The organism is Streptomyces sp. NPDC054047 (assembly GCF_055585065.1).
Genome location: NZ_JBVJKV010000007.1, coordinates 1 through 54554 on the forward strand (window position 1 = coordinate 1; position 54554 = coordinate 54554).

Consider the following 54554-nt stretch of genomic DNA (forward strand, 5'->3'; position numbering starts at 1 on the left):
GCGGCGGTGACCAGACCCGGACCCTGCTTGCGCAGGTACATCACGACGGGCTCGTCGTGCTCACTGCTCACGACGAGCTGCTTGATGTTGAGGATGAGGTCGGTGACGTCTTCCTTGACGCCCGGCACGGTGGTGAACTCGTGCAGGACACCGTCGATCCGGATCGACGTGACGGCCGCGCCCGGGATCGAGGAGAGAAGGGTCCGGCGCAGCGAGTTGCCGAGGGTGTAGCCGAAGCCCGGCTCCAGCGGCTCGATCACGAACCGGGAGCGGAATTCGTCGACGACCTCTTCGGTCAACGAGGGACGCTGAGCGATGAGCATGAAGTATTGCCTCCAGAGTTCGGCGCCCACTATTTGACGCCGTAGATACAGCAAAGGGTAACGGGCGAAACAGTCTCACCTGGTCACCCGGGTCCGGAACTCGCTGCCGGCGGAGCATCTCCCGAGGTGGCGGTCGCCCCGGCACGTGCACTTTGTGATCTCGACCGGCCCTTCCCCGACGGCCTGTTCGCTCTTCCGCTCTCGGCGCGTCGCGCTCGCCGGGCACCCCGCCACCAGTGCCGTAACCTCCCCGAACCCGCGGTAACGGCAAGCAGCCTTGCTGGGCGCTCGGGAGCCCCGTGGGAAGAGGCGATGAACGTGGGTCCGCTGCTGGGCCGGCAGCTGGCCGCCGTCCACGCATCGAAGTACGAGACGATCCGGACCGTCCTCCCGGTCGCGGGCGGAGGCCAGGTTCACACCCACGAGGTCGACGAACCGTCGCCGACGGAGGCGCGTCGCCGGTCTCCTGCCCGCGGCGCTCGCCGGAGCCGTCGCGGGCCGCCTGCCCCAGACCATCCTCACCGCCGCTGTCGCCGGTTTCGCCGCGCTCAGGATGCTGCGTCCCGCCCCGGCGGCCGAGGCCTTGGGGGCGGCGCGGTGCGACCGGTGAAAGGCAGCGGCCAGCCACCGGGGCCGGTCCGGGCGCACTGATCGGCCCGCTGGGGGTGGGGGAGGGGCTGCCGTCGCGGGCCTCGGCTGGTCGGCCATCGGCCCGTTCGTGGGCGCCGCACTCCTGGGCGCGTCGCGTGGGACGGCGAGCGCCTGGCCCTCAAGACGTCGGGCCCCGTGCTGCAGCGCTCCTTCGCGATCGTGCTGCTGGCTGTGGCGGCGTTCATGCTCCTCGACGCCGTCGTCTGAAGCCGTACGCGTCTCTCCGATACGCGAGTTGTGGGTGGGGCGGTTGAGACGAACGGGCTCGCCGCGCGTACGTGACGGCACACGGAAGCCCATCCGGCGGTGGCGTACACCGTCGGGGACAGGAGTCGCACGTGTCGCGCAAGAAGACCCTCAGCCGTAAGAAGAAGGTCGCCCTCATGGTGGGCGCCGCCGCGCTGGTGGCGGGAACCGCGGTGGTGATGACCGGCACGAGCCAGGCCTCGGGAGCGTGTGACGGGCTGGCCACCGCGCTGAGCAACAACGAGAAGTTCATCGCAGGTCAGCGAGCGAATCCCGACGCGCAGTCCGCTGCCCGGATCGCCAATCGGGAAGCGGTGATCGAGGAGATCAGGCGAAAGCAGGCGGCTTCGGGCTGCGACGCGGGCGGGGAAGCGGAGGCCGGGGCGGGCGGCGGCGAAGAGGCCGGTGCGGGCGAGGGTGCCGGGGCCGGTGACGAAGCGGGCGCCGGTGAAGGAGCAGGTGCCGGTGAGGAGCAGGATGCCGGTGGGGACGCCGCTCAGCCGCCGGCGGAGGAGTCCGGTGGCGATGCCTCGGCCACGGCCCCGCCCGGGGACGGCGGAGAGACGGGGGCGGAGGGCGAGGTCGTCTGCGCCGGCTCCACCGTCACGCTGTCCGGCGAGGCCGGCGCGCCCGCCGCTTCCAGCAACGAGTTCCCCGTCGGTACGCAGCTGAAGGTGACGAACCTGGACAACTCCAAGTCCACCACGGTGGAGGTCACTTCGACGTCGGGCAGCTGTGTGCTGCTCAACAACGAGGCGTTCGAGGAGGTGCGCGAGGCCGGGAAGTTCCTGATCCGCGAGGCGCGGATCGAGCGCGTCGGATAGGCGGACCGGGGGACGGGCGGATCAGGGGACCGGTGGACCGGGGTGTGCCCCCACCGGTCCCTTCAGCCGGGCCGTCCGGCAGGCGTGGCGGCGGATCGGTCGTCGCTCGTGTGCGGGTGTGGTCCCCCGCGACGGAGTGGGGCCGCCTACCCTGGACGAGCCGACCCAGTTTCTGTCCCAGGACGAGACGCCACATCCAAACTCCCCGAGCGGCTGGAGATCATGCCGAGCCTCCCCCTGTCACACGTCGGAAGGGTCTCCAAGAAGGACCTGCTGGCCCGGTTCGCCGACGCCGCGCCGCCCGCCACGCCGTCCGCCGAGCCGTTCGGCGCCCCGGGCGGTGGCGCATGAGCGGCCTGCTGCGGATGGAGCGTGACCGGGGCACCGCCACGCTCACGCTCGACGACCCCGACCGCCGCAACGTCCTGTCCGGTGCGCTCGTCGCCGAACTCATCGCGGCCTTCGACGAGTTGGAGAAGGACCCCGACGTCACCTCGGTCGTCCTCACCGGGGCGGGCACGGCCTTCTGCGCCGGGGCCGACCTCACGGACCTCCTGGCGGCGTCCGAGGGCGACACCTCGGGAGTCGAGACGGTCTACGAGTCCTTCCTCCGGGTGGCCCGCTCGCCGCTGCCGACCATCGCCGCCGTCAACGGCCCGGCGGTCGGCGCAGGCCTCAACCTCGCGCTGGCCTGCGACGTGCGGGTGGCCGCCGAATCGGCGTGGTTCGACACCCGTTTCCTCAAGCTCGGGCTGCACCCCGGCGGCGGCCACACCTGGATGCTGAACCGCTTGGTCGGACCCCAGACGGCCGCCGCGATGGTGCTCTTCGGCGAACGCCTGGACGGCGCCGCGGCCACCGCCGCCGGACTGGCCTACCGGTGCGTCCCCGACCCGGATCTGCTCGCCACGGCCCACGCCCTCGCCGCCAGGGCAGGCACGGTCGAACCGGAACTCGTGCGCCGTACCAAGCAGTCGCTGCGGCGCGCGGGCGACGGGCGTGGGCACGACCAGGTGGTGGAGGAGGAAACGCGGGAGCAGCTCTGGTCGCTCTCGCTGCCCGGCACCGCTGAACGCCTGAGCGGGCTCCGGAAGAACCCCAGGGGCTGACCGTCTCGCGCCATCCGGCCGTCGGCGATGGGCCGCCCCTTGCCGTCGGTCGCGATGCCGCTCATCAGGCGGTTCAGGTGCGAGCGCGTCACGGCGTCGAGCCGCTCGTGCCAGTACTGCACCACGGCCAGCAGCAGTTGCTGCTTGTCGCGGAAGCGGTGCGGCAGCCCGGCATGGGTGATCCCGGCATCACGGGCGACGTCGGCCAGCGACGTCTTGCGGTAGCCGTCCTTGCCGAAACGCAGCAGCGCGGCCTCGAGGATCTGGTCGCGCCTGGCCAGCCCTGGCGCGTAGCCGCCGCGCGGCCCTCTTGGTGTCCCGATGGGCCCCACCGTAGCGAGTGCCGTCACCGGCTCCGCCGGGCAGGAAGTGTCGACGTGGCCGCGGCCTTCTTGCACACTGACGGCGGCAGCCTGGGACGGTCGCCGACCGGAACGCACGTCGGGACGGCAAGGCACGTCGGGAGATCGGTGAGGGCGTATTGGACGACTCGCGCGTACATGAGGCGCAGCATGCCGATGCGGCCGGCCGCCGCGGCTCGGAGCCGGGCGCCCGGCCGGTGCTTGGCCGCGCCCTGCAGATCCTCGGTGCGTTCAGCGCGAACTGCCCGGAGCTGACGCTGAGCGAACTGTCCCGCCGGACGGGGCTCCCGGTGTCGACCGTGCATCGGATGCTCGGCGAGCTCACCGCCTGGGGAGCGCTGGAGCGCGGTGACAAGGGGAGTTACCGCGTCGGCCTGCGGCTGTGGGAAGTCGCCTCCCTCGCGCCCCGAGGGCAAGGGCTGCGCGAGCGGGCGCTGCCGTTCCTGGAGGACCTCTCCCAGATCACCCGCGAGAACGTGCAGCTCGCGGTGCGCGAGGGCACCGAGGTCGTCTTCGTCGAGCGCATCGCGGGGTCCGGCGCGGTGCCCGTACTGACGCGTGTCGGGGGGCGTTTCGCCCTCACGGCCACCGGCGTCGGACTCGTGCTGCTGGCGCACGCCCCTGCCGAGGTGCAGGAGCAGGCGCTCGCGGGCCCCTTCGAGCGCTTCACGCCGGGCACGGTCACCGATCCGCGTGAACTGCGCCGCATGCTGGCCGATACGCGGACCAACGGTTACGCGGTCAGCGACCGCCAGGTCACGATGGACGCCCTGTCGGTCGCCGCCCCGGTGCACCGCGGCGGAACGGTGATCGCCTCGGTGTCGCTGGTGGTGCACCGCGGCAGCACCTCCGCGCACGCACTGGCCCGGCTCGTGTGCACGAGCGCCCGGGCGATCTCGCGCGCCATGGTCACGCCGCGGGTCTGAACCGCCCGACCGGCGCCGGCCCCACACCCATCCCTTGAGCAGATGTTTCCCGGCATGCGGAAAGCCCTCTGGTGGGCCGAGGGCGCCAACTCCACGATGGCGCCTTGAACGCCCCGCTCCGAGGCGCTCCGAACGCCCTCTTCCGAAGGGAACATCATGACTGCCTTCGTCCGCGATCAGTGGTACGTCGCCGCCTACGGCCGGGAGGTGGGCCGGGAGTTGCTCGGACGCACCGTACTGAGCGAGCCGATCCTGCTCTACCGCACGCAGGACGGCCGCGCGGTGGCGATGGCGGAGCGCTGTGTGCATCGGCGTTTCCCGCTGTCGCAGGCGCCGACCCGGCTGGACGGCGACCGGGTGGTCTGCGGCTACCACGGTTTCACCTACGGCACCGACGGCGGCTGCGTCTCCGTGCCCGGCCAGCAGCGCATCCCGCGCACGGCACGCCTGAAAACGTACCCGGTGGTCGAACAGGACTCCTTCGTATGGGTGTGGATAGGCGACCGCGAGCCCGGGGACACCCTGCCGCCCCGCGCTCCGTGGATGGACGCGCCCGAGTACACCGTCGTGTCGGGCATGGAGCCGATCGACGGCGACTACGGCCTGCTGGTCGACAACCTCATGGACCTCTCCCACGAGACGTACCTGCACGGCGGCTACATCGGCACCCCCGAGGTGGCCGACACCCCCATCACCACGGAGGTCGACGACACGGCCGGGATCATCCGCGTGAGCCGACACATGGACGACGCCCAGTGCCCTCCGTTCTACGCCAAGTCCACCGGCATCGCGGGCCGGATCAGCCGCTGGCAGGACATCGAGTACCACGCGCCCTGTCTCTACCTGCTCCACTCGCGCATCGCGCCCGTCGGCGCTCCCCAGCCGCATCCGGACGGCAGCGACCCGCACGCCTTCCACGTGGAGGTCGTCTACGGCATCACTCCCTCGACGGAGAAGACGACGTACGACTTCTGGGCGGTGGCCCGCGACTTCGCCCTCGACGACCAGGACGTCACCGAATTCCTGCGCGCCAGCAACCACACGGTGGTCATGCAGGACGTGGTGGCCCTCAACGTCCTGCAGAAGTCCCTGGACACCGAGCCGGACGGCTACCAGGAGCTGAGCATCAACATCGACACGGGCGGCCTCGCCGCCCGCCGGATTCTCGCCCGCCTGGCCCAGGGGGACACCGCGGCCCAGGACCGGGCGGTGGCCCGGTGATCCCGCCGCACCCGCCCGTCCTCTCCGGGCAGGGCGTCCACCGCATCCACTGGGTGCTCGGCACCGACCGGCTGCTGGCCGCCTGCCACTGCGGTGCGCGGCGGGAGTTCGAGGATCCGGTGGAGCTGTGGGACTGGCTGCTGGGTCACCCCGATGGCCATCGTCCCGGCCCCGCACCGGAGTTCACCCCCGCTCCTGTTCCTGCTCCTGTTCCCGCTCTTGCTCCTGCGCCCGTGAAGGGGGAGTCCTCGTGACCAGCACGACCTTTCCGGGCGGCGGGGGCGAACTCGACCTGACCCTGGTGCGCAAGGAGCACCTCGCCGAGGGCGTCGTCCGGCTCAGCCTGGCCCACCCCTCCGGCGGGCGGCTGCCCGCCTGGAGCCCCGGCGCCCACATCGACCTGGTCCTCGGCCCCGGCCTCGTACGGCAGTACTCGCTGTGCGGAGACCCGGGGGACACCTCCCTCCTCCAAGTGGCCGTGCTGCGCGAGGCGGAGAGCCGGGGCGGCTCCCGGCACGTGCACGACACGCTGGCCGAAGGCGACACGGTCCGGGTCGGCGGACCCCGCAACCGCTTCCAACTGGTCGACTCCGAGCGCTACTTGTTCATCGCCGGCGGCATCGGCATCACTCCCGTCCTGCCGATGATCGACGCCGCCGAGCGGCGGGGAGCCGACTGGCGGTTGGTGTACGGCGGGCGCAGCCGCGCCACCATGGCCTTCGCCGGGCAGCTCGCCGTGGACCATCCCCGCCGGGTGGAGCTGTGCCCCCAGGACGAGAGGGGTCTCCTGGACCTGGACGGGCTGCTCGGCAGTCCCGCCGCGGGCACGCTCGTCTACTGCTGCGGTCCCGAGCCCCTGCTCGACGCGGTGGAGCGGCGGTGCGCCACCTGGCCCGACGGCGCGCTGCACGTCGAGCGATTCACGCCGAAGACGAAGACGAAGTCGCAGGCGCGGGCGGACGACGGCGAAGGCCCTTCGGTCGTCTCCTTCGAGGTCGGGCCCGCCTCCTTCGAGGTCGAGCTCTCCCACAGCGGTGTGACGGTGACCGTCCCGCCGGACAAGTCCGTCCTCCAGAGCGTCGAGGAGGCCGGCGTACAGGTCCTGTCCTCGTGCCGGGAGGGCACCTGTGGCACCTGCGAGACCCCGGTCCTGGACGGCGTCGTGGACCACCGCGACTCCCTCCTCACCCCCGCCGAACAGGCTCGCAACGACACGATGTTCATCTGCGTATCGCGTGCCGCCGGTCCGCGCCTCGTCCTGGATCTGTGACACCGGCGGATCTCACCCGCCCGGTGAAGGGCCCGCGGTCGCGGCGACGATGTAACCCCCAAGCCAAGCGCCCACTGGCTCGGCAACATCGCCCGCAGCATGCACCTCACCGGGTGGCAGTCATTTCCCAAGTGGCGCTGTGTTGTGGGGAGTTGGTGGATTGAGGGCGGGGAGCAGATGAGTGGCGTCTTGGTCTATACCAGGCACCCCTGTCCCAGTATCCTCATCCGTGGCCACTAGCACACCATCCCCCCACCCAGGTTGCGTGCCGGTGCGGGCCGCACCCCGTCCACGTCTGCCCCGAGCAGCCGGGTGACCCCCTCTTCGCCGCCTCCAGGAGGATCACGGTGAACGTTCGCACCAGAAGCTCGGCGATCATCGCCACCATCTGTCTCGTCGCTTCCCTCGCCCTGACCGCGGCGTCCGCCGACGAGCCCGCCGCCCCACGCGAGGTTCCGAAGGTCGCGCTCACGAAGGTGACCACGGCCGCGAATCCGACCGCCGGTGCCGCAGGGCCCGGCGGCACCGTCTGGGTGGCCGAACGCGCGGGCACCGTAAGGGTCTTGAGCCCCAAGGGCTTGAGCAAGCCCGTCCTCGACATATCCAAGGAGACCACCACCGACGGTGAACGCGGGCTGCTCGGCATCGCGTTCGACAAGAAGTTCGCGCACCTGTACATCTCGTTCACGAACCTCGAAGGCACCAGCACCGTGGACGAGTTCGCCGTGCGGCACGGCAAGATCAGGACCGAGACCCGGCGCACCGTCATCACCCAGACGCAGCCCTATCCGAACCACAACGGCGGCGACATCAAGTTCGGCCCCGACGGCTACCTCTACATAGCGCTCGGCGACGGCGGTTCGGGCGGTGACCCGCACGGCAACGGGCAGAACCTCGACACACTGCTCGGCAAGCTCCTGCGGATCGACCCGAGGGGCGGCAAGCCGTACGCGATCCCGTCGGACAACCCCTTCGTGGGCGACCCGAAGGCCAAGGACGAGATCTGGGCGTACGGGCTGCGCAACCCGTGGCGGTTCTCCTTCGACGCGGGCACGGGCGACCTGCTGATCGGCGACGTCGGCCAGAGCGCGTGGGAGGAGATCGACTGGGCCCCGGCCGCCAGCAAGGGCGGCGAGAACTACGGCTGGTCCCAGATGGAGGGCAGCCATCCCTTCCGGGGCGGCACGGAGCCCGCGAACCACGTGCCGCCGGTCCACGAGTACGACCGCACCGGGCTCGGCTGCTCGGTGACCGGCGGATACGTCTACCGGGGCAAGGCGATCCCGGCCCTCAAGGGTCAGTACGTGTTCAGCGACTACTGCGACGGCACCATCCGCGCCCTGCGGATGGAGAACGGCAAGGTGACCGGCGCCAGCGACCTCGGAGTCAACGGCGGCGAGGTCATCTCCTTCATGCAGGGCGGCAGGGGCGAGCTGTACGTGCTCGACATCGGCGGCAGCATCTTCCGCATCGACCCGGCGTGACGACCGGTTCGACTACTGGTTCGACGACAGCTTCGTCGGCTGGTGCGCTCAGGAGCGCACCAGCCGAGGCGCGAGATAGGGCGCGGTGGCGCTGCGCTTCGATCTGGCGACCTTCGCGGGTGTGCCCTTGGCGACCACCCGGCCGCCCGCGTCGCCGCCGCCCGGTCCGAGGTCGATGACCCAGTCGGCGGTGGCGATCGTGTCGAGGTCGTGCTCGACCAGGACGACCGTGTTGTCGGCGTCGACGAGTCGGTGCAGTTGTCGCAGCAGCAGCGCGATGTCCGCTGGGTGCAGGCCCGCGGTCGGCTCGTCGAGCAGGTAGAGCGCATGGCCGCGCCGGGCCCGCTGGAGTTCGGTGGCGAGCTTGATGCGCTGGGCCTCGCCGCCGCTGAGTTCCGTCGCGGGCTGGCCCAGGCGAAGGTATCCAAGGCCCACCTCCCGGAGCGTTTCGAGGCTTCGGGCCGCGGCGGGAACGTCCACGAGGAACACGGCGGCCTCGTCGACGGACATCGCGAGCACGTCCGCGATGTGCTTGCCGCGGTAGGTCACTTCGAGTGTCTCGGCGTTGTACCGCGCGCCGTGGCACGCCGGGCAGGGGGAGTAGGTCCCGGGCAGGAACAGCAATTCGACCGCGACGAACCCCTCGCCCTGGCACGTCTCGCACCGCCCCTCGGCGACGTTGAAGGAGAAGCGGCCTGGCGTGTAGCCGCGCGCCCTCGCCTCGTCCGTCGCCGCGTACAGCTTGCGTACGGCGTCGAACATCCCCGTGTACGTCGCCAGGTTGGAGCGGGGCGTGCGGCCGATGGGCCGCTGGTCGACCCGCACGAGCCGGTCGAACGATTCGACCCCGGCCGCGTCCCGCACGTCGATCTCCAGCTCCGCCTCGCCCTCGCCGGGTTCGCCGGGTTCGTCGGGCTCTTCGGGCGCGAGGCCGAGGTGGTTGCGCACGACTTCGGCGAGCACCTGCGTGACCAGCGTCGACTTCCCGGACCCGGATACGCCGGTCACCGCCGTCAGCACGCGCAGCGGTACGTCGACGGACACGTCCCGCAGGTTGTGGCGGGAGACACCGCGCAGGTGCAGCCAGCCCTGCGGCGCGCGGGGGCTGTGCGCGGGCTGCTGGGCGCGTCCGAACAGGTAGTCGCCGGTGGCCGACTCCGCGACCTCTTCCAGGCCGGCGACCGGACCGCTGTACAAGACCCGTCCGCCGGCCTCACCGGCGCCGGGCCCGATGTCGACGACCCAGTCCGCCCGTCGTACGACGTCCATGTCGTGCTCCACGACGAACAGCGAGTTGCCCGAGGCCTTCAGCCGGTCCAGCACGTCGAGCAGCGGCTCCGCGTCGGCGGGGTGCAGGCCCGCGGACGGCTCGTCGAGCACGTAGACGACGCCGAACAGGCCCGAGCGCAACTGGGTGGCGATCCGCAGGCGCTGTGCCTCGCCGGGCGAGAGCGTCGTCGAGCGGCGGCCGAGGCTGAGGTAGCCGAGGCCTAGGTCGAGCAGCACCTCGACGCGTGCGACCACGTCGGCGCAGATCCGCACCGCGGCCTCGGTGCTCTCCCCGGACCGGGCGCTCGCCGTGGCGGCCGGTGCTTTCGGCGGTTTCGCGACGGGCCGCAGCAGGGCCGCGACCTCGGCGAGCGGCAGCGCGTTCACCTCGGCGACGGAGCGGCCCGCGAAGGTGACCGCGAGCGCCTCGGGCCGCAGGCCGCTGCCCGAGCACGCGGGGCAGGGCACGCCCTGTACGAACCGCATCGCACGGTCACGCATCCGCTGGCTCTTGGAGTCGGCCAGGACGTGCATGACGTGCTTGCGGGCGCTCCAGAACTTCCCGTAGTAGCCGTAGTCGACACGGCCCGGCTCGGGCTCGACGAGGACGGAAGGCTGCTCGTCGGTGTAGAGCAGCCATTCCCTGTCCTTCTTCTTGAGCCTGCGCCAGGGTCTGTCGATGTCGATGCCGAGACCGCTCACGATGCTGCGCAGGTTCGCGCCCTGCCAGGCACCCGGCCAGCCCGCGATCGCGCCGTCCCGGATGCTCAGCGACGGGTCCGGCACGAGCAGTTGCTCGGTGACGTCGTGCACGGCGCCCAGGCCGTGGCACTGGGGGCAGGCGCCGGCCGAGGTGTTGGGCGAGAACGCCTCGGCCTCCAGCCGTTCGGCGCCCGGCGGGTAGGTGCCGGCACGGGAGTAGAGGATGCGCAGCAGGTTGGACAGAGTGGTGAGCGTGCCCACCGTCGACCGCGAACTGGGCGCACCGCGGCGCTGCTGAAGGGCCACGGCGGGCGGCAGCCCGGTGATCTCTTCCACGTGCGGTGCGCCGACCTGCTGAAGCAGCCGACGGGCGTAGGGCGCGACCGACTCGAAGTACCGGCGCTGGGCCTCGGCGTAGAGCGTGCCGAAGGCGAGCGAGGACTTGCCCGAGCCGGAGACGCCGGTGAAGGCGACCATCGCGTCCCGCGGAATGTCCACGTCCACGTTGTTCAGATTGTGCTCGTTGGCCCCCCGGACCCGCACGCAGGGGGAAGCCGCGTTTTCTTCCATGGCATGTGCTTAACCGTTCGCGGCCATCGCGTTCGGTCGCCACGCGAATGAGCCGTCACATCTTCGGTATCAGGTCTTCGGTACCAGGGCCGTTTCAATGGCGTGGGGCGGGTCAGTCGACGGTGACCACCACCGAGTGCCGTCCGCTGGCCCCGTCGGGCACGGTGCGGGTCCGCTTCTCGGTCTGGACCTCGCCCGTGCGGTCGGTCGCCCGCACGGTGAGCGTGTGGCCGCCCGAGGTGGCCTTCCAGGGAAAGGACCACTGGCGCCAGGTGTCCCGGGTGTCCTCGGCGGCGAGATCCGCCTGCTGCCAGCGCCCGTCGTCGACGCGTACTTCCACCTTGTCGATGCCGCGGTGCTGGGCCCAGGCGACCCCGGCGACCATCACGGTGCCCGCCTGGGGGCGGGCGAAGGGCTTGGGTGTGTCGATCCGGGACTGGGTCTTGACCGGGGCCTCGCGGGCCCAGTCCCGCTTCACCCAATAGGGGTCGTAGTCGTCGAACGTGGTCAGCTCGATGTCCTCGATCCACTTGCAGGCGGACACGAACCCGTACAGGCCGGGGACCACCATGCGTACGGGGAAACCGTGCGCGAAGGGCAGCGGCTCGCCGTTCATGCCGAGGGCGAGCATCGCGTCGCGGCCGTCCATGACGTCCTCGACCGGGCTGCCGATGGTCATCCCGTCCACGGACCGCGCGACCAGCTGGTCCGCGGGCCCGCCCTTCGACGGCGGCCGCACGCCGCACTGCGCCAGGAGATCCGCCAGCCGTACGCCGATCCACCGGGCGTTGCCCACGTACGGGCCGCCCACCTCGTTCGAGACGCAGGCCAGCGTGATGTTCCGCTCGATGAGCGGCATGCCCAGCAGGTCCGCGAAGGAGACGGTCGTCTCGCGCGTGACCCCCTTGCCGTGGATGCGCAGCCGCCATGAGGTCGCGTCGACCTTGGGGACCACCAGCGCGGTGTCGACCCGGTAGAAGTCCTGATTGGGCGTCATGTACGGGCTGATGCCCTTGACCCGCAGCGCCGCGCCCTTGGGCACGGTCGAGGCTGCCGATGCGGGGGCGGGCAGTCTGATCTGATCGCGGGAGGCGACGGCGCTCTGCCCCTGCGCGCCGTTCAGCGAGCGGCCGAGCAGGCCGACGCCCGTGGAAGCGGCTGCCGCGGCCGTCGCAGCGAGGACGAATCCCCGCCGGTCCCAGCCGCCCGTCGCCTCGTCGTGAGCCGGACTTTCGAGTGACCTGGGTGACCTGAGTGTCCTGGGTGACCGCAGGCGTCCGACGAGGCAATAGAGAAGCCCCGCTCCGACCAGGGCGCCGGCCACCGACGGCAGCGCGTCCGCGACGCTCGTGGAGTCGGGCCGGTTCGTCGCGGCCAGGCCGCCGACCACGCCGAACAGGAGGACTCCCGCCGAGCCGATACGGCGGTGCCGGGCCGCCAGTGCTCCGAGGGCGAGCGCGAGAAGGGTGAGGACGGCGAGGATGCCGAGCTGGAGGACGAGCTTGTCCTCCGTCCCGAAGTTCCGGATCGCCCAGTCCTTCACCGCGGTCGGGGTGCGGTCGATCGCGGCCCCGCCCACCGCGATCACGGGGCTGGACTCGGGGCGTACCGCGGCGGACACGAGCTCGGCCGTCGCCAGCGCGGCGTAACCGGCCAGAAGGCCGCTCAAGGCGCCGAGCCCGACTGGGCGCCATACGCCTTCGCGCCTCGATGTTTTCACTTCTTCGCTCACATCGGGTTATCCGGAGCGGGGGCGGGTGCGGATTGGTCCGCCAAGCCCGTTTCAATCTTTCACGAGGCGCCGGACGTTGTCGATGCTTCCGCAGTCCGCGTCGAGGTGCCTGGCGCGCTCCTTGGTGAAGGCGGCGCCCAGTTCCTCGCGGCGTTCCATGGCCACGTTCTCGCGTGCGCCGTTGAGGATCGTCCGCTCCTCCTCGTCGGTGTGGTGGGCCACGGCCTCGACGAGTTTCTCCAGCTTCTCGTCCCAGTCGTCGGAGCCGACTTCGTCCACCTCCAGGAGGGCCAGCAGCGCCTCGTTGCCCTCCTCGTGCTCCTCGACGCCGTGTTCGACCTCGTCGTTGTCGATGTCGCGGTAGCGCCTGAGCGCGGGGTAGACCTCGGCCTCCTCCGCGAGTGCGTGCGCGACGAGCAGACCGGCGAATTTCTTCAGCGCATCGGCCCGCTCGGCTTCCACGCTGCGCATCTGGCGGAACAGGTCCTCCATCCGCCGGTGGTCGTCGAGGATCAGTTCTACGACGTCGGTTGCCGTTGCCTTGTCCGGCATGGTGGGGCTCCTTCTCAGCGGGGCGGACGGGCTCAGTGCGGTGGGTGCCCTCGTAGAGATACGTAGCGTGCGCACCGGCCCATGAGGTGCCCCGTGTACCCGGCCATCGCGTGTGTCACTCCTGCGGCCTACCGGATGCGCGCGGCGGCTGTCAGCAGGTCACCGGCGCCGGCAGGTCACCGTGAGGCGTGAGGGGCGGCGCCGCGAGGGACGCCGGCGGCCGGTTCGGCGGCCAGGGCGATGTGGGCGGTGACGCGCTTGCCGGCCGGTTCGAGGTGGACGTGGAACTTCTGGGCGACGGCCATGACGATCTCCAGGCCGTGCCCGCCGATTCTGTGCGGGTCCTCGGAGCGGGCGACGGGCCGGACGCGGGCGCTGTCGTGCACGGTCACCGCCACCGCGGCGTCCTCGATGCACAGCTCCATCAGCATGGGCCCGGGGGCGTACTTGCGGGCATTGGTGACCAGCTCGCTCACCACCAGTTGGGTGAGGTCCATCGCGCGGGCGGAGACGGCCACGTTCTCGTCCACCTGGGCGCGGGTGAGGAAGTCGATCGCGAGGTGGCGTGCCTCGGCGATGGAGGCGTCCCCGCCGTTCAAGGGCACGGCTACGCCCATGGTGCGAGCTCTCGACGGCCCCGCGCCGTCAATGCCGGCTGACTCCATTTCTTCTCCACCTTCGTCCCCGTTGTCTGCGCTCACCTACCCTGCTGGACGCGTCGCATACTGTTCTGGGTTGGATCGATAATCCGTTCGAGCAAGACCGCCCGTACCGCCAGGCAGGTTTCCGGTGTCTGCTCGGGCCCGCGCCGCACCAGCGAGTGCAGTCCAGAACATGGTGACAGACCCCCGCCCGCGCCGAGGAAGCGCCGAGGAAGCGCCGAGGAAGCGCTGAGGAAGCGGTGAGCGGGGATTCTGCGAGGATATCCCGCATGGCTGTTCGGAGCAGGAACCACGTGACGGTGTCCGGTCGGGCCGGGGGACCGGTGGTGCTGCTCGCGCACGGGTTCGGATGCGACCAGAACATGTGGCGGCTGGTGGCGCCGCTCCTGGAGCGCGACTACACCGTGGTGCTGTTCGACCACGTGGGGGCCGGGCGCTCGGACCTGTCGGCGTGGAGCGAGGAACGCTATTCCTCGCTGGAGGGCTACGTACAGGACGTGCTGGAGATATGCCGTGACCTCGCGCTCGGCCCGGTGACGTTCGTGGGGCACTCGGTGAGCGCGATGATGGGCGTCCTGGCAGCGGCGCGGCAACCGGAGGCATTCGCCGGTCTGGTGCTGCTCGCCCCTTCGCCGTGCTTCATCGACGATCCGGCCACCGGCTACCGCGGCGGGTTCAGCGCCGAGGACATCGACGAGCTCCTCGGCTCACTGGATGCGAACTACCTGGGCTGGTCGGGCGCCATGGCTCCGGTGATCATGGGCAATCCCGAGCGGCCGGAGCTGGGCGAGGAACTGACCAACAGCTTCTGCAGCACCGATCCGGAGATCGCCCGCGTCTTCGCCCGGGTCACCTTCCTGTCCGACAACCGCGACGACCTCGCCGAGGTCAGCGTCCCCGCCCTGGTCGCGCAGTGTTCCAGCGACGCGATCGCGCCCCCGGAGGTCGGAGCCTTCGTGCAGGCCCAGATCCCCGGCAGCCGTCTCGTCACCCTGAACGCGACCGGGCACTGCCCCCAGCTCGCCGCGCCGGAGGAGACGGCCGCCGCGATCACCGACTTCGTCGAAGCCACACGATGATGTCCAGGACCAGCGACGGCGGGAGCGGCGAGCACCCGGACCCCGAGGAGCTGCCCGGAGGCGACCACGCGGCGTTCTCCGCACTCCTGGAGGACAGCGTCGAGGACCTGTACGAGCACGCGCCGTGCGGTTACCTCTCCACGCTGCTCGACGGCACCATCGCCAAGATCAACCTGACGCTGCTGGACTGGCTCGGCTACGCCCACGACGACCTGGTGGGCCGCAGGACGTTCGCCGACCTGCTGACGGTGGGCGGCCGGCTCTACCACGAGACGCACTTCGCCCCGCTGCTGCGCATGCAGGGCGAGATCAGCGAGATCGCCCTGGAGCTCAGGGCCGCCGACGGCAGCCGGCTGCCCGTCCTGGTGACCTCCACGGTCAAGACCGGCGGCGACGGCCAGCCGCTGCTGATCCGCACCACGGTCTTCGACGCCCGCGACCGCCGCGCCTACGAGACCGAGCTGCTGCGCGCCCGTCAGGAAGCAGAGCGCGAACGCGAGGAACTCAAGCGGCTCAACGCCGCCCTCCAGCAGACCCTGCTGCCCCCGGCGCTGGTGAGCGTGCCCGGCCTGGAAGTGGCCGCGCACTACCACATCGCCTCCGCCGACAAGGTCGGCGGCGACTTCTACGACCTCTTCCCCCTCGCCGAGGGGACATGGGGGCTGTTCCTGGGCGACGTGTGCGGCAAGGGTGCCGCCGCCGCGGCCGTCACCTCCCTGGCCCGCTACACGCTGCGGGCCGCCGCCGTCTACGACCCCGACCCGGCCGCCGTCCTGAGCAACCTCAACACGGTCCTCAACCACGAGTACAACGGCGAGGACCCGCGGTTCTGCACCGTCATCTTCGGACTGCTCACCCCCGACACCGACCAGGGCGGCTTCCGCGTCACGCTGGCCAGCGGCGGCCACCCCCCGGCCCTGCTGATGCGCACGGACGGAAGCGCCGACTACCTGCCCACCCCAGGGGGCCAGCTCATCGGCGTCCTGCCCGACGCCCACATCGCCACCACCGCCGTCCGTCTCACGGCGGGCGACACCCTGCTGCTGCACACCGACGGCCTCACCGAAGCCCACACGGCTTCGAACAGCGACGACGACCGCTACGGGGACGAGGCCCTCCTCGACTTCGCCCAGACGCTGGCACCGGCCACCGCGTCCGGCGCCGTCGCAGCGATCCGTGACCTGCTCGACACCTTCGGCACCGGAGTCGATGACGACACCGCCGTCCTCGCCATCAGCGTGCCCCGACCCACCAGTGAAGAGCAGCAGTGACTGAGCTCGCCATCCATACCCGAACCACCGCCGCCGGGCCCGTCGTCGAACTGGCCGGCGAACTCGACTACGACAGCTGCTCCCAGCTGCGCGAACTCCTGCCCAAGCTGACCCTGCGGGCAGACCAGCAGCTCGTCGTCGACCTGACCGGCATCACCTTCTGCGACTCGAGCGGCATCTCCGCCCTGATCGCCGCCCGCAACCACGCCCTGGCCGCCCGGGCGGACATCGCCCTGGCCGCGGTCCCCGGCCACATCAGCCGCATCCTCGGCATGGTCGGGCTGGACCGGGTCTTCCCCACCCACCCCACCGCGCAAGCGGCCGAAGCGGCCTGGACACCCGCCGCGCCCCACCCCTGACACACCGTGCGGCGGTCCGTCAGGCGATGCGCGGGCTGTACCCGCGGCCGATCCGGCAGATCTCCGCCAGCGGGTAGGGCGTCTGCCGGTGCTCGCGCTGAAGCCTGCGGAAGAACGTGGCCATCACCGCGGTGAGCGGCGCGTGCCGGGCGACGATCGCCGCGACCGCCGCCGGGACTCCTGTGGGGTGCTCGCCCTGGGCAAAAGCGCGAATCCGCGCCTCGCGATCGTCTCTCTCGTCCCCGTACACGGCGGTGACCAGCCAGTTCACCAGATAGGTGAGCGCGTAGACGCGGTCGTACGTCCGGTGCCGGTCGAAGAAGTCCGCCTCCTGCGGCGACAGTGCGAAGCGGGAGGACATCGCGAGGCCGTAGTCCGCGAAGTAGAGCCGCCGGCCGTCGGTGAGGATGTTCTCGAAGTGGGCGTCGAAGTGCAGGAGGCCGCTGGCGTTCATGAACGCGGTTGCGGTTTCCAGGTCCCTCTCCACCATGGCGCAGGCCCGCTCGGCCGCCTCGCCGCCGGTGCCCAGCTGCTCGCCCAGCCACTGGTGCAGGTTCTGCGGGACGTACTCCAGGAACAGCGCGACGCTCGCCGAGGACCGCTGGAGCCCCTCGATCCGGCTGCGCACCTGCGATCCGCCGCCCCAGAAGGCCACCGCCCGTTCGGTGTCGGCCAGTTCAGCGGGCAGTGTGGAGTCGCGCGGCGGCGCGGAGTCCGGCAGCACCCGCCAGTGGTGCATCAGGGGAAACCCCTCGTGGTCTCCCGCGATCACCCAGTCCGTCGTCATGGTGTGCACGGCGAGTTCCCGCCAGGCCCCGAAGCCGGGACTGCCGATGCCGTACTGGCAGAAGAGGGGAAGGCCGAACAGGTTGGCCGTGGAGCCGACGTTCTCCGGTCGCCTCTCCAGATCGGTGAGGGGCACCCGCTTCACGAAGACCGGGGTCCCGGCGACGTCCAGCAGGGCCGACGTGCCGCCGATGCCGGAACCGAGCGGTGCGGCCGTCTCCACGAGCGCGAGCAGGGCCCGGTCATCGTGCCGGGCCAGCGCGGTGGAGACGGCCTCATGGGCGGCGAGGCGCGAACCGTGCGCCATGTCGGGGCATTTCACCCAGGCCTCCATGGGGACCGGGTCTGTTCGGTGCTCTAGCCGGCCGCGGACCGCAGAGCCGCCAGGGCCCGGTCCGCGTGGGCGCTCATCCGGAACTCGCTGCGCACCACCTCGAGGACGCGGCGGTCGGTCCCGATGACGAAGGTGACCCGTTTGGTCGGCAGGGGGCCGAAGCCGCGTGCCACGCCGAACTGCCCGCGCACCTGGCCCTGCGGATCGGACAGCAGCGGGAACCCGAGCGTGTGCAGCCCCGCGAACTCGCGCTGGCGCTCGACGGCGTCCGAACTGATCCCCACCGGCTTGGCGCCCACCGCCGCGAACTCCGCCGCCAGGTCCCGGAAGTGGCATGCCTCCGAGGTGCAGCCGGGTGTCATCGCGGCCGGATAGAAGAACACCACCACCGGGCCATCGGACAGGAGCGAGGTGAGGGACGTGGGCGTGCCCGTCTCGTCGGGCAGCGTGAAGTCATCGACGAGGGAGCCGACTTGGATCCGGGTCATCGCCGCGCTCCCCGGCAGGGGCGGAGGCAGGCGGACGAAGGAAGGAGCGGACCAGGGGGACGGGCAGACACGGGGTCTCCTCACGGCTCGGCGTCACAAGGCAGGGTGGCACGCGATACTACTTGGCGGTAAGAAGGGACGCTCCCGGGCTGGTTCACCCAGAGCGGTGGAGGAACCGAGGGACGGATCACCCGAGTGAGGAGCGGCCCCGGACCTCACCGGCCGGCTCCGTCCCGCGAACGACCGCGACCCCCGCGTCGAGGTCCACCGTCGTGCGGTGCGGTGGCGCCCCGTCGTCCTCGCCGTCCGGCATCACCAGTGCCGACTGCCGTTCCTTGAGCTCGTTCTGCTTCCCCGGCGAGAAGCTCGCGTGGAGCTGCTCGAAACCCGTCGCCGATATCTGGCCCTGCCGGGCGCTGTTGCGCCACGGCAGCAGTCCGGCGCGGCCTGCACGGAGAAACAGCTGGTCGGCGAAGGCCACGACGGTCAGCAGGATGACAAGGCCGGGCAGGGTCATGAAGAAGACGAACTCCATGGCCCCAGTATCCGTGTCCGGACCGGGGCCGACGAGGCCCGAACGAGCCCCTGGGGCGGCCCTGGCGCCCCAGGGGCAGCTTCAACTACCGCGCACGGCGCGCACGGCACGAACCGCCGTCACGCCGCTTGAGAGTGCCCGGCGCCGTCGTCCCCGCGGGTGGCCTCCGAGCGGACGCGGGCGCAGCTGGTGGTGATGAGGCGGGAGACGTGCATCTGGGAGATGCCGAGCTCCTCCGCGATCCGGCTCTGCGTCATGTCCTCGAAGAAGCGCAGGTACAAGATGGTCCGCTCACGCTCCGGCAGCCGCCGCAGACCTGCCTTGGCGGCCTCCCGGTCGGTGATGCAGTCGTAGGCCGGGTCGGGCGCCCCCAGGGTGTCGGCCAGGCTGAATCCGTCCGGGTCGGCGGACGATATCTCGGCGTCCAGGGACAGGGCGCTGTAGCTGGTCATGGCCTCCATCCCGTCGCGGACCTCGTCCTCGGTCAGCCCCGCGTGCCCGGCGATCTCCGCGATGCCGGGTTCGGTGGCGCTTCCCGGCCGCTCCAGGAGATCGCGGCGCGCGACCCGGACCTTGTTGCGCAGATCCTGGACGCGCCGGGGCACGCGTACGTCCCACATGCGGTCGCGGAAGTGGCGCCGCAGTTCGCCGGTGATGGTGGGCACTGCGTAGCTCTCGAAGGCCCCGCGCTCGGGCTCGTACCGGTTGACGGCCTTGATCAGGCCCATCGCGGCGACCTGACGCAGGTCTTCGATGGTTTCGCCCTTGTTGCGGAACCGGCTGGCCAGTCTGTGTGCCATCGGCAGCCATGCGGTCACGATCTCCTCGCACAGCAGGTCGTGCTCGGGGCCGTCATCGAGCGCGGCCAGGTGGGTGGCGGCCGCCTTGGTGTCGGGGGCGTCGTCGTGGATGTGCCTGGTCGCCGTGCGGCGAGGGGAGGAGGGTGCGGCGAGATCGGTAAGCATCTGGAATCGCTCCTCAGCGGTGGGCCAACAAGGGACCGCGAGAAACGGGGTGACCCCGGAGCCGGACATCCGGCGGGAGTGAACACACCGCTCCCCGCGAATGCGCCTCCGGTCCGAAGCACGAACTCCGCCTGCCCCTCGACTCGGAGAGGAAACAACCACCAGGTACGCGGATTGCCCCGGCGCTGTCAAAGAAGGCCCGTGAAGGCCCGCGAAGGCCCGCGGCAGGGCGTTCGCCGCGCCCATGAGCCATGTATCGCCCGGTACTTCCCGGGTACCTGAGCGCACGTACCGGCAGGGGGCCCGGCTCGCTGCCGCGGCGTCTCCGGGCGAGCCCGGAGAAGGCGCCCGTGCCGGTCCGCCGACGTGCGGCCCGCGCGGCCACGACGAATCATGAGGACGCGGCACCGGGCGAACCCGCTGGTGAGCGAGACGAGGAAGACGAGGAAGGGGCATCACATGCCTGCTGGATCGAACAAGAAGCGTGAACGCCAGTACGAGCACATCAAGGAGAGCGCCGAGGACCGCGGCACCTCGCCCGAGCGGGCGAAGGAGATCGCCGCCCGGACGGTCAACAAGGAGCGGGCCCGCTCGGGTGAGTCGAAGACGGCCGGCAAGACGTCGACGCGGGACAAGAAGTCGGCGTACGAGCGAGGCGGCGAGCGCTCGCACAGCGGCGCGCAGGGCCCGACGAAGGATCAGCTGTACGCCGAGGCCAAGAAGAAGAACATCGAGGGCCGCTCGTCCATGAACAAGCAGGAGCTCAAGAAGGCACTCGGCCGCTGACGGTGCCGCCGGCCGGGCGATGTTCACCTGACGCGCTACGCATGCCGAGGAACGGATGGGGCACACGTGACGCGGGGTGCGAAGCGTCGGAACGGCCTCGGACGCTTGGCTTCGTCGATCGGCCGCATTGGGGTGCGGCCGATCGACGGCCTTCCTCGGCGGCCGGCCGTGGGCCGGCCGGGGCGTCAGCTCAGGGCGTCGGCCGACAGCAGTGAGTCGTCGGCGGGGCGGGCGCCGGGCAGCTGATGGCTCGCGGCCACCACGGCGGCGTCGATGTCGCTGGTGCCGGTGGCCAGGCACAGGCTGTAGGCCACGTCTTCGTACTCCTGCCGACTCGCGGCGCCTCCCCGGTCGGCGCGCAGCACGGCCAGGGCCTTGTAGCGCTCCACCAGGTCCCGCAGGACGACGGGGTGTGCCAGCAGCATGAAATTCTTCTCCAGGGTATGACTCAGTCGGCCTCGGGGCGCTGTCGGCGCCCCGAGGCCCACGAACGGTGATCCATCAGGTGATCCATCAGCGGGCGTACCCGCTGGACGAGTTGAGGCGGCCGACGGCTATACGCTCGCGGCCGGTTCATCGCGGAAGGCTGTGATCAGCTGCTCCTCCGCGGCGATCAGCGCTGCTTCGGCGGTGTGGGTGCCGGTGGAGACGCACAGCGTGTAGGTGACGTCCTCCAGCTGGCGCCGGATCTCCTGGGTGCCCTGTTCGGCCTGCAGAACCGTGAGCGTGCCGTACTGCTCAACGAGGTCACGCAGTATCGCGGGGTGAGCCATCAGCACGGTGTTTCTCCTTCTCGCTTCTCGGTGTCGCGATGTCTCGTCTTCCCGACGGGTCGGGTGCCGCGGATGCCGGCGTCAGGCCAGCATTCCGGTGCGGAGCTTGGTGAGGGTCCCGGTCAGGAGGCGGGAGATGTGCATCTGGGAGAAGCCGAGTTCGGCTCCGATCTGCGACTGCGTCATCTCCTGGCCGAAGCGCATCTCGATGATGCGGCGCTCCCGCTCGTCGAGTTCGTCCAGCAGCGGTGCCAGGGTGTGCAGGTTCTCCACCGTCTCCATGGCGGGGTCGGGACCGCCCATCACGTCGGCCAGGGTGCGCGTCGGGGCGGACGCGCTCTCGCCGCCGTCGGTGGGCGCCTCCAGGGAACCGGCGGTGTAGCCGTTCGAGGCGACGATGCCGTCTATGACCTCTTCCTCGGTGATGGAGAGGTGCTCGGCGAGCTCCTTGACGGTCGGGTCGTGGTCGAGACGGGCGGAGAGCTCCTCCTTCGCCTTGGCGAGTTCCACGCGCAGCTCCTGGAGCCGGCGCGGTACGTGCACGGCCCAGGTGGTGTCACGGAAGAACCGCTTGATCTCACCGAGGATGTACGGGACGGCAAAGGTGGCGAACTCGACCTCACGGCTGAGGTCGAACCGGTCGATGGCCTTGATGAGGCCGATGGTGCCGACCTGGATGATCTCTTCCATGTCGCCGTTGCCCCGGTTGCGGAACCGGCGGGCCGCGAACTGCACGAGGGTCAGGTTCATCTCGATAAGGGTGTTGCGTGCGTATTGGTACTCGTGCGTGCCCTCTTCCAAGGTCTGCAGCCGGTCGAAGAACAGCTTCGACAGCGCGCGGGCGTCCTTCGGGGCCACCTTGTCCGTGTCCTCGATCCAGGGCAGCGCACCCTCGACGGCGGACGCGTCGCCCAAGTCCGGAGCATCGTCCAAGTTTCGCGTCTCCTCCAAGACCGACGCCTCGTCCTCTCGCCCGGTCTCAACAGCTTGTTCAGAGATCAGTGACATGTCTCTACCTCCCCTGGTGGTACGACTTCCTCGTACGGCCCCTGCCCCGCCTCGGGGGAGGCATGTGCGTTGACCCAATTTTTCTTGCTGTGGGGAAATAGTTGCCGCCGTGCATCGTACGATGTGGGAGGTTGCCCGGCTCCAGCCAGGCATTCGCCCATACCTGACAGCCCCAGCCACCGGAGTGACTCCTCGGGCGCGCCGTGTTGGACTGAGTGCATGCCCCCTTACGCCGAAGGCCGACGGACCGGGGGAGCTGTCGGCCGGGCACTCACTTCGGCGTGGATTAACGAGAAGCAGGATCACGTGGACAGATTCGCTGCCGTCGAGCGGGCGTTGCGCAGTGCGGCGCCCCATTTGTTGCTCGATGCCGTGACCGAGGCGCTGCGGGAGCAGTACGGGGTCAAAGAGGTCGAACTGCGGCTCGCCGACTACGGCTTGACCACCCTCCAGGTGGTGGAGGACGTGCCGTACACCTCCGAGTCGGTGTCCATCCAGGGCAGTCCGCAGGGCAGGGCCTTCGGCGCCCAGGAAGCTCGCATCGAGGCGCAGGCCGTCGACGGCGCGGCGACCGTGCACCTGCCGGTGACCGTCCGGGGAGACCGGATGGGCGTGCTCACCGTCGTTGTTCCCGACGAGCACTTCGACCAGGCCGACCTGCCGGAGATGCAGCGCGTCTGTGAGGCGCTGGGCCACGAGATCCTCGTCGCCGAACGCGACACCGACCTGTACCTCCTCGCGCGCCGGGCCGCCCGCCTGACGCTCGCCGCCGAGATGCAGTGGCAGTTGCTGCCCGGCCGCTCGGTGTCGCGCCCCGAGTTCTCGCTGGGCGCCCACCTGGAGCCCGCGTACGCGATCTTCGGCGACAACTTCGACTGGTCGGTCTCGGCGCACCACCTCACGCTCACCGTCACCAACGGCATGGGCGAGGGGATGGAGGCGGCGCTGCTCACCAACCTCGTGGTCAACGCGCTGCGCAATGCCCGCCGCGCGGGGCTGGACCTTCCCGGCCAGGCGAGCCTCGCCGACCAGGCCGTCTACGCGCAGTACCGGGGCGAGCTGCACGCCTCCGTCCTGCTGCTGCGCTTCGATCTCGCCACCGGCGAGGTGGAGGCCGTCGACGCCGGATCCCCCCGTATGTGGCGGCTCCGAGGGCGTTCGGTCGAGTCCGTCGGCTTCGACGCGCAGCTTCCGCTGGGGATGTTCGAGGAGACGGCCTACGTCGCCGAGCGCCTGCGCCTCGAACCGGGTGACCGCATTCTGGTGGGCAGCGACGGGGTCTACAACGGCGTATCGGAGGCGGGGGAGCTGTACGGGGAGCGGGCGCTGGCACGGTCCCTGTCCGCGCATCGCCTGCTGCCGGCGGCGCAGGTGCCGCAGGCGGTGCTGCGTGATCTCGGGGACTACCGAGGATCGCTGCCCCTGGACGACGACGCCCTGGTGGTCTGTCTGGACTGGTTCGGACGGTAGCCGCGCCGGGCGAGGGCCGGCCTGGCGCGCGGTCTAACCGACCGAGCGCCAGGTTCTGGCTCCGCCGTCGTCCCGCTCCGAAGCGGTCGCCACGTCACGGAAACCCCTGAGTCCTTCGAGCAGCGCGTGCCGGGCCTTGGGCGGCATGGCGTCGATGGTGGACATCAGGATGCTCTCCCGCTGCTTTCGCAGGTCGGCGAGGTAGGCCCTGCCGTGGCCGGTCAGGCGAAGCTCCAACTCGCGTCGGCTGACCGGACTGGCCGTACGCTCGATCAGTCCGGTGGCCTGCAGCCGGTCGCACAGGCGGCTCACGGACGGTGGGGCCGACCCCAGGGCCTCGGAGAGCATCCGCAGATTGATGCCCTCCTCGCGGTCCAGCGCGTACAGCACGCGCAGCTGGGACGGAGACACGGGGCCGGTCGGTACGGCCTCACGCCCCTGCTCCCACATGACCTCGAGCAGTTCGATGAACTCGGAACCCGCATGAGCCGCATCCCGGGACCTGTGATCGGGTTCGGGACTCAGACCCATATCGCTGACACTCCGATCGGCTTGTCTCACTGGTACGTCTTGCCACCGGGGCACGATCCACACACCGTGACCCGATTCGGCTGACAAGGACGCTCAGGTCGCGGAGCCCGGGGGCCGTGCGGACGAGGCTCGGTGCGACGGGGGTCTTAAGTGGAGCACGCAGCACCGGATCGCGTCTCGGCGCAGGCGGTTGTGCGAGGAATCATAGTGGAAACCGGCCTGAGCTTTGCTGAGTGGTAGGTGACTCCGCCGAGATTCGCTGCCCGGCATCAAGAAGGCGTTAAGACTGCCGGGATACGGCAATGCGCCACAGCCGTCCCGCGGACCAGGATGACCACGGCAGGAACGGGGGGCGCGGGTCCCGGTGCCGGACCGTGCGAGCGGGTCCGGTTCCGGGACCTGAGCTGCGGCGGCGCGAAGGGGGCGGGGATGGGGGAGTTCCTCTACGCCGCGGCCGGGTTCCCGGCCATCCTCTTCAGCGCCGCTCTGCCCGTGGTCCTGGGCTTCTGGCTGCTGGTCGCGCTCGGCGGCGCCGCTGCCGACAGCTTCGATGCGGACGCGAATGCCGGTGCGGTGGGGCTCGGCGGGGTGCCGGTCGCCGTGGTGGTGTCCCTAATGGTGGTGGCGGGCTGGTTCACCAGCCTGGCCGGTTCGGTGCTGATCGGCCGGAGCGCGCTGACCGGGCTCGTGCATGTCGCGGCGGACGTCGCTCTCCTCTTCCTCTCCCTCTTGATCGCCTGGTGGGTGACGCGCCGTGTCGTCCGGGCGCGGGCGACACGCGCACACCGGAGAACGCGCAGACCGAAAAGAGGGGGCCCGCACGTGGCGGGCCCCCTCTTTTCGAGGTGTGTCAGTGGTTGCCGTCGAACTGCCCGTGGAAGCCGCCCGTGCCGTGACCGGAGCCCTCGGTGATCCCGGCGGGACCGCCGAGGTTCTCGAAGGTGTAGTAGCCACCCTGCCAGGCCTTGTCGTGGCCGCTCGCGCCGTAGCCGGCGCCCTCGGTGATCCCGGCGGGGCCGCCGAGGTTCTCGAAGGCGTAGCCACCATGCCAGCCCTGGTCGTGGCCCTCGTCGGCGAGGGCGGTGCCGGCGGCGCCCAGGACGGCGGCGGCGGAGAGGGCGGTGGCGGCCAAGGCGGTACGAATACGCATGGGGTCCCTTTCAGGTACGTGATCATGGGGTGTAGTGAGGGCCTCCCCTCTTCCCCGAGCACACAGACGTGCCCCGCCGCAAATCCACCCGGACAGCGGCGGGAGCCAGGGATGGGCACGCGGCAGAGGGGAACGCGGGATCGCGAGGACCGTGCACCTTATGCGTAAGACGTCCGATGTCTGATGCCTTGGTAGCGTGGGGACGTAGCTCGACGATCGAGAGGGGTCAAGAGGTGGGGAGTTCACCCATGTCCGGCGCGAAGCCCGGCCGGCAGCTGCTCCGGCAGGAAGTCGTCGAGGGCATCAAGCGCTACATCCTCGAGGAGCGGCTGCGCCCCGGAGACCCGCTGCCCACCGAGCCGGCCCTGTGTGAGGCGCTGGGCGCGAGCCGCTCCAGCGTGCGCGAGGCCGTCAAGATCCTCAACGCCCTGGACATCGTCGAGGTCCGCCACGGCTACGGCACCTATGTCGGCCGGCTGAGCCTGTCCGCCCTGGTGGAGAGTCTGACCTTCCGCGGTCTTCTCTCGCCGGGCGACGACTTCCAGGTCCTGGCCGACCTCGTCGACGTACGCGAGCTCGTCGAGCGCGGGATGGCCGACCGGATCGTCACCACGCTCAGCCCCGGCCAACTCGACGCGCTCGATCGCCTCGTGGCCGCCATGCGCGAGCAGGGCGCGGGGGAGGGGCGCGGCTTCGTGGAGGCGGACCGCGCCTTCCACGCGCTGCTCGTGGAGCCGCTGGGCAATGAGCTCGTCGAGCAGCTCTCGATGGCCTTCTGGGACGTGTACGCGATCGTCGCGCCGCATCTGGACGGGTTCACGCACGCCGACGAGGCCGAGACCGTGGCCGCGCACCAGAGCATCGTGGACGCCGCGCGTGCCGGTGACGCCGCCGCCTTCATGAAGTCGCTGGGCGAGCACTACGCGCCGGTGCGGCGCCGGATCTCCGAGGCCCGCGCCAGGGACGCCGCGCAGGCCTGACCTGGTCGTCCCTGTCTTCTCGTGTCTTCTCATGGCTCTGCCGGGGCGCGCTCCCGGCAGGGCGGGGCCTTGACGGCCCGGGAGGGCGCTGCCTAGGGTCCCGTCTGCCGTCAGGACATCAGACGTCTTCTGTCTGATGCGTCCGGCGTTCGGCGTTCGGCGTCCGGCGTCCGGCGTCCGGCGTTCGCGTCCGGCTTCCCGGTCTCACCCGCCGCGCGGCACCGCTCCCGCGCTGGTCCCGATCGCGATGATGGACGCGATCTGGGGCCCGCCGCTCGCGCGGGCCGACCGCTCCTGACGGCGGCACATCCCTTCCGAGAAGCCCCACCCCCTTCCGAGAAGAGAGATCGTCCATGCACCGAAGAGTCCCCGTCGCCCTGCTGTCCGTCGCGGTGCTCGTGAGCGCCGCGACCGGCACCGCCCACGGCGCCCCCGCCGACTCGGGGGAGCTGACCTCCCAGGACCTGACCGCCAACGGAGTGGGTTCGCCGTACTACCGCATCCCCGCCCTGACCACCTCCGTCGAGGGCACGCTGCTCGCGGCCTACGACGCCAGGCCCACCCTGGGCGACCTGCCGGGCAACCTCGGCGTCGTACTGCGCCGGAGCACCGACGGAGGCGTGACCTGGCAGACCCAACGAGTGGTGCGCAAGGACGCCGCGCCCAAGGGCCACGGCGACCCGAGTCTGCTCGTCGACCGCACCACCGGCCGGATCTTCGTCTTCTACGCCTCCTCCGTGAACCAGGGCTTCCCCGGCTCGGGCACCGGCAACGACGAGAGTGACCCGGACATCCTCCAGGCCGACTACGGCTACTCGGACGACGACGGGCTGACCTGGACCCACCGCCGCATCACCGAGCAGATCAAGGACCCTGCCTGGGCGGGCATGTTCGCGGCGTCGGGCGAGGGCATCCAGCTGCGCCGCGGCCCGCACAAGGGCCGGCTGCTCCAGCAGTACGCCGTCCGCATCGACGGCGCCAACTACGCGGCCAGTGCCTACAGCGACGACCACGGGGCGACCTGGAGGATGGGCAATCCGGTCGGTCCCGGCGGGGACGAGAACAAGACCGTCGAGCTGTCCGACGGCAGGATCATGCTCAACAACCGTTCGAAGCCCTACCGGACGATCGCCTACTCGACCGACGGCGGGGTCAACTACACCCCGTTCACCCAGGACACCCAGCTCACCGACCCGGCGAACAACGCCTCGATCATGCGCTACGACGCCGAGGCCCCCGCCTCGCACCCGCAGTCCTCATGGCTGCTGTTCAGCAACACCGAGGACGCCGCGGCGCGGCGCAACCTCACCGTGAAGATGTCCTGCGACAACGGCAGGACCTGGCCCATCAGGAAGGTCGTCGATCCGGGCAGCGCGGCCTACTCGACACTGACCCGGCTGCCGAACGGGCGGGTGGGACTGCTCTACGAGCGCGGCGACTACGCACACATCACCTACGCCTCCTTCGAGCTGGACTGGCTGGGCGGCACCTGCGCGGACATCACCATCGCGCCGCCCGCCCGCCTGAAGGCGGGCGTGAGCGGGGAGTTGGAGGTCCGGGTGGTCAACCGGATGGACACGCGTCGCGCCCTGGGCACGATCGATCTCACCGTCCCGGCCGGGTGGACGACCCGTCAGGTCGCCGTGCCCGCGCTCGACCCGGGCCAGGGGGCCACCGTCAGGGTCCCGGTCACCGCGGCGCAGGACGCCTCGGGCAGCGCCGGGGTCACCGCCACCTACCGGACCGGCGGCAAGCGGGCCGCGGGCAGCGCGACCGTGGCGATCACTCCCTAGGCAGGGAGAGGGCCGGGTCCAGGCGGGTGCGGATGCCGTCGAAGTGGGTCCGCATGGCGCGCACCGCCCGCTCGCCGTCGCCCGCCGCGAGCGCGTCGACGATCTCGCGGTGCTGGGCGCAGGTGGCGTCCGGGTCCTGATGGCCGTCGTCGAGATCTTCGCGTACGCGGTCCATGGCGGCCCAGAACGCGTCGAGGACCTCGCTGAGCAGATGGCTGTCGAGCGAGGCGTAGAGCGCCAGATGGAGGGCGCGGTCGGTGGAGCGCGCCACCCGTCCCGCGCCCGCCTCGGTCTCCATCTCGGCGACCAGGGCGCGCAGCACGGCGAGGTCCTCGGCGGGGATGCCGGCGGTGACCGCGCCGACCAGCCCCGCCTCCAGGGCTTCGCGCACCTTCATCAGCTCGAAGAGCCCCGGCTCGCCCAGGCGGTGGCGGACGGCGGCCCGGAAGGCGAGGCCCTCGGCGAACGGCGAGAGGGAGAGCGAGCCGACGAAGGTGCCGTGGCCGCGGCGGATCTCGACGACGTTGACGGCCTGGAGCGCCTTGAGGGCCTCGCGCACCGACACCCGGCCGACCCCGAAGAGCTCCGTCAGCTCGGCCTCCGTGGGCAGCGCGTCCCCGGGGGCCAGCCTGCGTTCCAGGATCAGCTCCTTGAGCCGGCGTCCGGCACCCTCGATCCTGCCCGTGAGCTCCCGGGCCAGTTCGGACTTCGCCGTCCCGGGCGGGCCGAGCACCAGCGAGTGCTGACCGGCAAGGAGAGTCACCAGCAGCGTCCGCACCACGTCGGCCCGCTCATAGAAGCGGTCCGCCAGCTCGTCGCTGATCGCCCGCAGCCTCTTGGCCGTCTCCGGCGCGTCCGGCGCCCCCATGTTCAGCTCCTCGATGTTCCGATCCTTGCCTGCGGCGGCTGTGACTGCTGTGCCGTTAGGCGACGGCCTGCTCTCCCCGCGCCCCGCGCCCCGCGCCCCGAGCAAGATAACGCGGGGCCGGGACGTCCCGGCGGGCCATGCGTCCGGCCGACTCCCGGAGGCGGGTGATCCGGTGCGCCGTTACGTTGAGCGTGACCCGTCACTCATCCGGCCCATCGCCGTGACGTCCGGCCGGCAGTCCCCCTTCGTAAGGAGCAGCCATGGGCGATCCCGCGGCGAACCCGAGCCCGAGCCCGAACCCGGCCTCACCGGCCGCACCACCCTCCGACGCCGAACTGCGGGCGTTGGAGCGGTATTGGAGGGCGGCCAATTACCTCTCGGTGGGGCAGATCTACCTGATGGACAACGCCCTGCTGCGGCGCCCCCTGACGGTCGAGGACATCAAGCCGCGCCTCCTCGGCCACTTCGGCACCTCGCCCGGACTCAACCTCGTGCACGCCCACCTCAACCGCGTCATCAAGGCGCGCGAGCTGGCGACCGTCTGCGTCTGGGGCCCCGGACACGGCGGGCCCGCGGTCCTCGCCAACTCCTGGCTGGACGGCACGTACACCGAGACCTACCCCGACGTCACCCGCGACGGGGAGGGCATGACCCGGCTGTTCCGGCAGTTCTCGTTCCCCGGCGGGGTCCCCAGCCATGTCGCACCCGAGACGCCCGGCTCCATCCACGAGGGCGGCGAGCTGGGCTACTCCCTCTCGCACGCCTACGGCGCCGCCTTCGACAACCCGGACCTGCTGTCGGTGTGCGTCATCGGCGACGGAGAGTCCGAGACCGGACCGCTGGCCGGCTCCTGGCACTCCAACACCTTCCTGGACCCGGTGCACGACGGCGCGGTGCTGCCCGTCCTGCACCTGAACGGCTACAAGATCGCCAACCCGACGATCCCGGCCCGGCTGCCCGAGAGCCAGCTCGACGACCTGATGCGCGGATACGGATACGAACCCGTGCACGTCACCGGCGACGACCCCATGACCGTCCACCGGGACTTCGCGGTCGCCCTGGACCACTGCCTCGACACCATCGCCGCCATCCAGCGTGCGGCCAGGGCAGATGGAGACGCCGAGCGCCCCAAGGACGCCCCCGCACCCCGCTGGCCCATGATCGTTCTTCGTACGCCGAAGGGCTGGACCGGGCCCAGGACGGTGGACGGCAAGCCGGTGGAGGGCACCTGGCGCGCTCACCAGGTGCCGCTCGCCAACGTCAGGGAGAGCGCCGAGCACCGCCACCAGCTGGAGGAATGGCTGCGCTCCTACCGGCCCGAGGAGCTGTTCGACGCCCAGGGGCGCCCCGACCCCGGGCTGATCGACAGCGCGCCGCGGGGCACACTGCGCCTGGGCGCCAGCCCGCACGCCAACGGCGGGCTGCTCCTGCGGTCGCTGCCGCTCAAGCCGCTCGAACAGTTCGCGGTCGACGTGGACAAGCCGGGCGCCACCCTGCACGAGCCGACCCGGGTCCTCGGCGACTACCTGCGGCAGATCATGGCCGACACCGCCGACCGGCGCGACTTCCGGATCGTCGGTCCGGACGAGACCGCATCCAACCGGCTCGACGCGGTCTACGGAGCCTCCGGGAAGGCCTGGCAGGAGGAGATCCACGACGTGGACGAACACCTCTCCCGGCACGGGCGGGTGATGGAGATCCTCTCCGAGCACACCTGCCAGGGATGGCTCGAGGGCTACCTCCTGACGGGGCGCCACGGCCTCTTCTCCTGCTACGAGGCGTTCGTGCACATCGTCGACTCGATGGTCAACCAGCACATCAAATGGCTGCGCACCACCCGCGAGCTGCCCTGGCGGGCGCCGATCGCCTCACTGAACTACCTGCTGACCTCCCATGTGTGGCGCCAGGACCACAACGGCTTCTCGCACCAGGACCCCGGCTTCATCGGACACGTCCTCAACAAGAGCCCCGAGGCGGTACGGGTCTACCTGCCGCCGGACACCAACACACTGCTGTCCACCGCAGAGCACTGCCTGGCCTCACGCGACTACGTGAATGTGATCGTGGCCGGCAAACAGCCCGGCTTCGACTGGCTGAGCCTGGACGAAGCACGGGCGCACTGCGCGCGGGGCGCCGGTGTGTGGACCTGGGCCGGCAGCGAGACCTCCGAGCGGGAGCCGGACGCCGTGCTTGCCTGCGCCGGGGACGTGCCCACCCTGGAGGTCCTTGCGGCCGCGAGCCTGCTGCGCACCCACCTGCCCGACCTCGCGGTGCGCGTGGTCAACGTGGTGGACGTCGCGCGGCTGATGCCGGAGGGCGAGCACCCGCACGGCATGCCGGACGCGGAGTTCGACGCGCTGTTCACCCGCGACAAGCCGGTGATCTTCGGATTCCACGGCTACCCCTGGCTGGTGCACCGCCTCGCCTACCGGCGTGCGGTCCACCCGCACCTGCATGTGCGCGGCTACAAGGAACGCGGCACGACCACCACGCCCTTCGACATGGTGGTCGCCAACGACCTGGACCGCTTCCGCCTGGTGATGGACGTCATCGACCGGGTGCCGGGCCTGGGAGTCCGCGCGGTCGAGGTGCGACAGGAGATGGAGGACACGCGGCTGCGCCACCACGCCTACGTGCGTGCGCACGGTGTCGACCTGCCGGAGGTGCGCGACTGGTCCTGGCAGGACTGAAGCCGGTCCTCCGGCGAAGGCTTCTCTCCGGCCAGACGAGTGGCCCCGTGTGGGCCGTGCGAGGGACGTGTGGCGTGTCGCCGGTAGCGACACGCCGTGGGGCGGGAGGGCTGTTGGTAGTGGCGCGGTCGACGCCAGCAATACATTCCGCGGCAGGAGAGCCCCGGAGGCCGTGCCCGTACTGGAGGTACATCCATGCGTTCCATCCGAGTGCTGACCGGTCTGGCCGTTGCGGGCGCCGCGCTGGCGATCTCCGCCCCCAACGCGCAGGCCGTGTCCGCCGATTGCCAGAAGGCCCTGGACGACGCGGAGATCACGCAGAAGAACGCCGACACGGTCCAGGCCGACCCGAACGCGACCCAGGAGGAGAAGAAGGCCGCCGAGGACGAGGCCAACATGGCCGCCTCCACCGCGCAGCGGTTCTGCGACTCCACGGACCCGGCCGTCAGGGGCGGCGTGCACGCCGGTTCGGGCGGCGCGCAGGGCAGCAGCAACCCGGTGGAGCTGGCCGCCGGGGCCGCGGTGCTGGCCGTCGGCGCGGCCGCCGTGTACATGCACCGTCGCAAGACCTCCGGCCAGCGCTGACCTCCCGTTGCCGGTCGACCGGCCCCGCCGCGCAGAGCTCAGGCTCGCCCGGCGGGGCCGGGTCACTTCCACCTCCACTTCCACCTCCACTTCCACCTCCACTTCCACCTCCACTCACCTTCAACCGGGCAGGGACGGCGGCAGCATGACCCACCCCTACACATCGACGGACCGTCGTCCGCGGCGCCGCACCTGGTCCTGGGGTGCGCTCGCCGCCCTCGCCCTGGGCGGCGTGTGGTCCTGGACGGCTGCCGGTGGCGACGAGCCCGGTTCCGGCAACCCGCCCAGGCCCTCCGCCGCCCAGGCCAAGGCCTTCGAGTCGGGCCGGGCCGAAGCCGCGGCGCCCGCGGCGGCCTCCCTGCCCGAGTCGGCCCCCGTCCGCGTCAAGATCCCCGTCCTCGACGTGGACGCCCCGCTCACCGACCTGGCGAGGACCGAGGAGGGCGGCCTCGAGGCGCCGCCGCCCGACGACGCCAACCTCGCAGGATGGGACGAGGCCGGCACCCTGCCCGGCAGTACCGGCACCGCCGTGATCGCCGGACACGTCGACACCCCCGAGGGGCCCGCCGTGTTCTACGGACTCGGCGCCCTGAAGAAGGGCGCCAAGGTCAAGGTGACCCGTGAGGACGGCCGCACCGCGGAGTTCACCGTCGACGGCGTCGAGGAGTACGAGAAGGACGACTTCCCCAGCACCAAGGTCTACGCACCACGGGCGCGCCCCGAGCTGCGCCTCATCACCTGCGGTGGCAACTACAGCAAGAGCGACGGCTATTCCGGCAACATCGTCGTCTACGCCCACCTGACCGGCTCCAGCTCCCGGCCGAGCGCCCCTCAGTGACTCCAGTGACTTTCAGTGGCCCGCGGGGCCCTCGGCGGTCCTCGGCGGCCGCCAAGAGCCGAGTGCTGTGGCTTCCGTCAGAATCACTTCGCGCGTGCTAGAGGTCAAAAGGTGCACTTCACACATCGCGTGGTTCCCGTGGCCATGGCCCTGCTCCTCGTCGGCGGCGTGGACGGCGGAGGGGGTGCGCACGCGCGCACCCTTGATGCCCCGGCCTCCCGCACCGCCTCCGCCCCCGGCCCCGGCCTCGCGGCACGGGTCACCGCCGTGCCCGCGGCCAAGCTCGGCTCCACCTACCGCCCCGGGTGCCCCGTTCCGCCGCGGCGGCTCCGGCTCATCCGCATGAACCACTGGGGCTTCGACGGCCGGATCCACGCCGGTGAACTGATCGTCCACGAGCGTTCGGTGAAGCCTCTGCTGTACGTCTTCCGGAAGGCCTTCGCGGCGAAGTTCCCGATCCGCCGGATGCGGGTGGTGGCCGAGTTCGGCGGCAGCGACACGGCGGCGATGGCGGCCGACAACACCTCTGCCTTCAACTGCCGCCGGGTGACCGGGAATCCGGGGCGGATGTCGCAGCATTCGTACGGCAACGCGATCGACATCAACACCGTCGAGAACCCGTACGTCGATGTCAACGGCCGGGTCCACCCGGCGTCCGCGGCGAAGTACCTGCGGCGCGACCGCCTGGTCAAGGGCATGATCCGGCCCGGGGACGTCGTGTGGACCGCCATGCGCAGGGTCGGCTGGCAGTGGGGCGGGCGCTGGGCGAACCCGGACTACCAGCACTTCTCGGCCAACGGAAAGTAGCGAAGGCTCCGGCAGCGATGATTTCTTCAAGTCAGGGGAGTCTCAACACCGTTGTCGACTACACGTGAGCACTACGTGGAACGCAGGAGGAATACGTGACTCAGCTGCTGAGGGTCCAGAACTTCAACGTCTCCAGTGACGGAATCGGCGCCGGAGAGGACCAGAGCCTGGAGAGGCCGTTCGGTCACGTGGACCCCGGGGACCTGTTCGCCTGGGCCGGGGCCACGGCGAGCTGGCCCAACCGCACCGACCCCGGAGGCAGCCGCGGGCTCGACGACTACTTCACCCGCGACTTCGCCAACAACATCGGCGCCGAGATCATGGGCCGCAACAAGTTCGGGCCTCAACGCGGGCCTTGGCACGACCACGAGTGGCGCGGCTGGTGGGGCGATGAACCTCCGTTCCACACCCCGGTGTTCGTCATGACCCACCACCCGCGTCCGTCGTTCACCCTCTCCGACACCACGTTCCACTTCGTCGACGCCGACCCGGCCACGGTCCTCGAACAGGCGCGGGAAGCGGCGCAGGGCAAGGACGTGCGCCTGGGCGGTGGGGCCACCACCATCCGGCAGTTCCTCGACGCCGACCTCGTCGACACCCTGCACGTGGTGGTCTCCCCGGTGAAGCTCGGGTCCGGGGTACGGCTCTGGGAGTCTCCCGACGAGTTGCGTGACCGGTTCCACCTCGATGTCGTCCCCAGCCCGAGCGGCGTGACGCACCACCTCTTCTGGCGCAAGTAGCTCACCGGGTTCACAGCCAGGTCGTCGCCGTCCAGACGGCCGCGGACGCGGCGAGCAGCAGCGTGATGTTGAGGGCGATCCGGCGGTCGCCGCGGCTCAGGTGAACCCTGGTCGCGGCGATCTGGAGGACCACGAACCCGATGGCGGCGGCCAGGGCCAGCCAGGGGGCGATGCCGGTCAGCGGCGGCAGGATCAGCCCGATCGCGCCGAGCACCTCGGTCAGCCCGATGGCCCTGACGGCAGGCATCGGGGTGCTGTCGACCCAGGCCATCATGGGGCGCAGCCGCTCACGGGTGCGGACCAGCTTCAGCCCGCCTCCGTAGAGATAGAACAGGGAGAGCAGTCCGGCCACGACCCAGTAGGCGGCGTTCACGCTTCTTCTCCACGGTCACCGGGCGTGGGAGCGGGCTCGGTGGCATAGCGGCTCATCACCTGGATGTTCGCCTGCGGGGTCAGGGCCTGGCCGTCGGCGATCATGGCCTGCAGGTCGCGGAAGTACTGCACGTACAGGTCCGGGGTGAAGGTGCTGACCATGACGGCGGGTTGGTCGGTCGTGTTGGCGAAGGTGTGCGGCGCGCCGGGCGGGACCATCACGAGGGTGCCCGCCGTCGCGTCGTACTCCTCGTCTCCGACCGTGAACCGCACCGTGCCGGAGACGATGTAGAAGCCTTCGTCGTGCTGGGCGTGGCGGTGTTGCGGCGGTCCGGGCGTGTGGGGTGCGAGGACCGATTCGGCGAGCCCGATGCGGTGCCCGGTGTTGCTGCCGTCCTCCAGGACGCGCAGTCGCGTGGTGCCAAGGACGATCGTCTCGCCGTCGTGCGGACCCACCACCGATACGGCGGGAGCGGTGGGCGGTTCACTGGTTCTCGGTTCGTCGGTCATGGGCCGATTCCACCGCCGGGGTGCTACGAGCGTCCAAGACCTGTTCCGGGACACCGATACCGCACGGGTATCGTCGCTGCATGGAGCTACGTACGCTGCGCTATTTCGTGGCGGTCGCCGAGGAACTCCACTTCGGCCGGGCCGCCGCCCGGCTGCACATGAGCCAGCCGCCGCTGAGCCGGGCCGTCAAGCAGCTGGAGACCGAGGTGGGCGCCGCGCTGTTCGACCGGTCGCCCGCCGGAGTCACCCTCACCGCGGTGGGCGCGGTGCTGCTCGACGAGGCGCGCGGTCTGCTCGACCACGCCGACCGGGTACGGGTGCGTGTGGCCGCCGCGGCCGGTACCGCGACCCTCACCGTCGGCATCCTGGGGGACAGCACCGATCCGGCCGCGACCCGGCTTGCCGACGCCTATCGCGGGCGGCATCCGCAGGTCGAGGTGCGCATCCGCGAGACCGATCTGACCGACCCGACCTGTGGGCTGCACGCCGGGCTGGTCGATGTCGCCCTGACGCGGGGGCCGTTCGACGGGACCGGCCTTGCCGTGCACGAACTGCGCGCCGATCCGGTGGGGGCGCTGCTGCGCGCCGACGATCCGCTGGCCCGCCGCGCCGGCCTGAGGCTCGCGGACCTGGCCGACCGCCGGTGGTTCGTCTTCCCGGAGGGCACCGACCCGCTCTGGCAGTCGTACTGGAACGGCGGAGAACCCCGCGAGGGCCCGGTGGTGCGCGCCGTCGCGGAGTGCCGGCAAGCCGTTCTCTGGAACGGCACCGTCGGCATGACCCTCCTGGATCACGGACCGGGGGACGGGCTCACGGTCGTGCCGTTGATCGACATGCCGGAGAGCCGTGTGGTGGCGGCCTGGAACGAAGGCGACACGAATCCGCTGATCCGCTCGTTCGTCCGGATCGCGGTCGCCGCCTACCGGAACTGAGCGCACCGAGCGCGCCGCGCATGGCGCGTGCGGCCGTCGAATATTCCGTGCCGTGTCGCCGGTGAAGGTGCACACTCCCTGCATGGCAGACATGGAGGCGTTCCGGGACGCGGTCACTGGCTGGGCCGCGGGCGGTCCCGGCGGGCCGGCGAGTGACCTGGCCGAGCGGGTGGGCGTCACGACGGCGGTGCTGCTGGAAGGGCCCAGTGACCGCGAGGCGGTCGAGGCGCTGGCCGAACGGCGTGGCCGGGACCTGGCCGCCGAGGGGGTGTGCGTCGTGTCGATGGGCGGGGCGATGAGCATCGCCCGCTACGCCGAACTCCTCGGGCCGCCCGGCCTGGACCTCCGCCTTGCGGGACTGTGCGACGTGCGCGAGCAGCCGTTCTACGACCGGGGCCTGGAGCGCGCGGGGGCGCCGCGCGGGGACTTCTTCGTGTGCGTGTCGGACCTGGAGGACGAGCTCATCCGCGCGCTGGGCACGGCGAAGGTCGAGGAGACCGTCCGGGCCGAGGGCGACCTGCGGGCCTGGCAGACCTTCCTGCACCAGCCCGCACAGCACGACCGGCCCCGGCAGCAGCAGTTGCGGCGCTTCCTCGGCACGAAGAAGGGCCGCAAGATCCGCTACGGCCGCCTCCTCGTCGAGGCACTCGGCCCCGAACGGACGCCGGCCCCGCTCGACGACCTCCTGGCGAGCCTGTGAGCGCCTGACCGGTGTGCCCCGTTCCGCCCTGGCGGTCGCATCCCGGCTGGGACAATGTGCGGCACCGGCCAGGGCGCGGCGGACGGGGGCGCGACTGATGAGGTACTGGCGGCGTGGGGTGTGGGTGGGGGCGGCGCTGGGGACCGGCGCCCTGATGGCGGTGACCGTATGGAACCGGAGCCTTGAGGGCGTGGGACCGCTCCTTTCGGTCCTCGGGTTCCTGGTGTCTTTGGCCGGGCTCCTGCACACCACGGTGCGGCCCGCTGTCGCACTGTCGCCCGCCGAGCAGCTGGACCGATCCGCCGACGCCCTGGCCGACGCGGTGCGCGCCCAGTGGCTGGCCGAGTGGCGCCTGCGCAGGCTCCAGGACCCCGAGCCGCTCGCCGTGCGGTGGGCGCCCGCGCAGCCCTGGCTCTCCGATCTCGACGAGGCGATCGGCTGGCCCGCCCGGGACACCGAACGCCCCGACCTGTCCGGCCTCCTCGCCGACATCACGCAGATCTTCGGCTACGTGCCCTCGCGGCGGCTGACCGTGCTCGGCCCGCCGGGCAGCGGCAAGACGGTGCTCGCGGTGCGCTTCACCCTCGACCTGCTGGAGCACCGGGGCGCGGGCGACCCCGTCCCCTTCCTGCTCCAGGCGTCGAGTTGGCAGCCCGACCAGCAGGACCTGCGCCAGTGGATGGTGGAGCGTCTCGTCGCGGGCCACCCGGCCCTGGCCACCGTCGGACCGTCAGGAGGCGTGCTCGCGGCGGAACTCGTGTCCTGCGGGCGGGTCCTGCCGGTCGTGGACGGGCTCGACGAACTGGGCGGGCAGCTGCGTACGCGCGCGGTCTTCCGGCTGAACACGGAACTCGACGCCGGTGACCCGCTCTTCCTCACCTGCCGCAGCGACGTGTACGCCGACGTCGTCGAGGCCGGCGACGTCCTCACATCGGCCGCCGTGGTCGAACTCCAGCCGCTGGGCTTCGAGGAGGCGGCCGGATATCTGATCCGCACGGCCCGCCCCGTGCGCGGCCCCGCGGGCGCACGCGCCACGGCCTGGGACCCGGTGCTCGAACACGTCAGGCGCCACCCCGGGGAGGCGGCGGCCCGCTGCCTGCGCCAGGTCCTGGAGCTGCCCCTGATGGTGGCGATGGCACGCGCCGTGTACGGCGAGAGCGGCGCCGACCCCGCCGAACTGCTGAGCCGCCGCGCACTCGCCGAACCGGCCGCCATGGAACAGCACTTGCTGGACGCCTTCGTCCCCGCGTCCTTCCGTACGTCGGCCCGCTGGGACGGAGACGAGGCGATGCGCCGACTCCGTTTCCTGGCACGGCACTTGGAGCGGCGCGGTACCCGCGACCTGGCCTGGTGGGAGCTGCACACGGCGCTTCCGGGCCCGCTGCGCCCGCTGGCCCCCTTGTTGCTGCTCGGGGCCGTCACGGAGATCATCTGCCTCGCCGTGTGGCTTTCGGGGCAGGGAGCCGAGTCGCCGGTCGTGGCGGCCGCGGTCCTGACCGGTCTGTGCGCGGGGTACGCGGCGCTCGCGCGCGAGAACGCGGGCCTGCGGCGCACCTTGCTGCTCTCGGTCGCGTACGTGATCCCGCTGGCGGCGATCGTGGGGGCGACCCGTCCGCTCGTCCGGGACCCCTTCTACGACGTGCCGTTCGCCGGCATGCACGAGCTGCTGGGCCGGCTGACCGTCGGCGCGCTGTACGGGGTGGCGGTGGCGGCGGGGCTCGGTGTCATCGGTGTCACGGCGGCTCCCGCGCCGGCGACGATGCCGTTCCCCGTGCTGCGGACCTGGCGCCACCGGCGCTGGGTGTGGAAGGCGGCGGCGGGGATCTTCGTCGCGATCCCCGCCGTGCTCATCACCGAGCTGGTCATCTATCCGGTGTCGGCGCCGACGCTGCTGACCGTCGCTGCCGTCTCGGCCGCGCTCGGCGCCTTCGCCGTACGGGGCGAGGGGGCGACGGCGGTCGAGGCCGGCGGTCCGTCCCGGCGGCGGTACGGACCGGGGCGGGCGGGCCGACTCGGCAGGGCGCTGGTCCGCGGGGTCGGTGTGGGGCTGCCGGCGGGAGCCGTGCTCGGTCTGGCGTTCGCGCTGGTGGAGGGCGGCACGGCCGCCGGGAGGGCGGAGGCGCGCGATGACCTGCCGTTCCGGGCGGCCGTCCACCGGCCCGCCGACGGCGGTCGCTACGTGGTGGCGGACGACGGCACGCGCTACGGGCTGCGCCCGGACGGCACGGCGTACGTCCGCTGGGCGCGCCCTTTGGAGGGGGACGTCATCGGGGGCTGCTCCTACTACGGAGGGGAACCCGCCTTCGTCCCGCTGAGCGCGCTCTCGGCGGACCATCCGTGCGCCGATGCCACGAGGCGGGCGAGCGTCACGGCCGCCATGGAAGTGACCGCGGGCACCGCGGCGACGAGTGCCGTACGGGTGCGTCTGCCCGACGGCCGCCTCGTCGCGACCGACGGCGTCGAGGACCGGATGGACGAGGCGGAGTGGCGGTGGATCGCCCGGCAGGATCCCGGGCAACTCATGGGCTCCGCCGTGTCGTTCGGGCTGGCCGGCGGTCTCGGTCTGGGTGTCGTGGCGGGGTTCGCTGCGGGGCTGCACCGCTGGCTCGGCGCGCCCGTCGACACGTCCCGCACGCCGAGCCCGCTGGCCAGCCTGAGAACGGACCGGGACACCGCGTTGATCCGCGGATTCCTGATCACGCTGGTGGCCTGGCTCTGCAACCTGTTCGTCGCGATGCTGCCGATGGGGGCGGCTGTCGCGACCGTCGTCGTCATCCCGATGGGCTTGGTCACCGTCGCCCTGTCCGCGTGGGGGCGCCTCCTCACGGCCCGCCTGTGGTGCTGTTCGACCGGTCGGCTTCCCTGGCGTCTGATGGCCTTCCTCGCGGAGGCGCACGAGCGGGGCGTGCTGCGGCAGGCGGGGGCCGTCTACCAGTTCCGGCATGCGCGGCTTCAGGAGCGGCTGGCCTCGGGGGAGGGGGCTGACGGTCGCTGAAGGGCGTGCTCCGGTGGAGGTCGGATCAGAAGGGCATCTTGCCCCGGGTGCGCCGACCGGCGGAGCCACTGCGGCCCACGGCCTTGGAGCTGCTGCGGAAAGGCTTGCTGAAGATCCGGCCCAGGATGCCCGGGGCCTTGCCGCCGGCGCGTGATCCGGCTCCCAGGGTGCGTTGAGTGCCGCGCTCGGGGTGCCGTGACAGACGGGGCACGAAGAAGGCGAGTATGGCCAGAACGATACAGACGGCGACAATACCGACAATGATCACGAAAACTCCTTGGGTCGAGGCGTGCCTGCCGTGTGCCCTGCGGAGCGAGGTGTATGCGCCGGGGCCCCGACGGCCCCGCCGCCCCGCCCGGTACAGTCGGCTCGCCGCCCAGCCCGCGCCGGACCGGGCCGCGGCCTCAGTCTCCTCATCGCGTACCGGCCAAGGGACGCCATGACCAGTACGCAAGAACCGCACGAGCTGACCCCGCTGACGCCCGGCGAGGCGGGCGAACCGTCCGCCCAGGACCGCATCGAGCGGATACGGAGGCGCCTGGAGCGGCTGATCGGGATCGCGGCCACCGAGGGCAACGCGCTCACGCCCCTGCGCAACGGGGACGAGATCTTCGCGGCCATGCTCGCCGGGATCCGCCGTGCCGAGCACACCGTGGACATGATGACGTTCGTGTACTGGAAGGGCGACATCGCCCTGCGGTTCGCCGAGGCGCTCGCGGAGCGGGCCCGTGCCGGGGTGCGGGTGCGGCTGCTGCTCGACGGATTCGGCAGCCGGCTGATCGAGACCGAGCAGCTCGAGGCGATGGACCGGGCGGGGGTGCAGGTGGCGTGGTTCCGCAAGCCGCTGTATCTCTCCCCGCTCAAGCAGAACCACCGCTGCCACCGCAAGGTCCTGGTCGTCGACGAGGAGACCGCGTTCACGGGCGGGGTGGGCATCGCGCAGGAGTGGTGTGGCAACGCGCGCGACGAGAACGAGTGGCGTGACACCCACGTCGAGGTCCGCGGCCCCGCGGTGGACGGGATCGCCGCGGCGTTCGCGCAGAACTGGGCTGAGTGCCACGAGGAACTCTTCGACGACCGCGACCGGTTCATCGAGCAGCGCCCGCACGGCGAGGCCATCGTGCAGGTGGTCCGCGGCTCGGCCAGCTTCGGCTGGCAGGACATGCAGACCCTGATGCGCGTGATGCTGGAATCCGCCGAGGAGCGCTTCCGGCTGTCCACCGCGTACTTCTCGCCGGACGCGTACTTCATCGAGCTGCTGTGCGCCGCCGCGCGCCGCGGGGTCGAGGTGGAGATCCTGCTGCCCGGCCCGCACACCGACAAGCGGGTCAGTCACCTCGCGGGCCAGCACTACTACGAGGACCTCATCGCCTGCGGGGTGAAGATCTTCCAGTACCAGCCGACGATGATGCACGCCAAGGTCATCACCGTCGACGGCGTCGCCGCTCTGATCGGCTCGACGAACTTCAACCGCCGCTCCCTCGACCACGACGAGGAAGTCATGCTCGCGGTCCTCGACCAGGAGTTCACCGCGGCACTGGACGACCACTTCGAAGACGACGTGACGAGTAGCGAACTGATCCAGGAGGGCCGCTGGAAAAGACGCCCAGTCGCCCAACGGGCCCTGGAAGCGGCCGTCCGGCCGATCCGCCGCTTCCTGTGACCCGTTGGTTCGCGCGGCATCCGGCCTGAAGCGGGCGAAGCAGCGGCCCCCGGCAGGTCACCCGGTGATGGACCCGGCGAACTCCGGGAAGTCCAGGTCGGAGTCCTCGCTGCTGCGCTGCACCGTGACGACGACCTTCTTCCCGTACTTCGTCTCGAGCACGCTGTCGTCGGTCTTCGTCGCGGACACGCCGGGAGCCAGGCGGCCGTCGAGCGGCTCGGCGCCGTTCTCGAAGGCCGTCGACTCCGCCTCGCCGCCGTTCGTGGCGCCCTCGACGATGACGGACAGGTCATCGAGGGAGACCGCGGACTTGCCGGAGTTCGTCAGCTTCAACTTCACGCGGAAGTCGGTGCTGCCGGGCTCGGCGGACTCCATCAGCTCCGCGTCGTAGTCCGTGAACACCTTCGCCTCGGCGACGGACACCTTCAGGCCGTCCGGCCACGTGTAGGACTCGCCGAACTTCAGGCCCGTCGCCTGCTCTTCGGTTCCGGCGCCGTCGGCACTGGTGTCGGCGCCCTCGTCGGAGCAGTGGTTCATCCAGTCGGCCTGACTGATGTCCTCGTCCGCGCAGTCGACCTTCTTCGAGGTCGAGGCCTTCGAGCTGTCCGCCGCCTTGGCGTCGGCCTTGTCGCCGTCGTCGCCGCACGCGGTCAGAGCGGCCAGAAGCATGGCGGCCGTAGCCGCGGTCGCGCGAACGCGCATATGTCCCCCCAAGGTTGATCCAGGCGGAACACGGTAGGCCACATGCGGTTGAATCGTGCAGGATGTCATCAGGTCGTGATGATCTTCATGACGACCTCATGGCGTCGGCGTCGCCTCGATGAGGCAGAACGGTTCCGCCCGCACCAGCGGGGTCACCGAGGTGAGGGACAGGCCCGCCCTGCGGCACACGTCCTCGAAGTCGGCCCGCGTCCGTTCCCTGCCGCCCACGTTCACCATCATGTTGAGGTCGGTGAGGTAGGTGAGTCCGGCCGATGCGCCGTCCACGACCTCGGGCAGGACGGGCTCCACGATCAGTACGCGCCCCGCGGGCGGCAGCACCTCGCGGCAATGGCTCAGGATCGTGACCGCCTGGTCGTCCGACCAGTCGTGCACGATGCTCTTCAGCAGGTAGAGGTCGGCGCCTTCGGGAACCGAGCGGAAGAAGTCCCCGCTCGCCAGGGAGCATCGCTGCGTGAGTCCCTGCCGCTCCAGCGTCGCCGGCGCCTGGGCCAGGCCCTCCTCGGTGTCGTAGATGACGCCGCGCAGGGCCGGGTGTTCGCGCAGTACCGCGCCGAGCAAGGTGCCGTCACCGCCACCGATGTCGGCCACCGTGGTGAAGCGGCCGAAGTCGAAGGCGTGCGGCAGGACCGCGGCCGTCGCCCTGGTGGCCTGGCTCATGGCCGCGTTGAACTCCGCGGACAGGTCGGGGAATTCCTTGAGGTGGCTGAAGAAGCCCTTCCCGAAGATCGCGTCGAAGGCGACGTCACCGGTGCGCACACTCTCGTCCAGGTGCTCCCAGGCACGCAGCATCGTCGGCTCGGTGAACATCCGTACCAGCGAGGTGATCGAGTCGGGCCGCGCGGGGTCCAGGGTGGCGCCTGCCGGGGTCACCGAGAAGGAGCCCGGGGTGTGTTCGCGCAGCAGGCCCAGGCTCGCCAGGGCGCGCAGCAGCCTGGACATGGGCTGAGTTCGCGCTCCGGCATCGGCGGCCACTTCGGCTGCCGACCGCTCCTTGTCGCCGATCAGCTCGATCACCCTGAGCCGGACGGCCGCGCGGACGGTCTGCGCGGCGAGGCTTCCGAACACCAGCTGTGCGACCAGTTCGTGGGCGCCTTCGGTGTCGTGCGCCGTCGTGGGCGGCGTCGCCGTGGTGGTGTCGTCGTGCGTCATCGTTGCTTCCCCTCGTTTGGCGGGTCGGTCGGGCGGATCGGTTTGCCGGACAGCAATCCTCGGCCCGCGTCATCGACTATGCCGAGGCCAGAAGCGGCCGTATTGGACGAATGTTCCGCACGGCGCCACCGCGCTCGCCGAGCCGTCCCTGCGCATGTCCGGATGTGACAGGGAATCGTCATTGCGGCCATCGGTTGCGGCGGTGAGGATGGGTTCATGCCCACTGCGCACCGTGTCGTCATCGCGGTCTTCCCCGACGTCGATCTCCTCGACGTCACCGGCCCGGCCGAGGTCTTCGCGCTGGCCAACCGCGAGACCGCGGGCCGCGCCGGCTACCGGGTCCGCCTCGCCGGGCCGGTCGCCGGTGAGGTCCGTACGTCGGCGGGGGTGCGGCTGGTGGCCGACCTGGGCTTCGACGAGGTCCGCGGGCAGGTGGACACCCTGCTGGTGCCCGGCGCGGTCGACATGACCGACGACGGTCCCCTCGCCCGTATCGACGCGGACGTCGTGGAGTGGGTGAAGGCGACCGCACCGCACGCCCGCCGCGTGGCCTCGGTGTGCGTGGGCGCGCACGTGCTGGCCGCGGCCGGGCTCCTCGACGGGAGGACGGCGACCACCCACTGGTCGACCGCCGCCCAGCTCGCCGCCGAGCACCCGGCCGTCACGGTCGACCCGGACCCCATCTTCGTACGCACCGACCGGGGCCGGCTGTGGACCGGGGCCGGGATCAGCGCCTGCCTGGATCTCGCCCTGGCACTCGTGGCCGAGGACCAGGGCGAGGACGTGGCGCTCTCGGTGGCCCGGCAGCTGGTGATGTACCTCAAGCGGCAAGGCGGCCAGAGCCAGTTCTCCGTGCCGCTCAGCCGCCCCGCCTCCGCCCGCCGCGACATCGACGCACTGCGCCTGTGGATCGCCGAACACCTCGACGAGGACCTGTCGGCCGGGGCACTCGCGGCCCGGATGTGCCTGAGCGAGCGGCACTTCGCCCGGGTGTTCAAACAGGAGACGGGCACCAGTCCGGCCGATTACGTCGAGGCCGCTCGCGTAGAGGTGGCGCGCCGCCTGCTGGAGACCACCGACAGCCCCCTCGACCGGGTCGCCGCCGCGGCCGGGCTCGGCTCGGTGGAGACGCTGCACCGGGCGTTCAACCGCCAGCTCGCCACCACCCCGGCGGCCTACCGCCGCCGCTTCCGCGTCCAGACCCCCTGATGACCTTCTGACCCTCTTCCCTCTTCAACGTCCCTGGCGCATGCAGGCGAGCCCTGCGGCTTCGCCATGCCTCATGCCGTCCTTCATCCGCGAAACCCGAAAGGCACCCCACCCATGAGCACGTACACGAATCAGCCCTCCACGACCCTGCGCGACGTGATCGGCCTGGACGACCAGCCGCCCCGGCTGAGCGAATCCGCCCTGATCATGATCGACTTCCAGAACACCTACCGCACCGGCGTCATGGCCCTGGACGGCGCCGAGACGGCGCTCGCGGCAGGCGCCCGCCTCCTGGAGCGCGCCCGCGCCGCGGGCACCCCGGTCGTCCACATCCTCAACGACGGCGGCGAGAACACCCCCTACGACATCCGCGCCCACATCGGGGCCATCAGCGACGAGGTCGCCCCGGTGGACGGCGAGGCGGTCGTGGTGAAGCAGTTCCCCAACTCCTTCCACGCCACCGAGCTGGAGAAGACGCTGAGCGACCTGGGCATCGCCCCGGGCAGCGGCAAGGACCTGCTGCTCGCCGGCTTCATGACGCACATGTGCGTCAACTACACCGCCCAGGGCGCCTTCAACCTCGGCTACCGCCCCACCGTCGTCGCCGAGGCCACCGCCACCCGCGCCCTCACCGCCCCGGACGGCACGGTCCTGCCCGCCGCCGCGCTCCAGACGGCCGCCCTGACCACCATCACCGACCTGTTCGGCACCGTCGTGCCCACCGTCGACGCGATCCCTGCCTGAACACGGGTGACGTAGGCCACGTCATTACCAGGCGTCGTGGTGGGTAGGGGTCGCATGATCGCCCGGGCTCGAGCCCGGGAAGCTGCACCGGAACCACGGAGGTATCCATGTCCTCGAAGCGACGTCGCAAGAAGAAGGCCCGCCGCAAGAACGGCGCGAACCACGGCAGCCGCCCCCAGTCCTGACGGCGGGCGCGGCGATCGGGGGCGGCACCTTGAGGTGCCGCCCCCGAGGCATGTCCCGGGGGAGTCCTCAGCCGGGAACGACAGGCGCCGACGGAGTCGGCGGCCCCCAGCCCGGTGGCAGCAGCGCCCACGAGCCGTGCCTGAGCCACTCCGCGAACCGGACCGGCCGGGCACCGCCGACCTGGTCGAGGGAGAGGGGGACGATCAGGTCGCAGGTCGCCCGCCCGTCCCACCACACCGTGCCGGCCAGCGGCCCGGTCAGCACCAGCAGGGTGGAGAAGCCGCAGCCGTGTTCCTGCACGACGACGGAACCGGCAGTCTTCAGGTCCTCGAACCTGCCCACCTCCTCATCCCAGGCACGCCACGCGGCGAGGTACCCGGTCTCGTCGCCGAACGCCTCGGCCCGCGGCTCGCGCGCCATCAGCTCGTCGTCGGCCGCGATGTAGGAGTCGGGGTGCGGAAACGGCACGGCCAGCAGCGCGCGCCGCGACGCGTCGTTCCCGGCCCACCACCAGCCGCGACCGGTCCGCCCCAGCCCGGCCAGTGCCCCGCCCGCGCTCACCTCGCGCAGATAGGCCCGGTAGTCCTCGGGGAAGGAAACACCGAGCTCCTGCTCGGCCTCGGCGATCTCGGCCTCGGAGAGGGGCGGCTCTGTCATGGGCCGAGCCTAGGCGAGGGTTCTCGTCGGACGCCGTCCCGCGGGCGCGGCAGGTGTCCGGACGGACCGATCAGGAATCGAGAAGCGTCCGCCCGGGGCCAGATCTAGCGTGCTGGGCATGGACGTCACCCTGCACGCGACCTTCCTCCCGCACAGCGACCCGGACGCCGCCCTGGCCTTCTACCGCGACACCCTCGGCTTCGAGGTCCGCGACGACGTCGGGTACGACGGGATGCGCTGGATCACCGTCGGCCCCGCCGAGCAGCCCGGCATCTCCCTCGTACTGCAGCCGCCCGCCACCGACCCCGGCATCACCGACGCCGAGCGCCGCACGATCGCCGAGATGATGGCCAAGGGCACCTACGCGGGCATCCTCCTCGCCACCGCCGACCTCGACGGCGTCTTCGCGCGGTTGCGGGCCAGGGACGCCGAGATCGTCCAGGAGCCCACCGAGCAGCCCTACGGCGTTCGTGACGGTGCCGTCCGCGACCCCGCGGGCAACCTGCTCCGCATCCAGGAACACCGCTGAGCCGACCGGGGCCGATCACGGCCGCGGCCTGCGGGAAAGGCCTGACGCGGAGGCAAGACGCGGAAGGCATGACCCCCACTTCCGCCCCCGTCGATCGGACCGGCGGCGAACCATTGCCGCCGCCACGCCAAAGAAGTAGAACCAAACGTACTGCTCGACGATGATCAGTCAGATCGAGCCAGATCGAGCCAGGCGACACCGGCGGAGCCCGCGCAGGCGGCTCCGCCCGAAACAGATGGAGACACCATGAGCCCCGCCAAGAAAAGGACCACGCAGTCGCCTGCGCTCCACGCCGCCGACAGCCACGACTTGATCCGTGTGCACGGCGCGCGCGTGAACAATCTCAAGGACGTCAGCATCGAGATCCCCAAGCGCCGACTGACGGTGTTCACCGGTGTCTCCGGCTCGGGCAAGAGCTCGCTGGTGTTCAGCACCATCGCCGCCGAGTCGCAGCGGATGATCAACGAAACCTACAGCGCCTTCCTGCAGGGCTTCATGCCGACGCTGGCGCGGCCCGAAGTCGACGTACTCGACGGCCTGACGACCGCGATCATCGTCGACCAGCAGCGGATGGGCGCCGACCCCCGCTCCACGGTCGGCACCGCCACCGACGCCAACGCCATGCTGCGCATCCTCTTCAGCCGGCTGGGCAAGCCGCACATCGGCCCGCCCAGCGCGTACTCCTTCAACACCGCGTCGGTCCGGGCGAGCGGGGGCATCACCGTCGAGCGCGGCGACGCCAAGACCAAGACCGTGAAGGCCACCTTCAACCGCACCGGCGGCATGTGTACGCGCTGCGAGGGCCGGGGCTCGGTCTCCGACATCGATCTCACCCAGCTCTACGACGACTCCAAGTCGCTCTCCGAGGGCGCGTTCACCATCCCGGGCTGGAAGTCGGACAGCCAGTGGACCGTGCAGGTCTACGCCCAGTCGGGCTTCGTCGACCCGGACAAGCCGATCCGCAAGTACACCAAGAAGGAGCTGCGGGACTTCCTCTACGGGGAGCCGGTCAAGGTCAAGGTCAACGGCGTCAACCTCACCTACGAGGGGCTGATCCCCAAGATCCAGAAGTCGTTCCTTGCCAAGGACAAGGAGGCGATGCAGCCGCACATCCGGGCGTTCGTGGAGCGGGCGGTCACCTTCACCACCTGCCCCGAGTGCGACGGCACCCGGCTCAGCGAGGGCGCGAGGACCTCGAAGATCAAGCGGATCAGCATCGCCGACGCCTGCGCGATGGAGATCCGCGACCTGGCCGAGTGGGTCCGCGGCCTCAAGGAAGCGTCGGTGGCGCCGCTGCTCACCGCACTTCAGCAGACCCTCGACTCGTTCGTGGAGATCGGCCTCGGCTACCTCTCGCTCGACCGTGCGGCGGGCACGCTGTCGGGCGGTGAGGCGCAGCGCGTGAAGATGATCCGCCACCTCGGCTCCTCGCTCACCGACGTCACGTACGTCTTCGACGAGCCGACCATCGGCCTGCACCCCCACGACATCGAGCGGATGAACAACCTGCTGCTGCGGCTGCGCGACAAGGGCAACACGGTCCTCGTCGTCGAGCACAAGCCCGAGGCCATCGCGATCGCCGACCACGTCGTCGACCTCGGCCCCGGCGCCGGTACGGCGGGGGGATCGGTCTGCTTCGAGGGCACCGTAGAGGGGCTGCGGGCCAGTGACACGGTCACCGGCCGCCACCTGGACGACCGGTCCGCGCTCAAGGAGACGGTGCGCGAGGCCACGGGCACGCTGGAGATCCGCGGCGCCACCCGCCACAACCTGCGGGGCGTCGACGTCGATGTCCCGCTGGGCGTGCTGTGCGTCGTCACCGGCGTCGCCGGTTCCGGCAAGAGCTCACTGATCCACGGTTCCATCCCCGCCGCCGAGGGTGTGGTGTCCGTCGACCAGGCGCCGATCAAGGGGTCGCGGCGCAGCAACCCGGCGACGTACACCGGACTGCTCGACCCGATCCGCAAGGCGTTCGCCAAGGCCAACGACGTGAAGCCGGCGCTGTTCAGTGCCAACTCCGAGGGTGCCTGCCCCAACTGCAACGGCGCCGGGATCATCTACACCGACCTGGGAATGATGGCCGGTGTCGAGAGCACCTGTGAGGACTGCGAGGGGAAGCGGTTCCAGCCCTCGGTCCTCGAGTACAAGTTCGGTGGCCGCGACATCAGCGAGGTGCTCGCGATGTCGGTGGCCGAGGCCGAGGAGTTCTTCGGCGCGGGTGAGGCGCACACGCCGGCCGCGCACAAGATCCTCGACCGGCTCGCCGACGTCGGGCTCGGCTACATCAGCCTCGGCCAGCCGCTCACCACGCTCTCCGGCGGCGAGCGGCAGCGGCTCAAGCTGGCCACGCACATGGCGGAGAAGGGCGGGGTCTACGTCCTCGACGAGCCGACCACCGGCCTGCACCTCGCCGACGTCGAGCAGCTGCTCGGCCTGCTCGACCGGCTCGTGGACTCCGGGAAGTCGGTCATCGTCATCGAGCACCACCAGGCGGTCATGGCGCACGCCGACTGGATCATCGACCTCGGCCCCGGTGCGGGCCACGACGGCGGCAAGATCGTCTTCGAGGGCACGCCCGCCGACCTCGTGGCCGAACGCTCCACGCTCACCGGCGAACACCTCTCGGCGTACGTGGGCACCTGAGCCAGGCCCTGCGGGCCCGCTGGCGGCAATGCCCCGCAGTACCGAACTGTCGCTCGACTTCTACCGTTTGGGTACGAATGCGAAGACCGGGCACGGACGGTACGCGGAGTCAGTAATCTGCTTCTGAATGCTCCATTGGGCCCGTGGCATGCGCATGCCACGGGCCCAATGCCTGATGCATTCCTGGAGTTGCTCGCCCACTTCCTCTCGCCGGAACCGACCGGTGCGAGGGCGGCGTTGCCGGGAGCGGAAAGGATCGTTGTACTGGGCATGAGCGATGCGGGGAACGGGGTTCCTTCGCCGCGGCCGCCCCGTGCCGAGACAAGGGCCGGTGGCGGGGAAGTCTTTTCACCATCCCCCATCTACGACGCGCTGGTGCGTGAGTGGCGTGCCCAACAACGGGAAGTGCCGCGGGCGCCCGCCCCGCGCTCGCGCTGGGAGCGCGTCGATCCGCAGGACCTGTTCCACAGAGGCTGACCCGTGCGTGCGCGGCGCGTCATGTGAGCTGCGTGAGCGGGGTCGCCGGATGGGCATGGGTGCTGAGCCAGCGGCAGATCGCCAGGGCGACCGTGTCGTCGAGCGTGCTCAGCGCGTCGATTGCCTTGGTGTCGTCGGGGTGGGGCGGGATTCCGGCCGTGGTGAGCGTGGCGTGCAGGGTCAGGCGGTGCCGGTCACGGGGCGTCAGGACGGTCGGGGCCGCCATGTCCAGACGCTGCGTCGGGTCGGGCGGGGGCAGCAGGAAGTCGGCCTCCGCGTCCCAGTTGACGGTCGGCAGGACGGTGGCGGGTGAAGTCATGGCGGCTTCCTCACGACGGTGGGCGATGCCTGTGTCGGACAGGAAGCGGATGGGCGGCCATCTGGTTGCACCCGGTCCGCCAAGACACCCGAACGCAGTAATCCACCGGCATGCAGGGACCCGCCGGGGCGCCGGGGCGCAGGGCGTCAGCGAGGCATCAGTGAGACGTGAGCGGGACGCCAGCGCGCGGATCGAAGCTGTGGGCAGGCCAGTTCACCGCACCTGGCATCGACCACCTCATTCGGGGAGCCCCCACATGCGTACCTCCATCCGCCGCCCTGCCGTACTCGCCGCCTCCGTCTTTGCCGCGCTCGGCCTGACACTCACCGCGTGTGGCGGCGGTGGCGGCGTGCAGGACGAGGGGGCGGCCTCGTCGCAGAAGGGCGCCGCCGCCTCGTCCGCGAAGGGCGACGCGGCCACGGACGCCGGTGGTTCGGAGGTGTCAGGTTCGGCCACCTCCGGTTCGGACGGTTCCGGCTCCGCCGCGCAGACCGGTGCCAAGAAGAAGCCCGCCGCCGCGGCTCGGGTCTGTGCCGCCGACGACGTGCGGATCTCCGCGGCCAAGCAGGACGGAGTGCCCACCACGCACATCACGCTGACCGCCACGAACGTCTCGGGCCGCACCTGCACGCTGCTGCAGTACCCGCTGATCGCGTTCGGCGACATCCAGACCGCCAAGGACGTTCCGGCCGTCGCCAAGAGCAAGCCGGCGACTCCCGTGGTGCTGAACGCCGGCGCCCCCGCCTACGCGGCCGTGCGGATCAACAACGGTGGTGTCGACGAGGAGAACCGCGCCGTCACCTCCTTCAACGTGAACCTCTTCGCCGCCGACGGGCCCGCCGAGGGCAGCAAGGCCGTCAGCGCGCCGCAGGGCGGCATCGCGGTCGACGACGCGGTCGCGAAGACCGGCTACTGGACCCCCGAACTGCGCAACGGCGCAGACGAGTTCTGAGGCGTCGTGCCCGGTGCGACTGATCCCAGGTGAAGGTGAGGCCCAGCCCCTCAGGGGCTTCGTCCTGTCCGTACTCCTACCAGCGGAGTACGGACAACTCACCTGTATGGCACGTGAGTTGGACAGACTCTGGCTCAGGGGATGAGTCGCGCGGCCCGCTCGCCAGAAATGATCCTTCTTGTTCCTCAGTGCCGATCGGAAGGATCGTCCGCATGCAAAGACGCCCGCTCGTCCCGCTGCTCGCGGTGAGCGTGATGGCGGCTCTGGCCCCCGCGCTCGCCGCCGCGCCGGCCACAGCAAGCCCCTCGGCCCGCTCAACGCCCGCCTCCGCGGCAGCCGATGCCGACCCCCTGCGCCCGTACGCCCGGCAGAAGCCGGTCTGGGGGAAGTGCGGGGCCGGCACCCCCGCCGCCCTGCGGTGCGCGACCCTGAAGGTTCCGCTGGACTACCGTGATCCCGGCGGCAAGAAGATCGACATCGCGATATCGAGGCTGAAGACCAGCGCCCCCGGCAAGCGCCACGGCGTCCTGCTCTCGAACCCGGGCGGCCCGGGCGGACCCGGCCTGGAGATGCCGCTGGAGCTGGAGCGGCAGCTGCCCCGCCAGGTGAAGGACCGCTACGACCTCATCGGGTTCGACCCGCGCGGAGTCGGCCGGAGCACCCCCGTCCAGTGCGGGCTGAGCCCCGAGGAGAACGTGCTGCTGCGCCCGCTGCGGACGTTCGACAAGAACGTCGCGCTGGCCAGGTCGGTGGCCGACAAGTGCCGTGCGAAGGCGGGGGACAAGCTCCCGCACATCACCACCCGCAACACGGCACGCGACATGGACGTCCTGCGGGCGGCCCTGGGTGAGCGGAAGATCTCGTACTACGGCGTCTCGTACGGCACCGCCCTCGGCGCCGTCTACACGCAGTTGTTCCCCCGGCGGGCCGACCGCTTCGTCCTCGACAGCGCCATCGACCCGAAGCTGATGTGGCGCGGGATGTTCCGGATCTGGGCCCCGGAGGCCGAGCGGGCGTTCCAGCGGTGGACGAAGTGGACCGCCGCGCGCGACGCGACGTACCGGCTCGGCGACACACCGGCCGAGGTGGGCAAGAGCTTCTGGGCTCTGGTCGCCAGGGCCGACCGCGACCCCATCGTCATCGACGGCGTCCCGCTCGACGGCGCCGGGGTGCGCGAGCAGGTGCGACCGAACCTCTTCACCGTCCGCGACGCGGCCCGGCAGGTCGTGCGGCTGAAGGAGGCCGCCGGGGGCAGGGCCAAGGCCCAGGATCTCCCCGAGCCCCCGCCGGAGCCCGACGTCTCGGCCACCGTCAGCGTGGTGTGCGGTGACTCCTCCTGGCCGCGCGATCCCGAGACGTACCGCAGGGACTCGATCCGTGACGCGGACCGCTACCCGCTGTACGGGGACTTCGCCTCCGGTGTCCTGCCCTGCGCCTTCTGGGACCGGCCTGTCGAGCCCGCCACCGAGGTGAACAACACGGTCCCGGCGCTGATCGTGCAGAACGAATGGGACTCGCAGACCCCGCTGGTCACCGCGCAGGCCCTGCACGGTCAGATGAAGGGCTCGCGCATGGTGACGGTCGACGAGGGCGAGGGGCACGGCGTGTACGGCACGAACCCGTGCGCGGACTTTGCGGCCAACTCCTATCTGGCCACCGGCAAGCTCCCGGCCGCCGACGTGACGTGCCGGGCGACCCCCGGCGAGCGGCGGGTGACGTCCTCGCTGCCGGCCCCGGGGCCCCTGGGCTGAGCACCGGTACCACCTCCTGACGGTCACCCGGAGCGGGCGGCGGCGAGTGCCGCGGCCCGCTCCGGTTCACGTACGGCATGGACCTTCTTGTCTCATCTCGCATATGCGGTGCCATATGGGTCCTGTTTTCCCGTACCGGCTGAATTCATCGTCTGTGTGCCGACCGTGTCCCATGAATGCGTCTCGTCGGACAGGGCCGGTGCGGGCCATTTCATGCCCATTCGACTAAAGCTTTACTTGTGAGTTAAATCACATCTCGTCAGGGAAATGATCATGCTTGGGCATATCCACATGGCTGGATCTCGTGTGACACGATGCACCGTGTTGGTTGGCTAGCTCTAATACGGGGAGACAAGCATGCCGACGGTGATTGTCATCGGATATAGGGGCGACCTCGATCAGGCGCTCCAGAGCCGAGGACTTGACGTCTGCTATATCGTTCAGGCGCCCGCAAATGCGCCGAAAGGGCGGCGCTTCAAACGTGTCGCCGACATGGAGAACGTCCAGGAAGTATTGAGAGCGGTACTCGCCGCCGATATTGATGATGTGGCAGGTGTGCTCACCGTCCATGAAATGGGCGTTTTTGCGGCAGCCTATTTGCGGCAGCAGTTGCATCTTCCTGGGAACGCCGACTCCAAGGCGGCCCTCTATTTCCGGGACAAGTACCTCCAGAAGAGCAGGCTTCCACCGCACATCAAGCGGGCGCGCTGTCGCTACGTATCGAAGGACACGTCGTTCCTGGAGCTCTCCAAAGACCTGGGAGACGTCTTCGTCATCAAGCCTGCGACCGGAGCCGGATCGCAGCGCACGACCGTTGTCCGCTCCTCGGACGAGTACGCGCGCGCCCTGGAGCTGTTCCCGAGCCGGTCGGACGTCGAGATCGTCGCCGAGTCCTTCGTCGACGCCCCCGAGGTCTACATGGACGGCATCTGGAGGGGCGGCCGCCTGCGATGGTCGTCCCTGAGCAGCAACCACATCGCGCCGCTCAGCGCCGTCGAGGGCGGCATCCTGTCCGCGCACATCCTGGACAAGAGGCTCCACCCGGAACTGTTCCAGCAGGCCGAGGCCCTCGCCGGGCAGGCGCTGGAGAGCCTCGACGCCCCTGACTGCGTCTTCCACATGGAAGCGTTCGCGCAGGAAGCCGGACTGACTTTCGGCGAGTGCGCCATCCGCCTCCCCGGGGCACTGTCCCCGCAGGTCAACCAATTGACGTTCGGCGTCGACCTCTTCGACGTGGAAATCAGCCTGGCCCTCGGAGAAGAGCCTGCCGATATCCCGGACAACGGCACGCCCGAGCGGTTCTA

54 protein-coding genes and 2 pseudogenes (1 of these 56 running past the window's edge) are annotated in these 54554 nt (G+C 70.8%); 33 read left to right on the forward strand and 23 right to left on the reverse strand.

Annotated elements, in window-relative coordinates:
- A pseudogene (locus ACZ6ZP_RS24525) lies at window positions 1-323 on the reverse strand (DNA-directed RNA polymerase subunit alpha); the annotation flags it as partial.
- A gap of 989 nt (window positions 324-1312) precedes the next feature.
- Between ACZ6ZP_RS24525 and ACZ6ZP_RS24530 the strand changes: the two are divergent.
- From ACZ6ZP_RS24530 to ACZ6ZP_RS24540, 3 genes are all read left to right on the forward strand, one after another.
- Window positions 1313-2044, forward strand: a complete 732-nt coding sequence (locus ACZ6ZP_RS24530) for an RlpA-like double-psi beta-barrel domain-containing protein (protein ID WP_469408396.1) — start codon at window positions 1313-1315, stop codon at window positions 2042-2044.
- A gap of 222 nt (window positions 2045-2266) precedes the next feature.
- The gene (locus ACZ6ZP_RS24535; RefSeq protein WP_361474243.1) at window positions 2267-2395 is read left to right on the forward strand and encodes a hypothetical protein; all 129 of its coding nucleotides are present in this window, start codon (window positions 2267-2269) and stop codon (window positions 2393-2395) included.
- Window positions 2392-3153, forward strand: coding sequence for an enoyl-CoA hydratase (locus ACZ6ZP_RS24540; RefSeq protein WP_351169660.1), 762 nt, complete (start codon window positions 2392-2394; stop codon window positions 3151-3153). Before ACZ6ZP_RS24535 ends, ACZ6ZP_RS24540 begins: the two co-directional genes overlap by 4 nt.
- 134 nt (window positions 3154-3287) lie before the next feature.
- On the opposite strand, the pseudogene ACZ6ZP_RS24545 reads toward ACZ6ZP_RS24540, so the two are convergent.
- Window positions 3288-3611, reverse strand: a pseudogene (locus tag ACZ6ZP_RS24545) (TetR/AcrR family transcriptional regulator); the annotation flags it as partial.
- 23 nt (window positions 3612-3634) lie between these two features.
- Between ACZ6ZP_RS24545 and ACZ6ZP_RS24550 the strand changes: the two are divergent.
- The 5 genes from ACZ6ZP_RS24550 to ACZ6ZP_RS24570 all read left to right on the forward strand — a co-directional run bounded on the left by ACZ6ZP_RS24550 (window position 3635) and on the right by ACZ6ZP_RS24570 (window position 8416).
- A complete protein-coding gene (locus ACZ6ZP_RS24550; protein ID WP_361474240.1) occupies window positions 3635-4441 on the forward strand; it encodes an IclR family transcriptional regulator in 807 nt (268 codons plus the stop codon).
- 156 nt (window positions 4442-4597) lie between these two features.
- A complete protein-coding gene (locus ACZ6ZP_RS24555) occupies window positions 4598-5662 on the forward strand; it encodes an aromatic ring-hydroxylating dioxygenase subunit alpha (protein WP_361474237.1) in 1065 nt (354 codons plus the stop codon).
- The gene (locus ACZ6ZP_RS24560; protein ID WP_469408399.1) at window positions 5659-5916 is read left to right on the forward strand and encodes a hypothetical protein; all 258 of its coding nucleotides are present in this window, start codon (window positions 5659-5661) and stop codon (window positions 5914-5916) included. Before ACZ6ZP_RS24555 ends, ACZ6ZP_RS24560 begins: the two co-directional genes overlap by 4 nt.
- Window positions 5913-6932 (forward strand): PDR/VanB family oxidoreductase, encoded by a 1020-nt coding sequence (locus ACZ6ZP_RS24565; RefSeq protein WP_399981953.1) that lies wholly within the window; start codon window positions 5913-5915, stop codon window positions 6930-6932. Before ACZ6ZP_RS24560 ends, ACZ6ZP_RS24565 begins: the two co-directional genes overlap by 4 nt.
- A gap of 347 nt (window positions 6933-7279) precedes the next feature.
- Window positions 7280-8416, forward strand: coding sequence for a PQQ-dependent sugar dehydrogenase (locus ACZ6ZP_RS24570; protein WP_366465168.1), 1137 nt, complete (start codon window positions 7280-7282; stop codon window positions 8414-8416).
- A 48-nt stretch (window positions 8417-8464) separates the two neighbouring features.
- On the opposite strand, the gene uvrA is transcribed toward ACZ6ZP_RS24570, so the two are convergent.
- The 4 genes from uvrA to ACZ6ZP_RS24590 all read right to left on the reverse strand — a co-directional run bounded on the left by uvrA (window position 8465) and on the right by ACZ6ZP_RS24590 (window position 13858).
- Window positions 8465-10957 carry an excinuclease ABC subunit UvrA gene (gene uvrA / locus ACZ6ZP_RS24575; protein ID WP_469408400.1) on the reverse strand — a complete coding sequence of 831 codons (2493 nt, stop codon included), beginning with the start codon at window positions 10955-10957 and terminating at the stop codon, window positions 8465-8467.
- A gap of 112 nt (window positions 10958-11069) precedes the next feature.
- Window positions 11070-12689, reverse strand: a complete 1620-nt coding sequence (locus ACZ6ZP_RS24580; protein WP_469408401.1) for a molybdopterin-dependent oxidoreductase — start codon at window positions 12687-12689, stop codon at window positions 11070-11072.
- 51 nt (window positions 12690-12740) lie between these two features.
- Window positions 12741-13241, reverse strand: coding sequence for a hemerythrin domain-containing protein (locus ACZ6ZP_RS24585; protein WP_351169636.1), 501 nt, complete (start codon window positions 13239-13241; stop codon window positions 12741-12743).
- Window positions 13242-13417: 176 nt separating this feature from the next.
- Complete coding sequence (locus ACZ6ZP_RS24590) at window positions 13418-13858, reverse strand: ATP-binding protein (RefSeq protein ID WP_351169633.1); 441 nt, start codon at window positions 13856-13858, stop codon at window positions 13418-13420.
- Between the two features lie 314 nt (window positions 13859-14172).
- On the opposite strand from ACZ6ZP_RS24590, the gene ACZ6ZP_RS24595 reads away from it, so the two are divergent.
- Genes ACZ6ZP_RS24595 through ACZ6ZP_RS24605 form a run of 3 tightly spaced genes read left to right on the forward strand, consistent with a single transcriptional unit; the run spans window position 14173 to window position 16612 of the window.
- Entirely contained in the window at window positions 14173-14982 is an 810-nt protein-coding gene (locus ACZ6ZP_RS24595) for an alpha/beta fold hydrolase (protein ID WP_469408402.1), read from the forward strand.
- Window positions 14982-16253 (forward strand): SpoIIE family protein phosphatase, encoded by a 1272-nt coding sequence (locus ACZ6ZP_RS24600; protein ID WP_361474215.1) that lies wholly within the window; start codon window positions 14982-14984, stop codon window positions 16251-16253. Before ACZ6ZP_RS24595 ends, ACZ6ZP_RS24600 begins: the two co-directional genes overlap by 1 nt.
- Window positions 16250-16612 carry an STAS domain-containing protein gene (locus tag ACZ6ZP_RS24605; RefSeq protein WP_351169624.1) on the forward strand — a complete coding sequence of 121 codons (363 nt, stop codon included), beginning with the start codon at window positions 16250-16252 and terminating at the stop codon, window positions 16610-16612. Before ACZ6ZP_RS24600 ends, ACZ6ZP_RS24605 begins: the two co-directional genes overlap by 4 nt.
- Window positions 16613-16631: 19 nt before the next feature.
- On the opposite strand, the gene ACZ6ZP_RS24610 is transcribed toward ACZ6ZP_RS24605, so the two are convergent.
- The 4 genes from ACZ6ZP_RS24610 to ACZ6ZP_RS24625 form a co-directional block, all read right to left on the reverse strand.
- Window positions 16632-17705, reverse strand: coding sequence for a protein kinase family protein (locus tag ACZ6ZP_RS24610; RefSeq protein ID WP_469408403.1), 1074 nt, complete (start codon window positions 17703-17705; stop codon window positions 16632-16634).
- A 50-nt stretch (window positions 17706-17755) separates the two neighbouring features.
- On the reverse strand, window positions 17756-18220 hold the full coding sequence (locus ACZ6ZP_RS24615; RefSeq protein WP_469408404.1) for a peroxiredoxin: 465 nt from the start codon (window positions 18218-18220) through the stop codon (window positions 17756-17758).
- A gap of 187 nt (window positions 18221-18407) precedes the next feature.
- Window positions 18408-18755, reverse strand: a complete 348-nt coding sequence (locus tag ACZ6ZP_RS24620) for a DUF6191 domain-containing protein (RefSeq protein WP_469408406.1) — start codon at window positions 18753-18755, stop codon at window positions 18408-18410.
- A 119-nt stretch (window positions 18756-18874) separates the two neighbouring features.
- The gene (locus ACZ6ZP_RS24625) at window positions 18875-19720 is read right to left on the reverse strand and encodes a SigB/SigF/SigG family RNA polymerase sigma factor (protein ID WP_469408407.1); all 846 of its coding nucleotides are present in this window, start codon (window positions 19718-19720) and stop codon (window positions 18875-18877) included.
- Window positions 19721-20179: 459 nt separating this feature from the next.
- Between ACZ6ZP_RS24625 and ACZ6ZP_RS24630 the strand changes: the two genes are divergently transcribed.
- The gene (locus tag ACZ6ZP_RS24630) at window positions 20180-20506 is read left to right on the forward strand and encodes a plasmid stabilization protein (protein WP_351169610.1); all 327 of its coding nucleotides are present in this window, start codon (window positions 20180-20182) and stop codon (window positions 20504-20506) included.
- Window positions 20507-20691: 185 nt separating this feature from the next.
- Here ACZ6ZP_RS24630 and ACZ6ZP_RS24635 read toward each other — a convergent pair whose 3' ends face one another.
- From ACZ6ZP_RS24635 to ACZ6ZP_RS24645, 3 genes are all read right to left on the reverse strand, one after another.
- Window positions 20692-20931: a DUF5133 domain-containing protein gene (locus ACZ6ZP_RS24635; protein WP_351169607.1), complete on the reverse strand. Its 240-nt coding sequence runs from the start codon at window positions 20929-20931 to the stop codon at window positions 20692-20694.
- 129 nt (window positions 20932-21060) lie between these two features.
- Complete coding sequence (locus ACZ6ZP_RS24640) at window positions 21061-21279, reverse strand: DUF5133 domain-containing protein (protein WP_351169678.1); 219 nt, start codon at window positions 21277-21279, stop codon at window positions 21061-21063.
- An 81-nt stretch (window positions 21280-21360) separates the two neighbouring features.
- On the reverse strand, window positions 21361-22287 hold the full coding sequence (locus ACZ6ZP_RS24645) for an RNA polymerase sigma factor SigF (protein WP_383826078.1): 927 nt from the start codon (window positions 22285-22287) through the stop codon (window positions 21361-21363).
- 306 nt (window positions 22288-22593) lie between these two features.
- On the opposite strand from ACZ6ZP_RS24645, the gene ACZ6ZP_RS24650 reads away from it, so the two are divergent.
- Window positions 22594-23757, forward strand: coding sequence for a PP2C family protein-serine/threonine phosphatase (locus tag ACZ6ZP_RS24650; protein WP_351169601.1), 1164 nt, complete (start codon window positions 22594-22596; stop codon window positions 23755-23757).
- Between the two features lie 33 nt (window positions 23758-23790).
- Here ACZ6ZP_RS24650 and ACZ6ZP_RS24655 read toward each other — a convergent pair whose 3' ends face one another.
- Window positions 23791-24288 (reverse strand): MarR family winged helix-turn-helix transcriptional regulator, encoded by a 498-nt coding sequence (locus ACZ6ZP_RS24655; protein WP_351169598.1) that lies wholly within the window; start codon window positions 24286-24288, stop codon window positions 23791-23793.
- Between the two features lie 429 nt (window positions 24289-24717).
- Here ACZ6ZP_RS24655 and ACZ6ZP_RS24660 point away from each other — a divergent pair, with 429 nt between their 5' ends.
- On the forward strand, window positions 24718-25200 hold the full coding sequence (locus ACZ6ZP_RS24660) for a hypothetical protein (protein ID WP_469408409.1): 483 nt from the start codon (window positions 24718-24720) through the stop codon (window positions 25198-25200).
- On the opposite strand, the gene ACZ6ZP_RS24665 is transcribed toward ACZ6ZP_RS24660, so the two are convergent.
- On the reverse strand, window positions 25139-25438 hold the full coding sequence (locus tag ACZ6ZP_RS24665) for a hypothetical protein (protein WP_351169592.1): 300 nt from the start codon (window positions 25436-25438) through the stop codon (window positions 25139-25141). The two genes, ACZ6ZP_RS24660 and ACZ6ZP_RS24665, sit on opposite strands and share 62 nt — an antisense overlap.
- A 248-nt stretch (window positions 25439-25686) precedes the next feature.
- Between ACZ6ZP_RS24665 and ACZ6ZP_RS24670 the strand changes: the two genes are divergently transcribed.
- Together ACZ6ZP_RS24670 and ACZ6ZP_RS24675 are read left to right on the forward strand one after the other, a co-directional pair.
- Window positions 25687-26418 carry a FadR/GntR family transcriptional regulator gene (locus ACZ6ZP_RS24670; RefSeq protein ID WP_351169589.1) on the forward strand — a complete coding sequence of 244 codons (732 nt, stop codon included), beginning with the start codon at window positions 25687-25689 and terminating at the stop codon, window positions 26416-26418.
- 353 nt (window positions 26419-26771) lie between these two features.
- Entirely contained in the window at window positions 26772-28211 is a 1440-nt protein-coding gene (locus ACZ6ZP_RS24675; protein ID WP_469408410.1) for a sialidase family protein, read from the forward strand.
- Here the strand turns inward: ACZ6ZP_RS24675 and ACZ6ZP_RS24680 are convergent.
- Window positions 28201-29079 carry a FadR/GntR family transcriptional regulator gene (locus ACZ6ZP_RS24680; protein ID WP_469408411.1) on the reverse strand — a complete coding sequence of 293 codons (879 nt, stop codon included), beginning with the start codon at window positions 29077-29079 and terminating at the stop codon, window positions 28201-28203. The two genes, ACZ6ZP_RS24675 and ACZ6ZP_RS24680, sit on opposite strands and share 11 nt — an antisense overlap.
- 260 nt (window positions 29080-29339) lie before the next feature.
- On the opposite strand from ACZ6ZP_RS24680, the gene ACZ6ZP_RS24685 reads away from it, so the two are divergent.
- The 5 genes from ACZ6ZP_RS24685 to ACZ6ZP_RS24705 all read left to right on the forward strand — a co-directional run bounded on the left by ACZ6ZP_RS24685 (window position 29340) and on the right by ACZ6ZP_RS24705 (window position 34739).
- Complete coding sequence (locus tag ACZ6ZP_RS24685) at window positions 29340-31769, forward strand: phosphoketolase family protein (RefSeq protein ID WP_469408412.1); 2430 nt, start codon at window positions 29340-29342, stop codon at window positions 31767-31769.
- A 195-nt stretch (window positions 31770-31964) separates the two neighbouring features.
- On the forward strand, window positions 31965-32354 hold the full coding sequence (locus ACZ6ZP_RS24690) for a hypothetical protein (RefSeq protein ID WP_351169577.1): 390 nt from the start codon (window positions 31965-31967) through the stop codon (window positions 32352-32354).
- 145 nt (window positions 32355-32499) lie between these two features.
- Window positions 32500-33192 carry a class F sortase gene (locus ACZ6ZP_RS24695; protein ID WP_351169574.1) on the forward strand — a complete coding sequence of 231 codons (693 nt, stop codon included), beginning with the start codon at window positions 32500-32502 and terminating at the stop codon, window positions 33190-33192.
- A 111-nt stretch (window positions 33193-33303) separates the two neighbouring features.
- Window positions 33304-33999, forward strand: coding sequence for a M15 family metallopeptidase (locus ACZ6ZP_RS24700; protein WP_383826060.1), 696 nt, complete (start codon window positions 33304-33306; stop codon window positions 33997-33999).
- Window positions 34000-34094: 95 nt separating this feature from the next.
- Window positions 34095-34739, forward strand: coding sequence for a dihydrofolate reductase family protein (locus ACZ6ZP_RS24705; protein ID WP_351169568.1), 645 nt, complete (start codon window positions 34095-34097; stop codon window positions 34737-34739).
- Window positions 34740-34749: 10 nt separating this feature from the next.
- Here the strand turns inward: ACZ6ZP_RS24705 and ACZ6ZP_RS24710 are convergent, their stop codons facing one another.
- Together ACZ6ZP_RS24710 and ACZ6ZP_RS24715 are read right to left on the reverse strand one after the other, a co-directional pair.
- A complete protein-coding gene (locus ACZ6ZP_RS24710; RefSeq protein ID WP_351169565.1) occupies window positions 34750-35112 on the reverse strand; it encodes a DoxX family protein in 363 nt (120 codons plus the stop codon).
- A complete protein-coding gene (locus ACZ6ZP_RS24715) occupies window positions 35109-35621 on the reverse strand; it encodes a cupin domain-containing protein (RefSeq protein ID WP_361467338.1) in 513 nt (170 codons plus the stop codon). The genes ACZ6ZP_RS24710 and ACZ6ZP_RS24715 overlap by 4 nt, the downstream gene beginning before the upstream one ends.
- 80 nt (window positions 35622-35701) lie before the next feature.
- On the opposite strand from ACZ6ZP_RS24715, the gene ACZ6ZP_RS24720 reads away from it, so the two are divergent.
- From ACZ6ZP_RS24720 to ACZ6ZP_RS24730, 3 genes are all read left to right on the forward strand, one after another.
- Window positions 35702-36553, forward strand: a complete 852-nt coding sequence (locus ACZ6ZP_RS24720; protein ID WP_351169559.1) for a LysR family transcriptional regulator — start codon at window positions 35702-35704, stop codon at window positions 36551-36553.
- 82 nt (window positions 36554-36635) lie between these two features.
- Complete coding sequence (locus ACZ6ZP_RS24725) at window positions 36636-37253, forward strand: TOPRIM nucleotidyl transferase/hydrolase domain-containing protein (RefSeq protein WP_351169556.1); 618 nt, start codon at window positions 36636-36638, stop codon at window positions 37251-37253.
- A gap of 190 nt (window positions 37254-37443) precedes the next feature.
- Entirely contained in the window at window positions 37444-40248 is a 2805-nt protein-coding gene (locus ACZ6ZP_RS24730; protein WP_469408414.1) for an NACHT domain-containing protein, read from the forward strand.
- 25 nt (window positions 40249-40273) lie between these two features.
- Here ACZ6ZP_RS24730 and ACZ6ZP_RS24735 read toward each other — a convergent pair whose 3' ends face one another.
- Window positions 40274-40516, reverse strand: coding sequence for a DUF6411 family protein (locus tag ACZ6ZP_RS24735; RefSeq protein ID WP_351169550.1), 243 nt, complete (start codon window positions 40514-40516; stop codon window positions 40274-40276).
- A 171-nt stretch (window positions 40517-40687) separates the two neighbouring features.
- Here ACZ6ZP_RS24735 and ACZ6ZP_RS24740 point away from each other — a divergent pair, with 171 nt between their 5' ends.
- Window positions 40688-41911: a phospholipase D-like domain-containing protein gene (locus ACZ6ZP_RS24740; protein ID WP_351169547.1), complete on the forward strand. Its 1224-nt coding sequence runs from the start codon at window positions 40688-40690 to the stop codon at window positions 41909-41911.
- A 57-nt stretch (window positions 41912-41968) separates the two neighbouring features.
- Here ACZ6ZP_RS24740 and ACZ6ZP_RS24745 read toward each other — a convergent pair whose 3' ends face one another.
- Together ACZ6ZP_RS24745 and ACZ6ZP_RS24750 are read right to left on the reverse strand one after the other, a co-directional pair.
- Window positions 41969-42613: a hypothetical protein gene (locus tag ACZ6ZP_RS24745; protein WP_351169544.1), complete on the reverse strand. Its 645-nt coding sequence runs from the start codon at window positions 42611-42613 to the stop codon at window positions 41969-41971.
- A gap of 96 nt (window positions 42614-42709) precedes the next feature.
- Entirely contained in the window at window positions 42710-43783 is a 1074-nt protein-coding gene (locus ACZ6ZP_RS24750; protein ID WP_469408417.1) for a methyltransferase, read from the reverse strand.
- Window positions 43784-43999: 216 nt separating this feature from the next.
- On the opposite strand from ACZ6ZP_RS24750, the gene ACZ6ZP_RS24755 reads away from it, so the two are divergent.
- The 3 genes from ACZ6ZP_RS24755 (at window position 44000) to ACZ6ZP_RS24765 (ending at window position 45921) form a co-directional block, all read left to right on the forward strand.
- On the forward strand, window positions 44000-44992 hold the full coding sequence (locus tag ACZ6ZP_RS24755; RefSeq protein WP_361467352.1) for a GlxA family transcriptional regulator: 993 nt from the start codon (window positions 44000-44002) through the stop codon (window positions 44990-44992).
- A 114-nt stretch (window positions 44993-45106) separates the two neighbouring features.
- Window positions 45107-45736, forward strand: a complete 630-nt coding sequence (locus ACZ6ZP_RS24760) for a cysteine hydrolase family protein (protein WP_351169536.1) — start codon at window positions 45107-45109, stop codon at window positions 45734-45736.
- Window positions 45737-45843: 107 nt separating this feature from the next.
- On the forward strand, window positions 45844-45921 hold the full coding sequence (locus ACZ6ZP_RS24765; protein ID WP_370443954.1) for a 50S ribosomal protein bL37: 78 nt from the start codon (window positions 45844-45846) through the stop codon (window positions 45919-45921).
- Window positions 45922-45988: 67 nt separating this feature from the next.
- On the opposite strand, the gene ACZ6ZP_RS24770 is transcribed toward ACZ6ZP_RS24765, so the two are convergent.
- Entirely contained in the window at window positions 45989-46579 is a 591-nt protein-coding gene (locus tag ACZ6ZP_RS24770) for an SMI1/KNR4 family protein (RefSeq protein WP_469408420.1), read from the reverse strand.
- Window positions 46580-46697: 118 nt separating this feature from the next.
- Between ACZ6ZP_RS24770 and ACZ6ZP_RS24775 the strand changes: the two genes are divergently transcribed.
- Entirely contained in the window at window positions 46698-47108 is a 411-nt protein-coding gene (locus ACZ6ZP_RS24775) for a VOC family protein (protein ID WP_469408422.1), read from the forward strand.
- A 246-nt stretch (window positions 47109-47354) separates the two neighbouring features.
- Window positions 47355-49751, forward strand: coding sequence for an ATP-binding cassette domain-containing protein (locus tag ACZ6ZP_RS24780; RefSeq protein WP_469408423.1), 2397 nt, complete (start codon window positions 47355-47357; stop codon window positions 49749-49751).
- A gap of 496 nt (window positions 49752-50247) precedes the next feature.
- Here ACZ6ZP_RS24780 and ACZ6ZP_RS24785 read toward each other — a convergent pair whose 3' ends face one another.
- Window positions 50248-50547, reverse strand: a complete 300-nt coding sequence (locus ACZ6ZP_RS24785) for a hypothetical protein (RefSeq protein WP_351169524.1) — start codon at window positions 50545-50547, stop codon at window positions 50248-50250.
- Window positions 50548-50803: 256 nt separating this feature from the next.
- On the opposite strand from ACZ6ZP_RS24785, the gene ACZ6ZP_RS24790 reads away from it, so the two are divergent.
- From ACZ6ZP_RS24790 to ACZ6ZP_RS24800, 3 genes are all read left to right on the forward strand, one after another.
- Entirely contained in the window at window positions 50804-51499 is a 696-nt protein-coding gene (locus ACZ6ZP_RS24790; protein ID WP_469408424.1) for a DUF4232 domain-containing protein, read from the forward strand.
- Window positions 51500-51711: 212 nt separating this feature from the next.
- A complete protein-coding gene (locus ACZ6ZP_RS24795; RefSeq protein WP_469408425.1) occupies window positions 51712-53250 on the forward strand; it encodes an alpha/beta hydrolase in 1539 nt (512 codons plus the stop codon).
- 357 nt (window positions 53251-53607) lie between these two features.
- A protein-coding gene (locus ACZ6ZP_RS24800) for an ATP-grasp domain-containing protein (protein WP_361467366.1) crosses the window boundary here: on the forward strand, window positions 53608-54554 show its 5' portion. It continues 217 nt past the right edge of the window; 947 of the gene's 1164 nt are visible here — the first part of the coding sequence; the start codon lies at window positions 53608-53610; its stop codon lies beyond the right edge, outside the window.

Coding starts and splice junctions, on each gene's coding strand:
- ACZ6ZP_RS24535 (WP_361474243.1), top strand. CDS start 2,267: ATGCCGAGCCTCCCCCTGTCACACGTCGGAAGGGTCTCCAAGAAGGAC.
- ACZ6ZP_RS24540 (WP_351169660.1), top strand. CDS start 2,392: ATGAGCGGCCTGCTGCGGATGGAGCGTGACCGGGGCACCGCCACGCTC.
- ACZ6ZP_RS24555 (WP_361474237.1), top strand. CDS start 4,598: ATGACTGCCTTCGTCCGCGATCAGTGGTACGTCGCCGCCTACGGCCGG.
- uvrA (WP_469408400.1), bottom strand. CDS start 10,957: ATGGAAGAAAACGCGGCTTCCCCCTGCGTGCGGGTCCGGGGGGCCAAC.
- ACZ6ZP_RS24585 (WP_351169636.1), bottom strand. CDS start 13,241: ATGCCGGACAAGGCAACGGCAACCGACGTCGTAGAACTGATCCTCGAC.
- ACZ6ZP_RS24590 (WP_351169633.1), bottom strand. CDS start 13,858: ATGGGCGTAGCCGTGCCCTTGAACGGCGGGGACGCCTCCATCGCCGAG.
- ACZ6ZP_RS24595 (WP_469408402.1), top strand. CDS start 14,173: ATGGCTGTTCGGAGCAGGAACCACGTGACGGTGTCCGGTCGGGCCGGG.
- ACZ6ZP_RS24600 (WP_361474215.1), top strand. CDS start 14,982: ATGTCCAGGACCAGCGACGGCGGGAGCGGCGAGCACCCGGACCCCGAG.
- ACZ6ZP_RS24610 (WP_469408403.1), bottom strand. CDS start 17,705: ATGGCGCACGGTTCGCGCCTCGCCGCCCATGAGGCCGTCTCCACCGCG.
- ACZ6ZP_RS24615 (WP_469408404.1), bottom strand. CDS start 18,220: ATGACCCGGATCCAAGTCGGCTCCCTCGTCGATGACTTCACGCTGCCC.
- ACZ6ZP_RS24620 (WP_469408406.1), bottom strand. CDS start 18,755: ATGGAGTTCGTCTTCTTCATGACCCTGCCCGGCCTTGTCATCCTGCTG.
- ACZ6ZP_RS24625 (WP_469408407.1), bottom strand. CDS start 19,720: ATGCTTACCGATCTCGCCGCACCCTCCTCCCCTCGCCGCACGGCGACC.
- ACZ6ZP_RS24630 (WP_351169610.1), top strand. CDS start 20,180: ATGCCTGCTGGATCGAACAAGAAGCGTGAACGCCAGTACGAGCACATC.
- ACZ6ZP_RS24635 (WP_351169607.1), bottom strand. CDS start 20,931: ATGCTGCTGGCACACCCCGTCGTCCTGCGGGACCTGGTGGAGCGCTAC.
- ACZ6ZP_RS24640 (WP_351169678.1), bottom strand. CDS start 21,279: ATGGCTCACCCCGCGATACTGCGTGACCTCGTTGAGCAGTACGGCACG.
- ACZ6ZP_RS24645 (WP_383826078.1), bottom strand. CDS start 22,287: ATGTCACTGATCTCTGAACAAGCTGTTGAGACCGGGCGAGAGGACGAG.
- ACZ6ZP_RS24655 (WP_351169598.1), bottom strand. CDS start 24,288: ATGGGTCTGAGTCCCGAACCCGATCACAGGTCCCGGGATGCGGCTCAT.
- ACZ6ZP_RS24660 (WP_469408409.1), top strand. CDS start 24,718: ATGGGGGAGTTCCTCTACGCCGCGGCCGGGTTCCCGGCCATCCTCTTC.
- ACZ6ZP_RS24665 (WP_351169592.1), bottom strand. CDS start 25,438: ATGCGTATTCGTACCGCCTTGGCCGCCACCGCCCTCTCCGCCGCCGCC.
- ACZ6ZP_RS24670 (WP_351169589.1), top strand. CDS start 25,687: ATGTCCGGCGCGAAGCCCGGCCGGCAGCTGCTCCGGCAGGAAGTCGTC.
- ACZ6ZP_RS24675 (WP_469408410.1), top strand. CDS start 26,772: ATGCACCGAAGAGTCCCCGTCGCCCTGCTGTCCGTCGCGGTGCTCGTG.
- ACZ6ZP_RS24680 (WP_469408411.1), bottom strand. CDS start 29,079: ATGGGGGCGCCGGACGCGCCGGAGACGGCCAAGAGGCTGCGGGCGATC.
- ACZ6ZP_RS24685 (WP_469408412.1), top strand. CDS start 29,340: ATGGGCGATCCCGCGGCGAACCCGAGCCCGAGCCCGAACCCGGCCTCA.
- ACZ6ZP_RS24690 (WP_351169577.1), top strand. CDS start 31,965: ATGCGTTCCATCCGAGTGCTGACCGGTCTGGCCGTTGCGGGCGCCGCG.
- ACZ6ZP_RS24695 (WP_351169574.1), top strand. CDS start 32,500: ATGACCCACCCCTACACATCGACGGACCGTCGTCCGCGGCGCCGCACC.
- ACZ6ZP_RS24715 (WP_361467338.1), bottom strand. CDS start 35,621: ATGACCGACGAACCGAGAACCAGTGAACCGCCCACCGCTCCCGCCGTA.
- ACZ6ZP_RS24720 (WP_351169559.1), top strand. CDS start 35,702: ATGGAGCTACGTACGCTGCGCTATTTCGTGGCGGTCGCCGAGGAACTC.
- ACZ6ZP_RS24725 (WP_351169556.1), top strand. CDS start 36,636: ATGGCAGACATGGAGGCGTTCCGGGACGCGGTCACTGGCTGGGCCGCG.
- ACZ6ZP_RS24740 (WP_351169547.1), top strand. CDS start 40,688: ATGACCAGTACGCAAGAACCGCACGAGCTGACCCCGCTGACGCCCGGC.
- ACZ6ZP_RS24745 (WP_351169544.1), bottom strand. CDS start 42,613: ATGCGCGTTCGCGCGACCGCGGCTACGGCCGCCATGCTTCTGGCCGCT.
- ACZ6ZP_RS24750 (WP_469408417.1), bottom strand. CDS start 43,783: ATGACGCACGACGACACCACCACGGCGACGCCGCCCACGACGGCGCAC.
- ACZ6ZP_RS24755 (WP_361467352.1), top strand. CDS start 44,000: ATGCCCACTGCGCACCGTGTCGTCATCGCGGTCTTCCCCGACGTCGAT.
- ACZ6ZP_RS24760 (WP_351169536.1), top strand. CDS start 45,107: ATGAGCACGTACACGAATCAGCCCTCCACGACCCTGCGCGACGTGATC.
- ACZ6ZP_RS24765 (WP_370443954.1), top strand. CDS start 45,844: ATGTCCTCGAAGCGACGTCGCAAGAAGAAGGCCCGCCGCAAGAACGGC.
- ACZ6ZP_RS24770 (WP_469408420.1), bottom strand. CDS start 46,579: ATGACAGAGCCGCCCCTCTCCGAGGCCGAGATCGCCGAGGCCGAGCAG.
- ACZ6ZP_RS24775 (WP_469408422.1), top strand. CDS start 46,698: ATGGACGTCACCCTGCACGCGACCTTCCTCCCGCACAGCGACCCGGAC.
- ACZ6ZP_RS24780 (WP_469408423.1), top strand. CDS start 47,355: ATGAGCCCCGCCAAGAAAAGGACCACGCAGTCGCCTGCGCTCCACGCC.
- ACZ6ZP_RS24785 (WP_351169524.1), bottom strand. CDS start 50,547: ATGACTTCACCCGCCACCGTCCTGCCGACCGTCAACTGGGACGCGGAG.
- ACZ6ZP_RS24790 (WP_469408424.1), top strand. CDS start 50,804: ATGCGTACCTCCATCCGCCGCCCTGCCGTACTCGCCGCCTCCGTCTTT.
- ACZ6ZP_RS24795 (WP_469408425.1), top strand. CDS start 51,712: ATGCAAAGACGCCCGCTCGTCCCGCTGCTCGCGGTGAGCGTGATGGCG.